Consider the following 56,335-nt stretch of genomic DNA (forward strand, 5'->3'; position numbering starts at 1 on the left):
GTTCGGCGACCAGATCCATGTCGGCCCATATCTCGGCACCTATTACTACGCGATCAAGACCGACAAGGCGCCGTGGAACAACCCTGAACTGCGCAACGCCATTTCGATGGCGATCGACCGCGACTTCATCGCCGAAAAGGTCTGGCAGAACTCGATGCTGCCCGGCTATTCCATGGTGCCTCCCGGCATCGAGGGCTACACGCCCGCAATGGCCAAATACGCCGACATGCCGCAGATCGACCGCGAGGACGCCGCCAAGAAAATCCTCGAGAAGCTTGGCTACACGCCCGAACATCCGCTGAAGATGGAAATCCGCTACAACACCTCGGAGAACCACAAGAACACCGCGGTTGCCATCCAGGAGCAGTTGAAGCCGCTTGGCGTCGACGTCACGCTGCTCAACACCGACACCAAGACCCACTACTCCTTCCTTGAGCAGAAGGGCGACTATGACGTGGCGCGTGCCGCCTGGATCGCCGATTACAAGGATCCGGAAACCTTCCTCGGCATCTCGCGCAAGGCGAGCGGCAACAACTACTCGAATTACAACAGCCCGGCCTATGAAGCGGCCATGGACAAGGCGGCCGCCGCCGGCGGCAAGCCCGAGGAGCGCATGAAGGAGCTCTCCGAGGCCGAGCGCATTCTTGTCGACGATGTCGGCCAGATTCCGCTTCTCTACTACAGCTACCACGACATCGTGTCCTCGAAGCTGCATGGCTTCGTCGACAATGTGATGGACGTCCATCCGTCGCGTTTCGTCAGCAAGGACTGATCCCTGGCCAAGCCGCCGCGCATTCCATGCGCGGCGGTGCTGGTTTGCCATCGCATCGGCCGGGAAGCGCAATCGATTTTCGGAAGATCCGGTGCGAAGATTTGAAGGCTGGAGCACAATCATCCAACGGGATGGGCGTGTTCCGGATCAAGCGGGGCACCGATGCTGCGATACGTATTCCGGCGGCTTTTGACCGCCATACCGACGCTGTTCGTCATCGTGACGATGGCGTTTTTCCTGATGCGCGTCGCGCCAGGCGGCCCATTCAACCAGGAGCGGGGGCTGAGCCCCGAGATCAAGGCCAACCTTGAAGCCCAGTTCGGCCTCAACGACCCGCTCTGGCTGCAATATCTCCACTATCTCGGCAATCTCTTGCGCGGCAATTTTGGCCCGAGCTACAACATGCCGGACTTCACCGTCACCGAATTGTTCGCCAAGGGCCTGCCCATTTCGGTGCAACTCGGTGCGTCGGCGCTGATCCTGGCGTTGCTGCTGGGTTCCTTGCTCGGCACCATCGCCGCACTCAACCAGAACAAGCTTGGCGACTACACGGTGATTGCGCTGGCGACCGCCGGCAGCACCATCCCGACCTTCGTCATCGCGCCGGTGATCCAGCTCCTTTTCGGGCTGACCTGGAAGCTTTTGCCGATCGGCGGCTGGGGCGATGGCGCCTTCATCAACAAGGTCGGCCCGGTGCTCACCCTTGCCTTGCCGCAGATCGCCATCGTTGCCCGCCTGATGCGCGGCTCGATGATCGAATCTCTGCGCTCCCATCACATCCGCACGGCGCGCGCGCTCGGCCTTTCCGACTGGTCGGTGGTGGTCAAGCATGCCCTGCGCGGCGCTATCCTGCCGATCGTCTCGTTTACCGGCCCCGCGGCGGCGGCCCTTTTGACCGGTTCGGTCATTGTCGAGACGATCTTCTCCATTCCCGGCGTCGGCCGCTATTTCGTCGATGCGGCGCTCAACCGCGACTACACGCTGGTGATGGGGACGGTGGTGGTGATCGCCATCTTCACCATCGTTTTCAACCTGATCGTCGACGTCATGTACGCGGTCGTCGATCCGAGGGTGCGCTATGACTGACATCGCAGCCGCGGCTCCCACCATCGTTGGACGCTCGCTCTGGGGCGATGCCTGGGCGCGCCTCAAGGCCAACCGCGCCGCTATGTTCAGCCTCTACTATCTCGCTTTGATCGGGATCGTCAGCGTGTTCGGCCCCTGGTTCGTGCCGCATCAATACACGACCATCTATGCCGACTATGTGCGCATGCCGCCAAGCCTGTCGGCCTACCCGAAGCCAGACATGATTCAGGGCACACTCACGGACGCCATCAAGCGCATGCGTGTCGACCTCAAGGAATGGCATCAGGAAGGCAGCCGCGTCACGGTCAGGGTCACCTCGACCAAACCGATCGATGATCGCAACATCCGCTACCTCGACCGCTCCGATGCCTTTGACGACACCAAGATCGAGAACAAATCGCCTGACGGGCTCGAGGTGACGATGAGCACATCGGTCAAGCAGCAATATTTCCTGTTTGGCACCGACAACACCGGCCGCGATCTGCTGTCGCGCACGCTGATGGCTGGGCGCATCTCGCTTGCCATCGGCCTGCTCGCCGGTGTCGTCGCGGTGGTGATTGGGGTGATCTATGGCGCCGCCGCCGGCTTTTCCGGTGGCAAGATCGACGAGGTGATGATGCGCATCGTCGATGTACTCTATTCCTTGCCGTTCATCTTCTTCGTCATCATGCTGGTGGTGTTCTTCGGCCGCAACTTCGTGCTGATGTTCCTGGCCGTGGGCGCGGTGCTGTGGCTCGACATGGCCCGCATCGTGCGTGGCCAGGCGCTGTCGATCCGCCGCCAGGAATATGTCCAGGCGGCCGAAGCCATGGGCGTCGGCCAGCGTGGCATCCTGTTGCGCCATGTCATCCCCAATCTGCTCGGTCCGGTGGTGATCTACATGACGCTGCTGGTGCCGCAGGTCATCATCCTGGAGAGTTTCCTGTCGTTCCTCGGGCTCGGCGTGCAGGAGCCGATGACCAGTTGGGGCGTGCTGATTTCGGTGGGCGCCAAGAACATCGGCACCGCCAACTGGCTGCTCCTGTTCCCCGCCTTCTTCCTCGTCTCGACGCTGTTCGCCCTGAATTTCGTCGGCGACGGCCTGCGCGACGCGCTCGACCCAAGGGATCGCTGAGATGGGGACCGGTGATATGGCTACTCCCGAAACGATCCTCAGCGTCAAGGACCTGCGGGTCCGCTTCCGCACGCTCGACGGCGCCGTCGAGGCGGTCAAGGGCATCAGCATCCATGTCAACGCAGGCGAGACCGTCGCCGTGGTCGGCGAATCCGGTTCCGGCAAGAGCCAGACCATGATGGCGGCGATGAGCCTGCTGGCCTCGAATGGCGAAGCCACGGGCCATGTCGACTATCGCGGCCGCAACCTGCTGACATTGAGCAAATCCGACCTGAACAAGGTGCGCGGCGCCAAGATCAGCATGATCTTCCAGGAGCCGATGACCTCGCTCGATCCGCTCTATTCGATCGGCAACCAGCTGATCGAGCCGATCCGCCGGCATCGCGGCCTGAATGCCGCCGAGGCACGCGAGGAGGCGCTCAGGCTCTTGCGGCTTGTGCATATTCCCGATCCCGAGCGGCGGATGAAATCCTATCCGCACGAAATGTCCGGCGGCCAGCGCCAGCGCGTGATGATCGCCATGGCCCTGGCCAACGATCCCGACATCCTGATCGCCGACGAGCCGACGACGGCGCTCGACGTGACGATCCAGGCGCAGATCCTGATGTTGCTCGCCGAACTGCAGCGCAAGCTCGGCATGGCGATCGTCTTCATCACCCACGATCTTGGCATCGTCCGTCGTTTCGCCGACCGTGTCTATGTCATGCGTCAGGGCGAGGTCGTCGAGGAAGGCGAGGCGGAAGCGATCTTCGCAAACCCGCGGCACGCCTACACCAAGATGCTGCTGGCGGCCGAGCCGACGGGAACCAAGGCACCACCGCCGGCCAGCGCGCCCGTGGTGCTCGAAGGCAGGAATGTCGAAGTCACATTCAGGATCGGCGGCGGGTTTCTGGCCGGCGAGCCACTGATGCTGCGTGCCGTCGATGACATTTCGATCCGGCTTCAGCGCAACCAGACCATCGGCATCGTCGGCGAATCCGGTTCCGGCAAATCGACGCTCGGCCGCGCTCTGCTGCGGCTGCTGCCGAGCGATGGTTTGATCCGTTTTGGCGATCGCGACATTTCCACGGCCGACCGGCAGGCGATGCGGCCACTGCGGCGCCAGATGCAACTCGTCTTCCAGGATCCGTTCGGGTCGCTCTCGCCGCGCATGACCGTCGGCCAGGTCATCACCGAAGGCCTTCTCGTGCATGAGCCGAACCTTTCTGGCAAGCAGCGTGACCAGCGCGCGGTCGAGGCTTTGCGCGAAGTCGGGCTCGATCCCAACGCCCGCAACCGCTACCCGCATGAATTCTCCGGCGGCCAGCGGCAGCGCATCGCCATTGCCCGGGCGATGATCCTGAAGCCAAAGATGGTCGTGCTGGACGAGCCGACCTCCGCGCTTGATCGCTCGGTGCAAAAGCAGATCGTCGAACTGCTGCGCAAGCTGCAGGCCGACCATGAACTGTCCTACCTCTTCATCAGCCACGACCTTGCCGTGGTGCGCGCCATGGCCGACTACATCATCGTCATGAAGCAGGGAAAGATTGTCGAGCAGGGGCCGACCGAGGCGATCTTCAGCAATCCGCAAGCGCCTTACACGCAGACGCTCATGAACGCGGCGATCGACGTGACGCGCTTTCGGCTGAGCGCCTGAGGCGGCGCTTCAACTGAAGGCAATAATCGTGGCGGCCTCCGTTCGCTCAGCCCGCGGACCTTGGGCACTTGCGTGCACGCGCAGCGGCTATGGCATCCTGCTGCTGTTTGAGCCGGTCTATCCTGGCTGTTTCCCGATTGGCGACGGCGGTTTTCACGCGTGAGCCACCAAGCAGCCAGCGCGGAACATTGGTGCTGGCGACCTTGCCGCGCGTAATCGCGGTTTGCGAGATTTCGCTGGCGGTTTCGCCCAGCGCGCTGTTGAGCTCGACACAGGTCATCTTGTCGTACTTCGCCGGATCTATCGTTCTGCTGATCGAGGAGCAGCCGGCCACGAGAAGCACGGCAATCACAAGAACCGGTGTCGAGGCTGTCGTCGAGATAAAATTCATGTCCGCATCCGGTCGCCAGCTTACCGGCTTTCATCGAATTGCCTAGAGCCGATGTCCATTTCGACAAAGTTTGCGCCTGCTGTCGAGCCTGATCGCAATCCGCGCCGGTCGTGACGAGATGCCGTCTGCCGGCGCTCGCTCGTTCGCGCGGCTTGTCGGCCTGTCATCTTCAGGGGATTCTCATGCAGTCTCGGCGACAAGCCCGGCCATGGCGGCGTCACCGCGGAGCACGGTCTGGGCGATATCACTCTTGTTTTCATCGACATGCGCCGTCACCAGGACGATCCCCTCGGCGACGCTCCGATCGTCGGGTTGGGCAGCAGTCGTGATGAATGAGCCGATCAATCCGCCAGCACCGCCACAGACCGCGCAAATCACGGCTGTTGCCGGTAATCCGACCTGAAGGGAAGTGATACCGTAGACGGCCATGGCGCCAAGGCACGCCAATGCCGCACCGACCAAACCGAGAATGACGCCCGGAGACTTCAGAACTCCGACTTCATCCTGGTAGGGGCCGATAATGGCAATCTGGACGTGAGGAACACCAGCCGCCACCAGTTCTCCAGCAACCCTGCCCGCTTCGGCCTGGGAATCAAAAAGCCTGCTGATAGTCCGCATGGTCTCAGGGCGTTTCCTTGTCGAGCAACGTGTCGGTCACGAAGGACGCGGCGATCAAATCGTCGCCATCGATGCCGCCCTGTCCGTCTTCCATCATGGCCGCTACCTTTTGGAAGGTCTTCATTTCGCTCATGGTAATCCGGGCTTGCTGCATCCTGGCCTTGAGGTCGGCTACGCGCGTCCCCAATGCATCGGATCTTGCGGCCTCACTGTTCGACATGGTGACTTTCATCCAATTCCGCTTGATCGCCCTCGCGCCCAGTCAACCGAACAGGGTCGAAGCGCAATCGTTCCCTGGTTGGGCTTCGGTCCGATAGGGCGCCGGACTTAAGTCCGGCTGTAAAATGCAATGGTCCTACCGGTGATTCTGCCCGGAACAGCCCCCGTCCGCAGTCGTTGTCCGCTGCATGTTCGGGAGGAAGTGATGGAGAAGAGTGTTGACCAAGCACGCTGGTTGCTCGCGTTGATCTTCGCTGTGGCCATCACCTTCATGGCGATTGGATTAACTCTTGGCTGACCCGAGCACGAATGTCTTGCAGATTGGCGCAGCTACGTCCCTTCCTGCGCCGATAGGGTTCGCCCGCCGCTACCATGGCGGCGAGCGAACCCTCAGTCTCAAATCGGAGAACGGAAGAAGGGCTGAATGGCGGCCACGCACCTGCGCGGACTTCCGTCACCAGCCCGATGCCAGGCCGGAATCGCGGATAGTGAACCAACAAATCACGCTCGATTAACGCTGGCCGCTCCACACATTACATTCGAGATATCCATGCGGCACGCAAGTTGCTTCACAGCATCATTGGGAGGCGAATATGGCACTTTCACCGGACCGGTATGACGATGACATGATGATCCAATGTCCTCGATGCAGCCGAATGATGATCCGTAAAGGCCGCCTGATAAAGAGCGTCAAGTCTCTGACCTGTGAAGGTTGTGACAATCAAATTCAGATGACATACAGCCGCAAGATCGACATCTTCGAAAGACGCCGCCGATCGCACCCCTGACCCTGGCGGCCCAGCCTGCCGATAGGTAAGTCAAGCTCAGCGGCGACTAACGAGGCGAAGGGGAATGGGCCAGTACCATCGCGCAGCGTGGAAGAAGGGCTGAATAGCGGCCATCACTAAAATGGCATGTCACGCGTTGGGCTGAACGATCAGAACTTCCACAACAAGTGGTGGGATTGCACGGACTTCCGCGACCAACCCACTACGAAACCGCAAACTGGAATCCCGTTCCCAGTCAGGGCCCTGGACAAAGCCGAGTTGGCCCGACTCCTTGTGATGAGCCGGGCCAGCGGCTGCTTATCAGTAGCCGCTGTTCTCGATCACCACGGGATGGCGGTGATGGTGTGTGGAGACGGAACCGCTGACCACGAGGGCATCCCGACGATGGTGATGATACCGGCGGCCATGGTCATAGAACGCGACCGTGCCGTGGTGACGGTGATGCAGGCGCTGTCCATCCTCGTTGATGATCCTGACCTGGTGGTGGTGTCGATGGTGGGTCCTGATAACCACATCGGCCTCGGCGGCCGAGGCCACGACCGGCAATCCCACGGAAAGCGCCAAAGCGCACATGATCATTGTTTTCATTGTAGTTTCTCCACTGACTTGAATAGCCCTTCGGTGGATACAACTGCGGCTGGCCGCTTTGGTTCCAGGGTTTTCCCAAGGCTGTAGGAATGCCTTTGGACAGTCGAAGTTTGGGCGATCGCAGTGCCCGGGGGGAGAGAAGAGGGCGCTTTTCGAAGTGGCCCGATCCATCGGTTGCGCTTGTTCAGTCGGCACGACGATCCGAACTCGAAAATTCGCAACATCCGGCTTGCCATGCTGTGGAACATTAGGCCCATCTAATAGTTCTACTCCCTGCGGCGGACGCCTCGGTGTCTGCCGAAGATCGGCCGGCAAAGGCTGATCGGCCCGCGTCCTCCGCCAGAGGCGCGGGCTTCCCAGGCGACAGGAGAGAGATCATGAACAACATTATCTGGCTCGTTGGAGCGATAGTCATCGTGTTGGCGATATTGAGCTTCTTTGGCCTCCGGTAAGTGTGACGGGAGTGAGGTTCGTCGACACTTTTTGTCGGCATGTGATCAGCCAAAGCGGATGCTGGGAAAGCGCCGTAGGCTGACGGCCGAAAGCCAATGGCGGCAGGGAGCCTATTGCTCCTCTTCTTGCGTAGCGCGTTGGTTATGGCTCTCAGCCAACTCAACTGAGGATGCGTATCATCTCGCCAGGTTTTCAGGTGTATATCAGTTCAAGCGCCAAAGTCGGGATGCGCTAACACGTTGTTTTTCTGGTCGGAGTGGCAGGATTTGAACCTGCGACCCCCTCGTCCCGAACGAGGTGCGCTACCAGGCTGCGCTACACTCCGTGACCAGACGGCGGGCTTATAGCCGCCACACTTCATTCCTGCAAGCGGCAATGGCAGCACTTCTGTCGCATTTCATCAGCTTTCGCCGCGCAGGCCGCTGATGCTCCAGTTAAATGCGCGCGCCCAATCGGCAAAACCGTGCCAGCGCACTTCGGGGAACTCCCTTTGCAAGGCGGCGATGTCAACGTCGTAGCCGACGCGGTCGAACCATTCGAACATCAATGCCGCGTCCTCGCTCTGCTGGCGGGCAGCCGCGATCGGGATCTCCTGATAGCGGATCGGGCGGCCGATGGCCTCGGACAGGATTCTTGCCTGCTCTTCACCGGACAATTCGTCCCCGGCGAAATCGAAGCGCTTGCCGAAGACGCTTTCGCGCCGCTCGGCCAGAGTGGCGACGAACGCCCCGATATCCGCCAGCGAAACCAGCTGCAGGACGCGCTTCGGCGGCATGGCGAAGGCATGGCTGCCCTGGCTGAGCGCTGCGATCGACCACGGGGCGACGACATTCTCCATGAAGGCGACCGGCGCGCTGATCGTATAGGGAATGCCGAGCTGCCTGACATGCTGCTCGACCAGGTATTTGCTTTCGAAATGCGGAATCCCGGTCTTCTTGTCGGCGTCGGCAACCGATGAGTAGATCAGGTGTCCGATGCCGGCGGCCTTTGCCGCATCGGCGGCAAGAATCCCCTGGCGGGTTTCCTCCTCGAGACCGGCCTCGTAGCTGTTGCCCATCAGGAACATGGTGTCGGCGTCTTCTGCGGCCTTCACGACAGAGGCCGCGTCGCCGAGATCGCCGGCGGCGATGTCGGCGCCCGCCGCCGCCAGTTGCCGTGCGGCCTCGCTGTCCGGCTTGCGTGTCAATGCCTTGACTCGATGGCCCCTGGACAAGAGGGCATGCACCACCGCCCCGCCTTGCTGGCCCGTGGCGCCGGTCACAAGAATGTTTCGTTTGCTGGTCATCTGATCTGCTCCTTCTGTTTGTCTGGAGCAAAGCTAGCGCCTATCGCATTGATGCATAATTGTATATAGTTGGAAAACTTTGTCCCAGTTTTCAATGTAATGATCGACCTCAACGATATCGTCGTGTTTGCCCGCGTCGTCGAAGCCGGAAGTTTCACCGCCGCGGCGCGCCTGCTCGCCATGCCCAAGACGACGGTCAGCCGCCGTGTCGCCGCGCTCGAACGCGAGGTCGGCGTGCGCCTGCTGCAGCGCACCACGCGCAGCCTCAACCTGACGGATGCCGGGCGTCTCTACTATGAACGGAGCAGCCAGGGGCTGCGGACGATAGAAGAGGCGAATCTGCACCTCGCCGAGGCGAGGGCGGAGCCTTCGGGCACGATCCGCATCTCGGCCCCGGTTGGTTTTGGGGGGCACTTCCTCATCCGTGCCGTGGTCGACTTTCTGACGCTGTATCCGAAGACCAATGTCGAACTTCGCCTCACCGACGACAAGCTCAACCTGGTCGAAGACGGCATCGATCTCGCCTTCCGTACCGGGAGACTCGAGGATTCGACGCTGATTGCCCGCAAGCTCGGCTCCACGCACAGGCTGCTCTGCGCCAGCCCCGCCTATCTCGCGCGATACGGGATGCCGGAAAGCCCGGCCGATCTCGCCCGCCATCGATGCGTCATCGCGGGCCAGTCGGCCTCAGGCGCTCATTGGGTCCTGGATGGCCCGCAAGGCCAGGAAACTGTCGTGGTCGCCGGGCGCTTCGCCGCCAATGAGATGCAGGCGGTGGTGGCGGCCGCGCTCGCGGACTTCGGCATCGCTCAATTACCACAGCCGATAGCGGAGGGATTGATCAACGAGGGGCGGTTGCGGCGCGTGCTCGACGGCTATGCGACACCGGCCGGTGGCCTGCACGTTCTCTATCCCAGCAGCCGGCACCTTTCCCCACTGGTCAAGGCCTTCATCGACTTGGCGGCCGAGCGCATTTCCAATCGGGTAAACACGGCTTAAAGGCATGGTTTCTACCCCAGACCAACTTCCGAGCGAGACCCGAATGAGCCAGCGCATCGTCAGTTTTGTCATGAGCGGCGGCGTCGGCTCGCGGCTCTGGCCGCTGTCGCGCGAGGACAATCCCAAGCAGTTTCACGACCTGTCCGGCGACGGTTCCATGCTGGCCAAGACCTTGCGCCGGCTGACGGCAAGGCCCGCGGGCCAAACGCCGATCTTCCTGATCGCCTCCGAGCGCCATGCCGAGCGTGTCCATGCCGACCTGGCCGGCCTGGATCTTGCGGGCGGGGGTCCGCTGTTCGAGCCCACGGGGCGCAACACCGCCGCCGCGATCGCACTGGCAACGCTGCGCACCCTGTCCGAATTCGGCGACAGCCTCGTCCTGGTTGTGCCATCAGACCACGAAATATCGACCGCAGGGCAATTCTGGCAGAGCATCGAGGCCGGCGCCGAGGCGGCGGCGGCGGGGCGGCTCGTGGTGTTCGGCATCAAGCCGACGCAGCCCGAGACCGGCTATGGCTATATCGAGGTGGCAGGTGCGCAGGGCGGCATCTTCGACGTCACGCGCTTCGTCGAAAAGCCGGACCTTGCGACGGCGCAGAGCTATCTCAGGGCGGAAAACTTTTACTGGAACACCGGCATCTTCCTGTTTCGAGCCGGCGCCATGCGCGATGCCTTCGCGGCGTTCCGGCCGGACATCTGGCGGGCCACCGCGGCCGCCTACAAGGCGGCGACATCGGACCTGTCCGGCCTCTATATGCCGCTGGAGCTCTATGAGGCCATCCCCTCGATCTCGATCGACTATGCCATCATGGAGCGGGCGCAAGGCATTGCCATGGTGCCGGCCGACTTCCGCTGGAACGATCTCGGCTCCTGGCAGTCGCTGCTCGATGTCGGTCCGGCCGACGAACAAGGCAATGTCGTCATCGGCGATGTCGTCGCCATTGATTGCGAGAACTCCTACATCCGCAGCGACGGCCGCCTGTTGTCGGCGATCGCCATGAAGGATGTGGCGATCGTTTCGACCGCCGATGCGACTTTCGTCGCGCCGGTCAGTCACAGCCAGCACGTCAAGAAGATCGTCGAACAGCTCGAGAAATCAGGCCGCCTGGAAACCAGGTTCACGCCGGCGCATGACCGCGTCATCGAAAGCGGCGCCTGGCGGCGGCGTGTGCACCACTGGCTGTTTCAGGAGACGTTGCCGCTGTGGTCGACATCGGGCGTAGACGAGCGCCATGGCGGTTTCCATGAAGCGCTGGGCTTCGATACCAACCCGCTCATGAAGCCCAAGCGCATGCGGACCCAGGCCAGGCAGGTCTATGCCTTCGCGGTCGCCAGCGCGCGCGGCTGGCATGGTCCGGCCGACCGGCTGATCAGCCATGGTATCGAGTTCATGGCCAGGAATGGCCGCACCGACAAAGGCGGTTGGGTGCGTACGCTCCATGTCGACGGGTCGGTCGCCGATGCCACCGAGGATGCATACGATCATTCCTGCGTGCTCTTGGCGCTCGCCCATGCCCATATGTCCGGCAATCCCGATGCCTTGCGGCTCGGCGAGGAGACCTTCGCGTTCCTCGATGCGCATCTCGAGGATCATCGCATGACCGGTTTCCTCGAAACATCGGACGGGAAGGGCGAGCGGCGCTCCAACCCGCACATGCATTTGCTCGAGGCGTTCCTGGCCTGGCACCAGGCAACCGGCGAGCGTGCCCACCTGCGCCGGGCGGCACGCATCATCGATCTCTTCCGCAGCCATTTCTTCGACCGGGAAAGCTGGACACTGGGCGAATATTTCGATGACGAATGGAGGCCGGCTGGTGAGAAGGGCGCGTGGACCGAGCCCGGCCATCACTTCGAATGGGCTTCTCTGCTGGTCGATTTCGCCGGACGCAGCGGTCAGGCCGAACTGAGCGGCTTCGCCCGAAAACTCTATGCCTCGGCCATCGCCAATGGCCTCAACCGCGCCACCGGCCTTGCCTACGGCGCGGTTTCGCGGCAGGGCCTGCCGCTGGACCTGATTTCGCGCAGCTGGCCGCAGGCCGAAGCGGTCAAGGCGGCTATCGCGCTGGATGGTTCGGGCGGCCCCGATCTCAAGCCGGAGATAGAGGAACGGGTCGGCCGGCTGTTCCGCTGGCACATCGACCCGGCGCCGCTCGGCCTGTGGATAGACCGTATAGACGAACGCGGCCGCTCGCTGGCATCGGATGTCCCGGCCAGCATCTTCTATCATCTGGTCTGTGCGCTGACGCAGTATCTGGACGGAACGGCGGAGAAGACGGCTTAGGCTGGGCTCAATACGGGCTCGCCACGTCCCCCGTCTCGACATAGATCGACTTCAGCTGCGAATAGAGCGCCAGTGCCGCCAGCGAGTTCTCGCGGCCGATGCCGGACTGCTTGAAACCGCCGAAGGGGATTTCCACCGGCGTCAGATTGTAGGCATTGATCCAGCAGGTGCCCGCCTGCAATTCGGCGATGACACGGTGGGCGCGCGGCAGGTCGCGTGTGAACACGCCGGCGGCGAGGCCGAATTCGGTGTCGTTGGCGCGGTCGATCACCTCGTCCTCGCCGTCGAATTTCAGCACACTCATGACCGGCCCGAAAATTTCCTCGCGGGCGATGCGCATCGTGTCGGTGACACCGGTGAACACCGTCGGCTCGACGAAGAAGCCACCGTCGAAGCCTTGCAGCGAAGGCACGTTGCCGCCGCAGGCCAGAACAGCGCCATCCTGCTTGCCGATCCCGATATAGCCGACGACCTTCTCATGCTGTGCTTTCGAGACCAGCGGCCCCATCTGGGTCTCGGGGTCGAGCGGATCGCCGATGCGGATCTTTTTCGTCCGCTCAATTAGCCGGTCGACGAAGCGGTCATGGATGCCGCTTTGCACGAAGACGCGCGTGCCGTTGGAGCAGATCTGGCCGGTCGAGTAGAAATTGCCGAGCATGGCGCCGCCAATGGCGTTTTCGATGTCGGCGTCGTCGAAGATGATCAGCGGCGACTTGCCGCCGAGCTCCATCGTCGCGTGCTTCATCTTCGAACCGGCGAGCGACAGCACCTTGCGTCCGGTCGGCACCGAGCCGGTCACCGAGACCTTTGCGACGACATCGTGTCCCACCAGACCGGCCCCGACATCGCCATAGCCCTGCACCACATTGAACAACCCGTCGGGCAAGCCGGCCTCGCTGTATATCTCGGCCAGCGCCAGTGCTGAAAGCGGCGTGTTTTCCGACGGCTTGAACACCATGGCATTGCCCATGGCCAGCGCCGGTGCCGATTTCCAGCCGGCGATCTGGATAGGATAATTCCAGGCGCCAATGCCGACGCAGACGCCGAGCGCTTCGCGCCGCGTGTAGGCGAAAGGACCGCCGAGATCGACGGCCTCGCCATTGTAGGCGGCGACCGCGCCGCCGAAATATTCAAGGCAGTCGGCGGCGGAAGGCGCGTCCGCCACCAGCGTCTCCTGGATCGCCTTGCCGGTGTCGAGCGTCTCGATGCGGGCCAGATCGGCGTTGCGGGCGCGCAGAATGTCGGCGGCGCGGCGCAGGATGCGGCCGCGCTCGACCGGTTTCAGCCGTGCCCAGGCGGGCTGCGCGGCCCGTGCGGCCTCGATGGCGAGTTCCAGCACGTTCGGCGTCGCCGAGCGCAGCATGGCGATGGTCTCGCCGGTTGCCGGGTAGATGACGGGCAGCGGCGCGCCTTGTTCGTCGTCGATATAGCGTCCGTTGACATAGTGCGATGCCGTGGGTTGGGCGCGCATGGGAGTCTCCGATGGTCCGGCGCCGCGAAATTGGGCGGCTCAATCTATGCGTGGATCATGCTCTATCTGTCCGACGCCTGCCAGCGTGGATTGATCCATGGTTCCTGGTTGGACGGCGCCAGCGGCGTGCGGCCAAGAATGTGGTCGGACGCCTTTTCACCGGTCATGATCGACGGTGCATTGAGATTGCCGTTGGTGACGCGCGGGAAGATCGAGGAGTCCGCGACCCGCAGTCCCCCGACACCGATCACCCGGCATTCCGCATCGACGACACTCATGGGGTCGTCGGCGCGGCCCATCTTGCAGGTGCCGCAGGGGTGGTAGGCGCTTTCGGCGTGGTCGCGGATGAAGACGTCGAGATCGTCGTCCGACTGCACATGGCTGCCTGGCGAGATCTCCTGGCCGCGATAGGCGTCGAAGGCCTTCTGGCCGAAGATTTCGCGCGTCAGCCGGATACAGTGGCGGAACTCCGCCCAATCGTCGGGATGCGACATGTAGTTGAAATGGATGACCGGCTTGGCTTTGGGGTCCGGCGAGCGCAGCGTCACCGAGCCGCGCGACTTCGACCGCATCGGTCCGACATGGGCCTGGAAGCCATGCGACTTCGCCGCCGCCTTGCCGTCATAGCGCACTGCCGCGGGGATGAAATGGTACTGGATGTCGGGATAGTCGACGCCGGCCTGGGAGCGCACGAAGGCCGCCGCCTCGAAATGGTTGGTGGCGCCGAGGCCGGATTTGAAGAACAGCCATTGCGCGCCGATCATCGCCTTGGAAAACGGGTTGAGCACCGAATTCAGGGTGATCGGCTTGGTCGATTCCTGCTGGATGTAGAGCTCCAGGTGATCCTGCAGATTGCGGCCGACGCCGGGCCGGTCGGCCACGACGGCGATGCCGTTTTCGCGCAAATGCTCAGCCGGCCCGATACCGGACAGCATCAGGATCTTTGGCGAGTTGATCGACGACGCGGCGACGATTACCTCGCGTCGCGCCTTAACGACCTGAATCTGTTTGTGAGCTTCGATTTCGACGCCGATGGCGCGTTGATTCTCGATGATCACCCGGCGCGCAAAGCCCTTGACCAGACTCACGTTTTTCCGCCTGAGCGCCGGCTTCAGATAGGCTGATGCGGCCGACCAGCGACGACCGCCGCGAATGGTCTGCTCCATTGGGCCGAAGCCTTCCTGCTTGGCGCCATTGTAGTCGTCGGTCAGTTCGAACCCGGCCTGGCGGCCGGCCTCGACGAAGGCGCCATAGAGCGGGTTTTTACGCGAGCCGCGCTGGACATGCAGGGGGCCGCCGTGCCCGCGCCAGCCGTCCTCGCCGCCATCGGAGTCTTCCATGCGCTTGAAATAGGGGAGCACGTCGGCAAAGCTCCATCCGGCAGCCCCTTGCTCGGCCCAGTGATCAAAATCGCGCGCATGCCCGCGCACATAGACCATGCCATTGATCGAGGACGAGCCGCCGATGACCTTGCCGCGCGGCGTCGCCAGCACGCGGCCACCGAGATGCGGCTCCGGCTCGCTGGCAAACCCCCAGTCGTAGAGGCTCATGTTGAGCGGGATCGACAAGGCCGACGGCATCTGGATCAGCGGTCCGATATCGCTGCCGCCGAATTCGATGACGATGACCGAATGCTTGCCGTCCTCCGACAGGCGATAGGCCATGGCCGAACCGGCCGAGCCGGAGCCGATGATGACGAAATCCGCTTCAAGCATGGTTCATATGCGCCATAAAATCGGCGAGCGAGACATTGCCGCCGGTAGCCACAACAAGGACGTTTCTGTCCTTCACATCCACCTTGCCGCCGAGCAGTGCCGCCAGTGATGCAGCCCCGGACGGTTCGAGCACCAGTTTCATGCGCTCGAAAGCAATCCTCATGGCGCGGCGCACCGATTGATCGTCGACGGTGATGCCGCGAACGCCAGCGGTCTTGACCGCGGCGAACGGCGCATCGCCCGGCCGCCGCGACATCAGCCCGTCGCAGATCGACCGCGGACCGATCGGCATCGTCTCGATGCTGCCATGCGCCAGCGACGAACCCATGCCGTTGAAACCTTCCGGCTCGACGCCGATGATCTCGGTTGCGGGCGACAGATAGTGGAAGGCGAGCGAAACGCCGCCGATCAGTCCACCGCCGCCGACCGAGCAGAACAACAGGTCGGCGCTGGCGTCCTTGGCGGCAAGCTGGTCGAGCGCTTCGAGGCCGGCCCCCGCCTGGCCGGCGATGATCTCGGGATCGTCGAACGGATGTAGCAGTGCCAGCCCTTCCATCTCGGCGATCTCGCGGGCCTTGGCGGCGGCTACTTCCTCACGCGCGCGCTCGCCATGGTCGGTCAGCACGACGCGTGCGCCGTAGCCGGCGGTCGCGTCACGCTTGGCGGCGGGCGCATCGATCGGCATGACGATGGTGACGGGAATGCCGAGCGCCTGGCCGGCGGCGGCCAGCCCTTGCGCGAAATTGCCGGAGGAGTAGGCAACGACACCCTTCCTCGCCTCGTCTGCCGAAAGTCGCTTCAGCCGCCAATAGGCGCCGCGTATCTTGAACGATCCCGCCCATTGCAGCGATTCCGGCTTGATGAAGACGCGGGCCGCACCGGTTTCCCTGGCGAGTGCGGCCGATTCCAGCAGCGGCGTGATCTGTGTCGCCTTGGAGGTGACGGCATAGGCCTGCTTGAGATGGTCAAGGGAGGGGACGAGAAGGTCTGCCATTCATTCGCCTCGCGGAAACCGCTTCTGCTCTTCGAGCACGTTGAGATCCATGTGGTTGCGCATGTAACGTTCCGAAGCCTTCTGCAGCGGCTGGAACTCCCAGGGGTAGTGCGTGCCGTTGCGCAATGCCGGATAGACCACCCAGCGCCGCGCCTGGCTGGCCCGCACGGCAGCATCGAAAGCCGCCATGTCCCAGCGCGCGCGGACCTTTTCCGTGAAGGCCGCCACCAGATCCGCATGCGCCGGATCGGTTGCGAGATTGCTCAATTCACGTGGGTCGGCTTCGATATCATGGAGTTGCGGCGGATCGATTTCGCAGTGGACGAACTTGTAGCGGCCGTCGCGGATCGCCACCAACGGCGCGTTGGAGCCTTCGGCCGCATATTCCATCAGCACCGGCGCCGTACGCGGCTTGCCTTGGAGCAACGGCAGCAGCGACTGGCCGTCGGTCCATGGCGCGATCGCGCTCATGTCGATGCCGGCGAGGTCGCACAGTGTCGGCGTCACGTCGAGATTGGACACCGGCGCCTCGATCAGTCCGGCCGGCACACCCTTGCCGGCGATCATCAGCGGCACCCGCGCCGAGCCTTCGAAGAAGCACATCTTGAACCACAGGCCGCGCTCGCCGAGCATGTCGCCATGGTCCGAGCAGAACAGGATGATCGTGTCGTCGAGCATGCGCGTGCGCTCGAGCACCGACAGCAATTCGCCCACCTTGTCGTCGAGATAGGAGATGTTGGCGAAGTAACCCCGCCGCGAGCGGCGGATCTGCTCTGCCGTGATGTCGAAACTGTCGTAGTCGGAAGCCTTGTAGAGCCGTCGCGAATGCGGGTCTTGGCGGTCGTAGGGGATGAAGCCCACTTCTGGTTCGAGCGCCGGGCAATCCTCGTAGAGATCCCAGTACTGCCGCCGTGCCACATAGGGGTCGTGGGGATGGGTGAATGAAACCGTCAGGCACCAGGGCCGGTGCGCGGCATCGTCGGAGACGCGGGCGAAGTCATAGAGCTTCTGCACCGCGTGGAAGGCGACCTCGTCGTCATACTCCATCTGGTTCGAGATCTCGGCGACGCCGGCGCCGGTCACCGAGCCCAGATTGTGATACCACCAGTCGATCCGTTCGCCGGGCTTGCGGTAGTCCGGCGTCCAGCCGAAATCGGCGGGATAGATGTCGGTCGTCAGCCGCTCCTCGAAGCCGTGCAACTGGTCGGGGCCGACGAAATGCATCTTGCCCGACAGCACGGTGTGATAGCCGTCGGCGCGCAAGTGATGAGCAAAGGTCGGGATCGACGAGGCGAACTCGGCGGCATTGTCATAGACCTCGGTGCGCGACGGCAACTGGCCGCTCATGAACGAAGCGCGGCCCGGCGCACAGAGTGGCGACGCCGTGTAGTTGTTGGCAAAGCGCGCCGAACGCGCCGCCAAGGCTTTCAGATGCGGCGCGTGCAGAAACGCGGCTGGCCCATCGGGGAAAAAAGTCCCGTTGAGCTGATCGACCATGACGATCAGGAAATTGGGTCGCTTCGCTGTCACTGTTTTTGCCGCTCGCCGAGTTTGGTTTCGAGATAGTCCTCGACCAGCGCGATCGCGGTCGCGGCGTCGGGCACGCCGTCCTTCAACGCCCGCCTGATGTAGAGCCCGTCGATCATCGCGGCTGTCGCCTCCGCGGCGCGGTCAGCCTCTGCCCGGGGCAGGATGCCGGTCAGCCCGCTCATCAGATTCGAATGCAGCCGCCGCGCATAGATCCTGAGCAGCCGTCGCAAGGCCGATGATTTCTGTGCCTCGACATAGAAGGCGAGCCATGCGGCGATGGTTTCGGGCTGGAACTGGATGTCGGAGAAGTTGACGGCAACCACGGCGGAGACGCGTTCGCGCGGGGAGGCGGTGGATTGCAGGGCACGGCGCATATCGACGGTCAGTTCAGCCAATATGTGCCGCATCGTCGCGAACAACAGCTCGTCCTTGGCGCCGAAATAGTGATGGGCAAGCGCGGACGACACGCCGGCACGCCCGGCGATCTCGGACATGGTCACGTCAAGCGACCCGCGCTCGCCGATCGCCGAGATCGTCGCGTCGATGAGCGCCTTGCGGCGCAATGGCTCCATTCCGACTTTCGGCATGTTGTTCCCGATTTTTGCGCGGAGGTTATTTTTTATTGACGGGTCAATCAACAAAAAATCGACGTGGGCGCGACCTGCACCAAGCGATTGTCTGCTTGCGGCCCTTCACGGCTTGGGCGAGAATGTTTATATTTGAACAATAAAAGGCGAGATGTGCCGTAAGCCCATATGCTAGCCTCGCGCCAAGGATGGAGATTGCCATGACCGCATGCATCGTCGGCTGGGCGCATTCGCGCTTCGGCAAGCTTGAGGGCGAGACGCTCGAGAACCTGATCGTCAAGGTCGCGACGGACGCGCTCGACCATGCCGGCATCGGCCCGGACGAGGTCGACGAGATCGTACTCGGCCATTTCAACGCCGGCTTTTCGGCGCAGGATTTCACCGCCAGCCTAGTGCTTCAGGCGGACGACCGGCTGCGTTTCAAGCCGGCAACGCGTGTCGAGAACGCCTGCGCCACGGGATCGGCGGCGGTCAGGCAAGGCATCCGTGCCATCGATGCCAACGCTGCCCGCATCGTGCTGGTGGTCGGCGCCGAGCAGATGACGACGACGCCAGGCCCCGAGATCGGCAAGAACCTGCTGAAGGCGTCCTATCTGCCGGAGGACGGCGAGACGCCCGCGGGCTTCGCCGGCGTCTTCGGCAAGATCGCGCAGGCCTATTTCCAGCGTTATGGCGACCAATCGGATGCGCTGGCGATGATCGCCGCCAAGAACCACAAGAACGGGGTCGACAATCCCTATGCGCAGATGCGCAAGGATTTCGGCTATGAGTTCTGCCGGCAGGAGAGCGAGAAGAACCCCTTCGTCGCCGGTCCTCTGAAGCGCACCGACTGCTCGCTGGTCTCCGACGGTGCCGCCGCCCTTGTCCTTGCCGACACGGCAACGGCGCTGAAGATGCGCCGCGCCGTCGCCTTCCGCGCCAACGAACATGTGCAGGACTTCCTGCCGATGTCGAAGCGCGACATCCTGTCCTTCGAGGGCTGCGAACAGGCGTGGACCCGCGCGTTGAAGAACGCCGGTTTGACGCTGGACGACCTGTCCTTTGTCGAGACGCACGACTGCTTCACCATCGCGGAACTGATCGAGTACGAGGCTATGGGGCTGGCGAAGCCCGGCGAGGGCGCCAGGCTGGCGCTGGACGGCACGACGGCGAAGGACGGCCGCCTGCCGGTCAATCCGTCCGGCGGGCTGAAGGCCAAGGGCCACCCCATCGGTGCGACCGGTGTCTCGATGCATGTGCTGACCGCCATGCAGCTTGTCGGTGAAGCCGGCGGCATCCAGGTGCCGGGCGCCAAGCTTGGCGGTATCTTCAACATGGGCGGAGCGGCGGTCGCCAACTACGTTTCCATTCTCGACAGGATCAGATAAACCGCCCCGACACTCGTTGGAGGTGGCATGGCAAATCCGGTTCTGATCGAAGTCTTGCGCGGCGCGATCGTCGAGAGCGCGCATCGCGGTGCTGTCGCGGTCTTCGATGCCGACGGCAAAGCGGTCCTGGAGATCGGCGACACCTCGAGGCCGGTGTTTCCGCGCTCGGCGGTCAAGGCCATCCAGGCCCTGCCGCTGGTCGAAAGCGGCGCTGCCGATGCCTATGGCTTCGGTAACCGCGAACTGGCGCTGGCCTGTGCCTCGCATTCGGGCGAGCCGGCCCATGTCGAATTGGCGCGCTCCATGTTGGCCAGGGCCGGGCTGGACGGGTCGGCACTCGAATGCGGCACGCATTGGCCCTCGAACCATGACGCCGAGATTGCGCTCGCCCGCACCGGCGATTTGCCCAGCGCGCTGCACAACAACTGCTCGGGCAAGCATTCCGGGTTCCTCTGCACCTGCGTGCACTCCGGCATTGCGCATCGTGGTTACGTCAAGGCGGGGCACGCCCTGCAGGAAATGGTGCGCGATGCCATGCAGGCTGTAACCGGCGCTGTCCATGGCCCGGATGAGCGAGCGACCGACGGCTGCTCGATCCCGACCTATGCGGTGCCGCTCAGGAGTTTCGCGCTCGGCTTTGCCCGCATGGCGACGACACATGGTTTCGGTCCGGAGCGAGCCAAGGCGGCGAAGCGCCTGCTTTCCGCCTGCATGGCGGAGCCCTTTTTTGTCGCCGGCACGGGCCGCGAAGACGTCGCGCTGATGGAAGCAGCACCCGGCCGCATCTTTGCGAAAGGCGGCGCCGAAGGCGTCCACTGCAGCGCGATACCTGAACTTGGCCTCGGCATCGCGATCAAATGTGACGATGGCGCCGGCCGTGCCGGCGAGGCCATGGTCGCCGCCGTCCTCGCCAGGCTGCTGCGTGCTGACGAGGCCCTGTCGGCGAAGCTGCGCGAACTGGCCAACGCGCGGATCGAAAGCCGGATCGGTGCCAAGGTCGGGGCGCTGAGGCCGACACCAACCTTGAATTGAAGATTGCTCTCAACTGACGCGGTTGCGCTCGACCGTCAGATGCGCAAAGCCGCTGTTGCTTGACTTGGTCAGGTCCGCCGTCACCGGCTCCGCCCAGCGCTGGCCGACGACTGCGCCGTTCAACGCGCCGTCGATGACGTTATCGGAGATGACGGCCGTGCCGGCACCCTCGACCACGCTGACGACGATGCCTGTGCCTGCCTTGCGGATGATGTTGCCGGTGGCCACCACATTGCGCAGATACGGGCCCCAGCCGATCGACATGCCGTAGAGCGGCGCGTTCTCGATGACATTGTTGGAAACGGTGGTGTCGGCCTCGACGCCGATGCCGACGCCGAACCCAGGTGGATCGGCGCTATAGGGGCCGCTGGTCGACAGATTGCGCACGATGTTGCCCGAGCAGACACCCATGCGGCCGCCTTCGTTGAAGTTGACGATCGATATGCCATTGGCCGCGCCATCGACGATGTTGTTGCTGATGACGGCGCCCTCGAAGGAGAATTCGGAGTAGACCGCGGTTTCGCCCGAGCGTGAGCAGGTATTGCCTGATATCTGCAAATTGCTGGAACTGTTGGCGCGGATCGCCGAGAAAGCGCAATCCGAGACGACGTTGCCCGAGATGATGACGTTGCCGGCACGGAAGGCGTTGATGCCATTGCCGTTCTGGCCGGTCCCGCCGCTGCGCGCGCCGATGCGTTCGACGCGGTTGCCGGTGACCATCGTGCCGTCTTCGGCCGCCTGCCAGCGATGCACGAGGATGCCGCCATTGGCGCAATCGGAGACGGCATTGCCGGTGATTGCCAGTCCACCCGCTTCGACCGAGTAGATGCCGGCGTCCGTCGCGCCCGATATGTCGGAGCGTTCGATGCGCCCCGCCGCGTGTTCCAGCGCCAGTCCGTTCTTGCCGCTTCCGGTTATCTGGCAATTGTCGACGACGAGATGGCCGACCCTGCGCAGATCGAGCAGCCCTTGCGCATAGTCACCCATCGAACGGTTCGAACCGTCGAAGACCAGCCCGGCGAGCTCGATATGGTCGGCTTGTTCAGCCATGAAGAGATGGCCGTCGCCGCCATAGACGATCCGCGTTGCCCCGGGCACGCCGGAAAGACGCACACGGCTGGGCAACGAGAGATTGGACACCACATAGGTGCCCGCCGGCAGGAACACCGGTATGTCCCGGCTGTTCGCGTCGCGCAGCAGCTTGGCAAAGGCCTTGCTCTGGTCGTCGAATGTCCCGGGCTGCACACCAAGTTCGGTGGCATTGATAGAGCCGCGCATCGAGGCTTTTTCGATGCCGGTCAGGTTGGCTGCCGCCGCCTTGCCAAGCGCAAGGCCTATCACGGCAAAGCCGGCGGTTTGCGTCAGCAGGGTCCGTCTGTTCAACATCGGCACACAATCCCAGTGTTCGACCCTGACACCGCAGGAATCGTGCCAGACGTTCTGTTCCACTCGACGAGGTATCGACAATGGCTTGTCGAGCAGCCATTCGGCGCCTAAGTTCAGGCAATGAGCAGAGCTTTTACCCGCGAAGAAGACAGCGAAAACGCAATCGCCGGCGTCGGCGAGCGGCCGATCAGCCCGCACCGCAATCTTGTGACGGAACGCGGCCTGGCGCAGATCGAGGACAATCTGGCCGATCTGCGTGACGTTCTGGCGAAAGCAGAAAGGAAAGCCGACCGCGAGCGCATCGCGGTCGTGTCACGCGATCTGCGCTACTGGACCGCGCGGCGCGAGAGCGCCGAACTGTCCGTACCGGAGCCCGGCAGTGACGTCGTCCGCTTCGGCATGGGTGTCACGCTGGAAGGCGATGATGGCAAGAAGGTGCACTGGAAGATCGTCGGCGAGGACGAGGCCGATCCCACCAAGGGCAGCATTTCTCATGTTTCGCCGATGGCCGTCGCGCTGTTCGGCAAGAAGGTCGGCGACGTGGCCGCGGTCAACGGCAAGGAATGGGAAATCGTCAAGCTTTCGGATAGCTGACAACAGCTACTTGGCAACTTTGCAACGCGACCTCATATTTGTCCATGACATCACGACCAGCGCGCATCCGCCGTTCGACGTCGTTGCTCTCCACCGGTCTTAGAATGAAGCCGAGCATTTCCGTGGCAAGATCACGGCCCCCGATCCGTCGTCGAGCTTGTGGATGAGAGTCTTCAAAGCTGTTACCCATGGTTGCGTCCGTCATTGTGGCGCAACCTTTCCGGCAATGCAGAGTGTTTTCGCTCAGCCCGATAGCAGCCGGTCCATCAGCCGGTCAGCCGCATCCGGGATGACGGTGCCCGGTGGGAAGATTTCCGCCGCGCCGGCCTGCAGCACCGCGTCGTAGTCCTGCGGCGGGATGACGCCGCCGGCCACGATCAGCATGTCGCTTCGGCCCAATTTCTTCAGCGCGTCGCGTAATTCGGGGATCAGCGTCAGATGCCCTGCCGCCAGCGATGAGGCGCCGATGATATGGACGTCATGCTGGACCGCCAGTTTCGCGATCTCTTCCGGTGTCTGGAACATCGCGCCGACAGTGACGTCGAAGCCGAGATCGGCGAAAGCGGTGGCGATCACCTTCTGCCCTCGGTCGTGGCCGTCCTGTCCCATCTTGGCAACTAGGATGCGCGGCTTGCCGCCGTTTTTCTTCTCGAAAGCGCTGATCTTGTCCTGCAGCCCATCGACCACGGGATTGTCGCCAAGCGCCTTGCGGTAGACGCCGGAAATGGTCTGCACCGTCGCGACATGGCGGCCAAAAGCCCTTTCCAGCGCGAACGAAATCTCGCCGACCGTGGCATTGGCGCGCGCGGCGCGGATGGCGAACTCCAGCAGGTTTTCGTTGCCTTGCGCGGCGTGGGTCAGCGCGTCGAGCGCGCTTTCCACGGCAGCGACCTCGCGCGTGCCTTTCAGCCGCTGCAGCTTCGACAATTGCCGCGCCCTGACCTCGGCATTATCGATCTTCAGCACGTCGACTTCGATGTCGTTCTCTGGGCGATGCACATTGACCCCAACCAGCATCTGCTCGCCGGAATCGATGCGCGCCTGCGTGCGCGCCGCTGCTTCCTCGATGCGCAGCTTCGGGATGCCTTGTTCGGTCGCGGCCGCCATACCGCCGAGAGTCTCGACCTCCTCGATATGGATCAATGCTCGCGCCGCCAGATCATGGGTCAGCCGTTCGAGATAGGTCGACCCACCCCACGGGTCGATGACGCGCGTCGTGCCGGATTCCTTCTGCAGGATGAGCTGCGTGTTGCGGGCGATACCCGCCGAATGATCGGTCGGCAGCGCCATCGCCTCGTCGAAGGAGTTGGTGTGCAGCGATTGCGTATGCCCCTGAGTCGCGGCCATCGCCTCGATCATGGTGCGGATGATGTTGTTATAGGGGTCCTGCGCCGTCAGCGACCAGCCGGAAGTCTGGCAATGGGTGCGCAGCGACAGCGAGCGCTCGTCCTTCGGTGCAAAATTCTTCTTCATCAGGGTCGCCCACAGCAGGCGCGCGGCCCTGAGCTTGGCCACTTCCATGAAGAAGTTCATGCCGATCGCCCAGAAAAAGGAGAGGCGCGGCGCGAAGCGGTCGATGTCGAGGCCCGCCGCGACACCGGCGCGGGCATACTCGATGCCGTCGGCGATCGTATAGGCGAGTTCCAGGTCGGCCGTCGCGCCGGCTTCCTGCATATGGTAGCCGGAGATCGATATCGAATTGAACTTCGGCATGTTCTTCGACGTGTAGGAGAAGATGTCCGAAACGATCCGCATCGAGGGCTTTGGCGGATAGATGTAGGTGTTGCGGACCATGAACTCCTTCAGAATGTCGTTCTGAATGGTCCCGGCCAGGTCCTTCTGCGCAACGCCCTGTTCTTCCGCCGCGACGATATAGAGCGCCATGATCGGCAACACCGCGCCATTCATCGTCATCGACACCGTCATGTCGCCGAGCGGAATGCCGTCGAAGAGCTGTCGCATGTCGAGAATGGAATCAATGGCGACGCCAGCCATGCCGACATCGCCGGCCACGCGTGGATGGTCGCTGTCATAGCCGCGATGGGTGGCGAGATCGAAGGCGACAGACAGGCCTTTCTGGCCGGCGGCAAGATTGCGCCGGTAAAAGGCGTTGGACTCTTCGGCCGTCGAAAAGCCGGCATATTGCCGGATCGTCCACGGCTGCTGGACATACATGGTGGGGTAGGGGCCACGCACGAATGGCGGCAAGCCCGGGTAGGTGTCGAGATATGGCAGGCCCTTGAGGTCGCCCTGATTGTACAGATGCTTGACCACAAGCCCTTCCGGCGTCACCCGCTGGCCCTTGACCTCGACCGGTGCGCGGCGCGGCGGCACCCAGCCGATCTGGCCGAAATCCGGAATCAAGGGACCGCCCCGATGGATTGGTCGATGCGGGCCGGAAACAGCGGTTCGCACAGGACGATACCTTCGGTGAAAGCCGGCCGCTGCTTTGCGTCCAGTGTCTCGACCGGGCGCTCGGCCTTCTGTGGATAGAGTGTGGTGCCGATGATGGCCCGCTCGCCGGACTTGAAGGCGGCGTCGCGACGAGCGGCCGCGGCGCGAACGCGCTTCTGGATGTGCCCGTCACGGAGGCTGGACAGTATTCCTCCTTCGGCCTCGATCGTCTGCAACTCCGCCCAGGCGGCTTCGCAAAGATCTGATGTCAGCGCCTCTACCGCGCCTGAACCACAGGCGGGATCGGCGACGTGATCGACATGGCTTTCATTGGCCATGATCAGCTGCGCGTTGCGTGCGACGCGGCGGGCAAAGGGAGCCGGCAGGCCGTGCGCGATCGTATGCGGCAGGATGGAGATTGAATCGGCTCCCCCCGCGGCCGCTGCGAAGCAGCCTATCGTCGTGCGCAGGATGTTGGTCTCCGGGTCCAATGCCGTCATCATGCGGAATGATGTCTCGGCATGGATGTTGGCCGTGGAATTGGGGATCGAGCAAGCCTCCTGCACCCGTGCCCAAAGCCTGCGCAGGGCCCGTACCTTGGCCATGGAGAGGAACTGGTCCTGGTCGACGCTTAGTGCGAAGCCGATATGAGGCGCGGCATAGACGAGTGGCTGCCGCGCCTTCTCGAACATTCTGAGATACGAAACCGCGGAAGCCAGCATGATCCCGAGCTCCTGCGCTTCCGTGGCGCCGGCATTGTGGAAGACGCGCCCGTCCGCTTCCAGGAGCACGCCCGGCACGCCCATCGAGAAGAAGTGCGCCAGCGATTGCGGCATCGATTCCTGCAGCGCCTCGATCGACATGCGCAGCCGGCCGGTGCCGGCAAGGATCGCCGCCGGATCGATGCCGAAGGACAGGTTCAGCTTTGCCGGATCGGAGCGGCGCTTGCCCAGAAACGCCACCAGCCAGTCGGCCATCGGCCGGCTCCACGGGTGAGTGTCGATGCGTATCTGCATCCGGTTGAGGGGGACGCCCTCCAGCACCGTCTCCAGCGCCTGCGCGGTCCTCGGCAAGCCGTAGCCGAATGCGTTCGGCGCACCTTCGAAGACGAGCGACAATCCTGTCGCCCCTTGCGCGATATCATCCAGGACCTGCGCCTTGGCACGATCGACATCGGGATCGTCGACGCGCTGGCTGACAATCCACGGCGACCGAGGATTCGCGCGCACGATCGGCTCGGCCCCGGCCGCACGGTCATAGAGTGGCTCGATGCGGATGCTGTCGTCGGTATGCGAAACCAGCTTTTCCTCGAAGGATGCGCCGGCCAACGCTTTTTCCGCCAAGGCCAGCCATCGCTGGCGTTCGGCATCCCCCGGTTCAACGTCCCTGGTCAAGGCTCCAGCGCCCATCCATCTTCCTCGTTTATGTCGCCGCACCAGCCCGGAGCAGCTCAGTCTAAGGTCCCCGGTCGGTTATCGCAATGCGCGTCCAGGGTCTGAATTCGATCCATCTGATATAGGGCGCTTGCGTGGACGGACCATGAACGATTGCCAAACACCAGCAAAATCCGCAAGTTCCAAAATCCGATTTCGGCGATAGGTCCGATTGGGGCAATTTGGACGATTGGCCCCGCTTTGGACGATTGGCATTGTCGCTGTGCAACAGCCTCACTATACCTTCGGCCAAAGGCTGCCTTTTTAGACACATCAGTTTGCGGAGACCCTATATATGGCTGACGACACCAGTATTTTCATCGGCGCCAGCCGCAAGCCCGATGACAGCTATCAGCGTCCCGAACAATTGCTGCTGCAGTACGGGAATCGCCATGGCCTGGTGACGGGCGCCACCGGTACCGGCAAGACGGTTACCTTGCAGGTCCTGGCCGAGGGCTTTTCGAATGCCGGCGTACCGGTGTTCTGTGCCGACATCAAGGGCGACCTGTCCGGTATCGCCATGATGGGCACGGCTCAGGATTTTCTCGTCAAGCGGGCCGCACAGGTCAAGCTCGATCCCTACGATTTCCAGGAATTCCCCGTCATCTTCTGGGACCTGTTCGGTGAGCAAGGCCACCCCATCCGCGCAACGATATCGGAAATGGGACCGCTGCTCCTGTCGCGGCTGATGAACCTGACCGACGCGCAGGAGGGCATCATGAACATCGCCTTCCGCATTGCCGATGAAGAGGGCCTGCTGCTCCTTGACCTCAAGGACCTGCAGGCGCTGCTTGCCAACATCGCCGGGCGCGCCGAAGAGATCAGCGCCCGCTACGGCAATGTCACCAAGCCATCGGTCGGTGCCATCCAGCGCACGCTGCTGGTGCTGGAGCAACAAGGCGCGGCCAATTTCTTCGGCGAGCCGGCTCTGCGCATCGCCGACATCATGCGCACCACGCGTGATGGCCGGGGCGCCGTCAGCGTGCTGGCCGCCGACAAGCTGATGATGAACCCGCGGCTCTACGCGACCTTCCTGCTCTGGCTGATGTCGGAACTGTTCGAGGAACTGCCCGAGGTGGGAGATCCCGACAAGCCGAAGCTGGTGTTCTTTTTCGACGAGGCGCATCTGCTCTTTGACGAGGCGCCGAAAGTGCTGATCGACCGCGTCGAACAGGTGGTCCGCCTGATCCGCTCGAAGGGCGTCGGCGTCTATTTCGTCACGCAGAATCCCCTGGACATCCCCGAGAAGGTGCTGGCACAGCTCGGCAACCGCGTTCAACACGCTCTGCGCGCCTATACGCCGCGCGAGCAGCAGGCGGTGAGGACGGCGGCGGAAACGTTCCGCCCCAATCCCGACTTCGACTGCGCCTCCACCATTACCCAGCTCGCCACCGGCGAGGCGCTGGTCTCGACGCTGGAGGCCAAGGGCGTGCCGTCCATGGTACAGCGCACGCTGATCCGTCCGCCGTCGTCGCGGCTTGGTCCAATAACCCCGGCCGAGCGGCAAAAGCTGGTCGCGGAAAGCCCCGTCTCCGGCCAGTACGACCAGGTCATCGATCGCGAGTCGGCCTTCGAGATACTGCAGAAGAAGACCAAGGACGCACAGGACGCCGAAGAGCAGGCGCAGCAGGCTGGCACCGGTGGCTCGCGCTGGACAATTCCGGGCTTCGGCAATGACGATCCCGCCCCGCGGTCGGGTGGCCGCCGCGCGCCGGCACCGCGCCCTTCCAATCGCCAGACGGTCGCCGAGGCGGCGATCAAGTCGGTGGTGCGCTCGGTCGGCTCGTCGGTCGGACGTGCGATCGTGCGTGGTATCCTGGGCAGCCTGTCGCGGGGGCGCTGAGCCCTGCGGCAAAGTCTATGCTTTATAGCGCCGCGCATCCGCTTGGACACGTGGCGCCGAGCATATTCCCTGGGCGAAGCCGGATCAGAAGATCGCGTTCGTGACCGCTTTGACGGGGCCGAGCAGGACAGATCCGTCCGGCACCCCGGCATCGATCGGGATCGCCTTGTGGTTCGCGGTCGCCGCGGCCGCCATCGGCTGGCTGGCATCGCTGGTCACGATGACCGGGCTTTTCGACGGCACCCGGTCGTAGAGGTCGATGATGTCCTGGTTCATCAGGCGCACGCAGCCCGATGACACCGATTTGCCGATCGAGCGCCATTCCGGCGAGCCGTGCAGGCGGTAAAGCGTGTCCACATTGCCCTGGAAGAGATAGAGAGCACGGGCACCCAGCGGGTTCTTCAGCCCGCCGGGCATGCCGCCATTGTCGGCGCTGTACTGCTTCAGTTCCGGCTGCCGGGCGATCATCTCATCCGGCGGCGTCCATTTCGGCCATTTCTGCTTCCATTGGACGACAGCGTCGCCCGACCATTCGAATCCGGCGCGGCCAAGGCCGACGCCATAGCGGATCGCCTGACCGCCCGGACGAACCAGATAGAGGAAATGGCCTGTCGTATCGACGACGATGGTTCCTGGTTTCTGCCCGGTCGGGTCCGGAACGACCTGACGCAGGAACTGCGGATCGATCCTGTCGACGGGGATGGCCGGCAGGTCGAAGCCGCCATCGCTGACGGCCGCGTACATAGACGCATAATCGGCAAGCGGCGGCTCGACATAGGTCGGCGGCGGTGGCTCGACCGGCCCTGGGCCGGTGGTGGCGCATGCGGAAACCGCGATCGATGCGGCGCCCAATGCTGCGGCGTTGAGGAAGCCGCGACGGCTCAGGCGATAGGATTCGATTTCGGTTATGGACATGACTGCCTTCTTTAGGACTCAAATCGCAACAAAGCGTCAATACGCCGATCGCCGTTGCAGGTGCCTGACAACACTTGGCGCGATAGGCGGTTCCGATTCTGGCCCGAACGTGGACAAACAAAGGCGAAGCTGTGACCGTGCCGCAACTGTGGCGCCAGGGCAACAGATGGACAGCTTAGGCGGTGACCAAGGCTTCGAGGGTCGGCAGGATCAGGGTTGGCGGGAAGTCCCGATATTCCTCGGGCTGGTTCGAACGGTTGATCCACACCGTGCGGAAGCCGAATTTGGTGGCACCCGCAATGTCCCAGCGATTGGAGGACTGGAAGGACACCGCGCCGGGATAGAGGCGCCAGCCGGTGGCGACCATGTCGTAGACCGCCGGATCGGTCTTGAAGCGGCGCACCGCGTCGACGGAATAGATGTCGTCCAGAACCTGATCGAGCGCGGCGGACTTGACGGCCGCTTCCAGCATTTCGGGCGAGCCGTTGGAGAGGATCGCCAGCCTGGCTCCCGAGGCCTTGAGCGCCTTCAACACGGCCGGCACCTCAGGATAGCAATCCAGCCGCCAGTAGGCTTCGAGCAACCTGGCCTTCAGGCTTGAATCGGCCGACGGGACCTTGCGCAGGGCGAAGTCGAGCGCCTGCTCGGTCAGCTGCCAGAAATCGGCATAGGCGCCCATCAGCGTGCGCACCCAGGAATATTCGAGCTGCTTGGCGCGCCAGATCTCCGACAGCAACTGGCCGTCCGGCCCGATCCGGTCGGCATGGCGGCGCACGGCGGCATGCACGTCGAACAGTGTACCGTAGGCATCGAAAACATAGGCGGCGTATTGCATGGCGACAGTTTTGAGGGGAGGCGGGGCTCGGTGCAAGCCTTGATTGCACCGCGCCCGCCGCTGGCCTCAACAAAACTCCCCCGATGCCCGTTGACGGCGGCGGCCAAAGCATCATCCAATGTCGTCACACAACATTGATTGGAACGGGACAACGCAATGACACTGGCGGCAGCGGCGCAATCCGCGACATGGACTTTCGTCGACGGGGACTGGTACGAGGGCAATGTCGCCATATTGGGGCCGCGCAGCCATGCGATGTGGCTCGGCACCAGCGTGTTCGACGGCGCGCGCTGGTTCGAAGGCGTGGCGCCCGACCTCGACCTCCATGCCAGGCGGGTGAACGCCTCGGCGATCGCGCTTGGCCTCAAGCCGAACATGACGCCCGAACAGATCGTCGGGCTGACCTGGGATGGGCTGAAGAAGTTCGACGGCAAGACGGCGGTCTATATCAGGCCGATGTACTGGGCCGAGCATGGCGGCTACATGGGCGTGCCGGCCGATCCCGCATCGACCCGTTTCTGCCTCTGCCTGTATGAATCGCCGATGATCTCGCCGTCCGGCTTTTCGGTCACGGTGTCGCCGTTCCGGCGCCCGACGATCGAAACCATGCCGACCAATGCCAAGGCCGGATGCCTTTATCCCAACAATGGCCGCGCCATTCTCGAGGCCAAGATGCGCGGCTTCGACAATGCGCTGGTTCTGGACATGCTGGGCAACGTCGCAGAGACCGGGACCTCGAACATTTTCCTGGTCAAGGATGGACATGTCTTTACGCCGGCGCCGAACGGAACCTTCCTGTCCGGAATCACGCGTTCGCGCACGATAAATCTGCTCGGTGAGTATGGCTTCAAAGCCACCGAAAAGACCTTGTCGGTGCGCGATTTCCTCGAAGCGGACGAAATCTTTTCGACCGGCAACCACTCCAAGGTGGTGCCGATCACGCGCATCGAGGATCGCAACCTGCAACCCGGACCGGTGGCCAAGAAGGCGCGTGAACTCTATTGGGAATGGGCGCATTCGAAATCGGCAGGCTGACGCGCCAGTCTGGCCGTTTTGTCGCTGCACGCCTCACCGCAGGAAAACCGTGTGACAGTTTTCCGGAACCCGCTTAGAAAGGGAACCGGCGCTTCACTTCCGGAGTTGTTCCAGCTCAATCCAGACCTATCTTAATCCGGTATCGACACCGGATTTTTCCACGAGGGAGTACTACCCATGGCTTTTGAATTGCCCGCTCTGCCTTATGACTATGAGGCCTTGCAGCCTTACATGTCGAAAGAGACGCTGGAGTATCACCACGACAAGCACCACAAGGCCTATGTCGACAACGGCAACAAGCTGGCCGCCGAGGCGGGCCTTGGCGACCTGTCGGTCGAAGAGGTGGTCAAGCAGTCGTTCGGCAAGAATGCCGGCCTCTTCAATAATGCCGCGCAGCATTACAACCACATCCATTTCTGGAAGTGGATGAAGAAGGGCGGCGGCGGCAACAAGCTGCCTGGCGCGCTGCAGAAGGCTTTCGACAGCGATCTCGGCGGCTACGACAAGTTCAAGGCCGACTTCATCGCGGCAGGCACGACACAGTTCGGTTCGGGCTGGGCCTGGGTTTCGGTCAAGGACGGCAAGCTGGCGATCTCGAAGACGCCGAACGGCGAGAACCCGCTCGTTCATGGCGCCTCGCCGATCCTCGGCGTCGATGTCTGGGAGCATTCCTACTACATCGACTATCGCAACGCGCGGCCGAAATATCTCGAGGCGTTCGTCGACAGCCTGATCAACTGGGATCACGTGCTGGAATTGTACGAAAAAGCTTGATCGACCTGCAGAAAAGCCCCGGCATTCCGGGGCTTTTCTTTTTGGAGAGCCGAGATCTCCCCAGTCACTCACCGTTCGGCAGAATCGGTCGGAGGAAGGGAATAATCCGTCCGCGTCATCCGTTAACGTCGAGTCCTGAAATGCCTTCATCATGGAGCCAAATGAATGAGAAAGCTTGTCATCGCCATCTCAACGCTCGCCTTCGCCGGTTCGGCGGCCTTTGCCGATCCGATCCTCGACCGGCAGGCTCTGATGAAGGAGCGCGGAAAGATCGTCGGCGGCCTGTCGAAAGTGGCCAAGGGCGAGGAGCCCTTTGACGCCGCTGCCGTGCTGACGCAGTTGCAGGCGCTGCAGGCGAATGCCGAGAAGTTCGACGTCGATGCCTTGTTCCCGAAAGGCAGCGATACCGGCGACACCACGGCGGGGCCGAAGATCTGGGAGGACACGGCCGGCTTCAAGGCCGCCGAGGACAAATATCTCGCCGACGTCAAGGCCGCGGTCGCCGCGGCTCCCGCCGATGCCGACGCGCTGAAGGCCCAAGTCGGCACCCTCGGCTCGGATTGCGGCGCCTGCCATCAGGGCTACAGGATCAAGAAGGGCTGATTGCCTGATATGGCATGGCTGAAGAAGCTCGTCGGCGCGGCCCTTGTTCTGGGCGGTGTCGGCGCGGCCGCTGGTTGGCTTTTGTCGGCGCCGGTCAGGCTGGATAAGACCGCCCTGGCGCAACTCGGACCGGGCGATGCTAGCCGGGGCAAGCGCATTTTCTATGCCGGCGGCTGCACATCCTGCCACGCAAAGCCCGGCTCGCAGGGCGATGCGCGGCTTCAACTGGTGGGCGGCCTCGAACTCAAGACGCCGTTCGGCACCTTCGTTCCGCCCAACATTTCGCAAGATCCCAAGGACGGCATCGGCGCATGGTCGGTCGAGGATCTCGCCAACGCCATGCTCAAGGGCGTGTCGCCGTCTGGCGAGCATTTCTATCCGGCCTTTCCCTACGCGTCCTACGCCCGCATGAAGCCGTCTGACATTGCCGATCTCTATGCCTTTCTGAAGACGCTGCCCGCGGTCGCCGGCAAGGCGCCGGCCAATACGCTGGCTTTCCCATTCAACATCCGCCGTGGCATCGGCCTGTGGAAACGGCTCTATCTCAGCGATCAGCCTGTCATTGCGTTCGCCAATGGTACGCCTGATCCGGTCATGGCCGGGCGCTATCTGGTCGAAGGACCTGGCCATTGCGGCGAATGCCACACGCCGCGTGATCTCGCGGGCGGGACCAGGAAAGGCGAGTGGCTGGCGGGTGCCGTGGCCGCAGAGGGCTCAGGCGTCGTACCCAACATCACATCGGGCAAGGGCGGCATCGCCAACTGGTCGGAAGCCGACATAGCCAACTATCTCGAGACGGGCTTCACGCCCAACTTCGATTCCGTCGGCGGCGCCATGGTCGACGTGCAACGCAACATGGCCGAGCTGACCGCCGGGGATCGCGCGGCGATCGCCGCCTATCTCAAGGCAGTACCGCCGCATCCCAATGGTTATCCGGCGCGCAAGCCGGCTGCGAATTGAGTGTCCAGGCCCAGATCATTTTCGCCAGCGCGTCGAACAGCGCCAGATTGAATCCTGGGCGTCGTCGACGATGGCATCGGACGGTGGCGAAAACTTCGCCACCACCATCCTGTCGGGCCGGGCAATCGAAATCTCCAGGCCCGGCTTTTAGGAGCCATGTCCCTATTTTCAGACTAGAGGTGCCGGTCGCCGAGGAAATCGAAGCCCGTCTCGAAGAAAAGATTGTAGTTGCAGGTCAGTTCCTCGCCGGGTGCGATGTCGCGCAAGGCGTATGTTTCCTCGGGCGAGGAGACATCGCAATTCGGCTCGTCGTCATGGTTCATGTAGCGGGCGTCGTCGGCTTCGAAGACGATATAGGCCGGATCGCGCCGGTCCGGGTAGGAATAGCGGTCGAGATAGTTCTTCACCGGCCCGGTTTCGCCCTCATAGGTCTCGACATCGATGATCCGATCGAAGCGGGGGTCGAGCTTCCAGATCAGCGTGCCCTTGGGGATGTGGTGCTTGGCAAAGACGCCAATGCCCTGGATCGGCGATTTGTCGAGATAGACGTCGACGAGCAGCATGGCATACCCCAGTAGCAAACATGGCAAGCGCGGCTTGCGAAAAGCCGCGCACTGGTTAGCGCGGGGCTGGCACAATTGCGAGCGCAAATAAGCAAAGCGGAATTCAAAAAGTCATGATCGCCGAACCCAAAAGTGAACGTGCTGTCCGAGCCCTCAGCGTTGCTGCAACGCCAGACGTACGCCCAGGGCGCAGTAGATGCCGCCGACAATCTTGCCCTGCCATTTCAGCACGGTCGGATTTCGGCGCAGGAAACTGCCGAGGCGACCGGCGCTCACGGCAAAGACGACCGTGCTGAAAAGACCGAGCACGACGAAGACAATTCCCAATACGGCCAATTGAAGCATCACCGTTCCGTTTTCGGGTCGCACGAACTGAGGCAGGAATGCCAGGAAAAACAGCGCGGTCTTGGGGTTGAGCACTTCGGTCAGGACAGCCTGCCGAAACGCCTTGCCGGCGGAGATGGCGAGCGCGCCGGCAGAGGGGTGGGCCGGCGTTTTCTCGATGATGGCGCGAATGCCGAGGTAAACAAGGTAGGCCGCGCCGATATACTTTACGATGCTGAACAGCGTCGCCGACGTGGCGATGATCGCAGAGATCCCGACCATTGCCATGACAGTGTGAAATATGTCGCCGGCCGCGATCCCGGCGCCGGTCGCGATCCCGACCTTTGTCCCCGAACTCGTTGCCCGGGCGATCGTCAACAGCGTGGCCGGACCCGGGATGAAGACAAAGCCGAGCACGACGGCGACATAGGCAATCAACGTGGACAGATCGATCATTTGAGTGTCGCCCCGGCAAGCTGCGCCTTGCCCGTTACCTTCAGCGCGAAGGCATAAGTATAGGCGATCTCTTCCAGGCGTGAGAACCGGCCGGACGCACCGGCATGGCCGGAATCCATGTTGATCTTGAACAGCACCGGATTTTCGCCGCTCTTGCGGTCGCGCAGCCGCGCCACCCATTTGGCCGGCTCCCAATAGGTGACGCGCGGGTCGGTGAGGCCGGCAAGCGCCAGGATCGGCGGATAGTCGAGTGCCGCGACATTGTCGTAGGGCGAATAGGCGGCGATCGTCCGGTAGTCGTCGGCGGACGCGATCGGGTTGCCCCATTCCGGCCATTCCGGCGGCGTCAGCGGCAGGGTCGCGTCGAGCATGGTGGTGAGCACGTCGACGAACGGAACCTCGGCGACGATGCCGCCAAAGCAGTCCGGCGCCATGTTGGCGACGGCGCCCATCAGCATGCCGCCGGCCGAGCCGCCTTGCGCGACCATGCGGTCATGCGCGGTATAGCGTTCGGCAACGAGGTGGCGCGCGCAGGCGATGAAGTCGGTGAAGGTATTCATCTTGTGCTCACGCTTGCCGTCATCGTACCAGCCGTAACCCTTGTCCTTGCCCCCGCGCACATGGGCGATGGCAAAGACGAGCCCACGGTCGACCAGCGAGAACCAGTTGGTGTTGAAGGCGGCCGGCACGGTAATGCCATAGGAGCCGTAGCCGTAGAGCAGGCAAGGTGCCGATCCGTCCAGTCGCGTGTCGCGGTGGTGCAGAAGCGAGATCGGCACCAACTCGCCATCGGCGGCGGGGGCCATCAGTCGCCTTGTGACATAATGGTCCGGATCGTGGCCCGACGGCACTTCCTGGGTCTTGAGCAGCACCCGCTCGCGGGTGCGCATGTTGTAGTCGAAGACCTGCGACGGCGTCGTCATCGACGAATAGGAAAAGCGCATGATGTCGGTATCGTATTCATAGGAACCCGACAGGCCGAGCGAGAAGGCCTCCTCGTCGAATGAAATCAGGTGCTCCTCGCCACTGGCGCGATCCCGCACGACGATGCGCGGCAGGCCCTCCTTGCGCTCGAGCCGGACCATATGGTCCTTGAAGCCGATCACCGACAGGATCAGCCGGCCCGGCTCATGCGGAACCAGCTCCCGCCAGTTGGCGCGAACTGGATCGCTTGCCGGCGCCGTCATGATCTTGAAGTCCTTCGCGCCGTCCGCATTGGTCAGGACGAAGAAGACGTCGCCGCCTTCCTCCAACTCATACTGAAGCCCGGTTTCGCGCCCGCAAACCAGCCTCGGCTCGGCAAACGGATCGCTGGCGCTCAGCAGGCGATATTCCGAGGTCTCGTGATCGTTGATGCCGATCATGATCCATTGGTTGTTGCGGGTGCCGTCGACATTCATGAAGAAGCCGGGATCGGTTTCCTCATAGATCAGGCGGTCGTTTTCAGGGTCTTGTCCCAGTGCGTGGAAGAGCACCTTTGACGGCCGGTGGTTGGGGTCGAGGCGCGTGTAGAAGAACCCGTCATTGCCCGCGCTCCACACGCCCGAACCGCCGGTGGCGGGAATCTGGTCGGCCAGTTCCTTGCCGTCGGCAAGGTCGCGCACGCGCAGCGTGTAGAACTCGGAACCCTTGTCGTCGAAGGCCCACAACAGCTTGCCGTGATCGGCCGAATGGTCGACACCGCCAAGCCGGAAATAGGCTTTGCCTTTCGCCTCCATGTCGCCGTCTAGCAGGATCTGCTCAGGCCCGCCGTCGCGCGACATGCGGAAATAGCGCGGCTGCTCGCCGCCGAGCTTGAACGAAGAACCATAGGCATAGGGCCCGTCCTTCATGGGAACCGATGAATCGTCCTCCTTGATACGGCCTTTCATTTCCTTGAAAAGCTGCTTCTGCAGATCCGATGTGTCGGCCATCAGCTTCGACTGATAGGCGTTTTCGGCTTCGAGTTCGGCGCGGATGGCCGCATCGAGCAGGGAAGAATCCCTGAACATCTCCTGCCAGTTGTCGGCCCGCAGCCATGCGTACTCATCGGTTCGCGTGATGCCATGATGGGTATCGGAAACCGGCCGCTTCTCGGGCGTTGGCGGGCTGACGATCGGAAATCGGGGAGTCTTGGTCATTGCGTCTCGCTGGGGGATATCTTGAATGGTGAGTGAACACGCCGATCAGGGTGGGTTCAAGGGTTGCAGCCTAGAGGTGGTGTCGGCTCCTTGAGATGGGCCGGGAGGAAAGATGATGACCATTCGGTCTCGGATTGCGGCGACTTTCGCCGCTGCTTCGCTAACACTGGTCTTTGCTGGCCAGTCTCATGCGACCGTATTCGCGGCTTGGCAAGTGGCCAATGTGCCGTTCGGCGACACGCTCAACGTGCGTAAATATCCATCAGCCACATCCCGGAAGCAGGCCGCATACCCGAACGGTACCATCCTGCAAATGACCGGACGATGTACCGATGGCATAAACCTGCTCGACATCGTCAATCAACCTGCATGGAAGCAGCGGCAGACTGTTCGCTATCGCTGGTGTGAGATCTGGCATGATCCGGCCAGGAACGGCACCTTCGTCACGGGCTGGGCCCATGGCAAGTTCATCACCCCGTATTGATCGAGCGGCATCGATTGGCCCCGAGGCGGCAGGCTGGCGGACATGCCGCCTGATCGCCTGCATGAAAGGTGGGCGGCAACCTATGGTTTCGCGGGCGGATGTGACAACCAAGACTGTTCACGCGATGGCAAAGCAAACCGGAGCATTGAAAGCCTGTTTTGTGAGTTGTCGCGAATGTAACGATGATCTGACGTAACGTCAGCCTTTGTCGGTTTGGCGCGCGAAATATCGGAAAATACATAACGCACGAAAGATTGAAGCTGACTGGCCAATATTTGATCAACTTTCGCAAATACAACGCGAAGAGCGAATTGACTTACTTGCTCTCAGGTCGCATTGATGTGACCTTGACACGAATCACTGAAATTCTACCTTCATAAAATTCGTGCAATGCCCTGCCTGAAAAGGGGCGCAAACCGATGTAACTCTTGTTGGGGCCTGAAGATCATGGATATTGTCGAAACACCTTCCAGAAACAATGATGCGCTGATTGAGCTGACCGCCGATGTGGTGGCCGCCTATGTCAGCAACAATCCCGTACCGGTCGGCGAACTGCCGAACCTCATATCCGATGTCCATGCCGCTCTCGGGCGCGTGGGCGGAACCGCCGAACAGCCCCCTGCCGACAAGCAGAAGCCGGCTGTCAATCCGAAGCGCTCGGTCCATGACGACTACATTGTCTGTCTTGAAGACGGCAAGAAGTTCAAGTCGCTCAAGCGTCACCTGATGACCCACTATGATCTGACGCCGGACCAGTATCGTGAAAAGTGGAACCTCGACCCGAGCTACCCGATGGTTGCCCCGAACTATGCGGCGGCCCGCTCGCAGCTTGCCAAGAAGATGGGCCTTGGCCGCAAGCGCAAGGCGCGGTAGTCGCCGCTGTCAGGTCGAAGCGACGTTGACGGCGCCTCCGGGCGCCGTTTGACTTTTGGGGAGAGGCTTGTTGTGGCCGACAGGGGCGTCAGGCGGTTTGCCTGAGTGCCGCCTCGGCATCGCGCTTGATGCGCTTGACCATCGAGCGGAGACCATTGGCGCGCTGGGGCGACAGGTGTTCGTCCAGTCCGAGCGCCTTCAGCGTCGCTTCCGCATCGGTTTTCTGGATTTCGCTGGCGGTCCTTCCTGAAAACAGCGCCAGCATGATCGCGACCAGCCCGCGCACGATATGGGCGTCCGAATCGCCGGTGAAGGTAATGACCGGATCGCTGCCCGGTCCCTTTTCGGTGGTCAGCCAGACCTGGCTGACGCAACCTGGCACCTTGTTGGCGGCGTTGCGTTCCGCATCGGGAAAGGGAGGCAAAGCTTCGCCGAGCTCGATGACGTAACGATAGCGGTCCTCCCACTCATCGAGGAAGGAGAAGTCATCGCGGATCGTCTGGATCGTGGTCGCCATGACCCGGATATAGTCATGCGGCAGTGCCGCGTCACGGAAAAAACAAGAACACCGCGGGCGTCGAGAGGGCAGACGGCCCGCGGCGTGCCGTCGAGACGGCTTAACTGTTCATGGGCAGCCTAGTTCTTTACCGGCAGGTTGACGGTCTCGGGCAGGACGATCTCTTCCGGCACGCTGCCCGTCATTGTCGAGGTGTCGGGGCCAGCGGACTTGTCGTCCAGCATGGCGGCCGCGATCTTGGCCGTCTCCTTGGCGCGTGCGGTGATGGTGTGCATCGCCGATTTGCCGGTTTCACAGACATCGGGCTTGCGCTCGCAGATGCCGGCAATGTCACCCACCGCGTCGCGTGCCGCGAACAGGGCCTGGATCGGCCCGACGCTTTCCTGCCCGGGTTCTTCGGAACCGACACTCAGCGGCAGCGCAAGGAGCACCAGTGAAAACCAGAAAGCCATTCTTATCAGGAAGAACATGCCTCGCCTCTCGTCGTGACCGGATCATGCATCATGTGGCATGACCTCTTTTATGGGCAGGATCTTGGCACACAGGCACAAAGGACGGCTTGCAGGTTCGCAGAGAATTTTCCTCAAATTTTAGGCAAATTCGAAACAAAGCGTTTTGCAGTGGATTTGTCTCATATCGGGAGGATTTTCGTTACCATCTGATAACCATCCATCTGCTTGTTTCTATTCATGTTTCCTCGGATTGGGGCGGTTCTCTTTCCATCGACGGTCCGCTGACGTCGGGCGTTCGGAGATAACCCTCCATTTACTATGGCGGCATTTGCCCGGGTTTTCGGCCGCCTCCGTCCCGATATTTGCCGCAGGCCGGGCTTTGGTCGGCCCTGCCTTATCCATTCCTTAAACGCTGGATGAGAGTTTCAGAGCCAATCAAAACAATCTGCAAAGGCAGAGCTGTTCACGACGAGTGCGAGTGCGTTGAGTTGATGCCAATCAAGGCCAGATACGCTGAATTGCCTGGCGCGATTGCCGCCGGTTGCGAACGTATGGTCCATCCCTCCATTCTTGGGCAGAGCGGCCGCGAACGCCAACGCCGTTTCATCGGCGTCATGCTGGCGGCGCCATTCTTTGCCGCTGGTGCGGCTGTCACGCTGGTCACATCAGGCATGGGCGCCGCTGTGACCATGGCCGCCATCTTCGCCGCCTTCGGTCTTTGCTGGTTCGTCGCCTTGCTGGTGGCGGCAACCGGCAAGATGGCCGCGGCGGCCCCGATCGCCCTGGCGATGGCGGCTGTTGCCCTTGGCGGCCTCATCGCCGCCGCCGGCGGGTTGAGCTCTCCCGTCGCCATGCTTGCCGTGGCGCTGCCTTTCGAAGCCTGGTGGATCGGCGCTTCGCGGCGGGCGGCCCTGTGGGGAGCGGTCTCGGCCATTGCCGCCATTGCCCTTCAGCCTCTGGCAGCGGCCTTCCTGCCCTTCGCGGGCGCGCAGATCGTGGCCTGGCATTGGCTGGTGCCGTTGGCCTGGGCCCTGACGCTCATCCCGCGCGTATCGGCGTTTCGCGATAACACCGGTGCGGCTGATGCGCTGGATCCCGGCGACCGGCTGGAAGACATCATCGACGCGGTGATCCTGCGGGTCGCTCGCCACGGCGAAGTCCTGGACGCGTCCGCCAAGGCGCGCACGCTTTTGAAATTGCCGCCTGAACTGCTTTCCGGAACCGGCTTTTTCGACCGTGTCCATCTGTCGGACCGTGTCTCCTATCTCAGCGCTCTTGCCGACATGCGTGATGGTGCCCTGTCGCGCCGCCTCGAACTGCGCATCAGGCTGCCCCAGAACGGCAACGGCCAGAATGACAATCGCCAAAATGACAGCCGCTTGATGGCCGACAATTATCGGCCGTTCCTGCTCGAACTGGTGCGCGGTGAGGAGCAGGGCGATGTCTTCACGCTGGTCCTGCGCGAAAATGACGAAACTGCCCGGCTGCGCGGGGAACTCGCGCAGGCCAATGAGATGGCAGCCGCCGCCGAAGTGGCCAAGGGACGGTTCCTGGCGGTGGTGAGCCATGAACTGCGCACGCCATTGAACGCCATCATCGGCTTCTCGGACATGCTGCTGCATGAGATGTTTGGCGCCTTCAAGGATCCGCGCCAGAAGGAATATGTCGGCCTGGTGCGGGATTCAGGCCAGCACCTTCTGGCCGTGGTGACATCCATACTCGACGTGTCGAGGATCGAATCGGGCGCCTACACGGCGGAACCGGAGCCGTTCCGGTTCATGGAAGCCGTCGAGATGTGCCAGTCGATGATGCGGCTGCAGGCGCAGGCCAAGAACATCGACCTGCAAACGCAGATCGCTCCCGACGCCGGCGACATCAACGCCGATCGCCGCGCGGTGCAGCAGATCCTCATCAATCTCGTCTCCAATGCGATCAAGTTCACGCCCGATGGCGGCGATGTTGTCGTTGGTGCCAAGCGCATCGGCTCGCGCCTGCATTTCTGGGTCAGGGACACCGGCATCGGCATCGCCGAGGAGGACTTCGCCAACCTCGGCAAGCCTTTCATGCAGATCCAGAACGACTATACGCGCCGTTTCGAAGGAACCGGTCTTGGCCTTTCACTGGTGAAGGGGCTGGTGGCGCTGCACGAAGGCACCATGTCGATCGAAAGCATGCCGGGCGAGGGCACCACGGTGACCATCAGCCTGCCGGTCAACGGGCCGAAGGGGCGCCCGGCGAAGGAGACAGCGGTGCTGACGATGCCGGTGACGAGGGCGAAAGGGGACAGAAGTGGCTCGCTCCGCAAAACAGCCTAAGGCGGTCAAACGCCGCAGCAACGCCTTCCAGGACGGCGCCTTGGCCGTCGGCGGCATGATTTCGCGCAACCCGGTCCTGGTGGGTGGATCGACGGCATTCCTGGTGACGCTGTTCTATGTCTCGGCGAATGCGCTGTGGTATCAGCCTTTCCCGCATGCGGGGGCGTTCTTCGCCACCCGCAATTTCCAGGGTTTTCCGCGCACTGCCTCTGACGAGCCGGAGACGACGATCAACATCGTGCGGCCCAACGCCGCGCCCGCCCCGATGAAGGGCGACCCGGTGGTCGAGCAGGTGCAAGGCATATTGAAGGATCTCGATTTCTATTCCGGCACGGTCGACGGCATTTCCGGCCCCAACACGCGCAAGGCCATACAGGCCTACCAGCAGAAGGTCGGGCTCAACGCTACCGGCGAGATCGATGCCTTGTTGCTCGATCAGCTTGGCGCAACGCCGAAGACCGCCTCCGTGCCCAAACCGCAGCCTCGCCCGGATACGCAGGCCGCCGTTCCGGTGTCCCTGCAGACAAATTCCGGGCAGGCGATTGCCGGACAGACGGATACCGCCCCGGCCCAGGGACCCGACCCCCGCATCGTCAAGATCCAGGCCGGGCTCAAGGCGTTCGGCAATGACGACATGCAGCTGGACGGTGTCGTCGGGGCGCGCACCAAGGCGGCGATCAAGGAATTCCAGTCGCTGTTCGGCCTGCCGCAGACCGGCGAACCCGACGAGATCGTCTACGTCAAGATGCGCGAGATAGGCCTGACCAACTGATCGGGAAATGACGGCTCGCCGAGCGGCGGAATTATCGCTAGATAGCCCGCACGCTTTCGGAGCTGTCTCATGCGCGTCACATCGGATCTGTGGGTTTCGGCCTTGGTGCGCCGCGTTTTCGGCGCCGGCGGATTTGCCGCCGTGGTCAACCGTGGCGCAACCGAGGCCGGTGCTGTTTTCGTGCTGACGCGGGGCAGGCTGGGTGACGTCGCTCTCTACGGGCCCGCGCCGCAGACAAGCTATGATTCGGCCAAACCCGATGATCGTTTCTTCAGCCTTCTCGGCGCCAGCGATGATCCGGCCGTGCTCGATGCCCGTCTTGAAAAGGAAAAGAAGTTCGATCCGGACATCTGGGTGGTCGAGATCGAGGCCGGGACCGTTCCGGTGGAAGAACTTATTTCCGTGAAGACGCCCTGAGGAGGGGGGCGACATCGTCGCTGTTCGAGGCCTTGCGGCCGTCGCGATTCGCCGACGAGGCGTCACGAACCATCCTGGACACGGTCTCGGCCTTCCATACCCGCACCTTGTCCAGTGCCACATCGCGATGCAGCAGGCGGTAGCGGTCGAGATAGGTGCGGATGGCCTGCGGATGCGGAAACAGGCTGGGATAGATGGCGACCGTGATCAGGAAGGCCCGGTCCTCGCTGAGGTCGAGCGAACGCAGCGCCGCAAGCAATGAGGAGTAGCTCTGGTTGGCGGTCAGCGAACGCGCGGTCGAGAAATCAATGTCTAGGGCATCCGCAAGCGCCGTTTGGAAGAACGCGGCGTTTCCCGTCAGCGCCGTCTCGCGCAGTTTGACATAGGTATCCGAACCGGGGAACGCATCGACCCTCGCCGCCAAGGCTTCGTCGCCGGAGCGCATCATGGAGCGCAGCCTGCGTCGTGCATTCTCTGCGGCAATGCCGGGAGCCTGTTGTCTTGTCGCGCTGTCCTCTGCCGCTTGCGCATTGACGGGCGCGGCGGCTGGTTTCGTGGGGGCCGATACCTCCGGATCCCGCACCCGCACCAGCGTCGGTCTTTCGAGCACTCTGATCAGATCAGCGATGGTCGGGTTCAGGTCCTTGCGGCGCGCGATGGCGCGCGCATGCGGCAGTCCGTGCCGACCGATCAGCGCGATCAGGTCGATATCGCTGACGGCGCGCGAGCGGATCAGCAGCGGCGCGGCAATGTCGACCGGTTCCTCGCACAGGCGCCGCACCAACGCGGCGGGGGCATATTCGCATTCGGAAAGGGCGGCGGCCACGTAGCGTCGCGATTCGACGGACACATCGTCGAACAGCGGCAGCGTCAGGTCCTCAAGCTGGCCGATCTCGCGGCGCGATGGGCGCGTCAGCGAGCAGAACGCCGACACCGCGGCGCGGAACAGCCTTTCGGCCTTGCCCGATTCCGTCCGTATCGCGATTTGCCTGAAGTCCGAAGATGACACGAAGGATACCCGATACTCGATACACAGCCTTGATCACGCTCAACCGGGACCATGTCGGTTTGGCGATTGCCTCGGTCAGAACGTCCAGACCTCAAGACAAAGATCAAGTTAGCGGTGATCCGTTAGCGTTCCGTTAACCCTCTGCCGGCCTTAATGATATTGGAGGCGTTGCGTTGTGCTCCGGGGAAACCGAGAGGAATGCGCGAATCATGGGCATGGTACTGTCTTTCGTGCCGCGTGCGGCACCGACCAATCGAGCCAAGCAAACCACCGAAATACCGGCGGCGGTCATTATCTTTCCCGGCATCCGCTATGAGCGGTCCAGCACCGGCGAGGCGCGGCCTGCCGGACCCGACAAGCCGGGATCGCCACGGACGCCGGTGCCGCATCACTGAGTTTTCCTGACGCGGCAGACTGGCTCATCAGGCAGCATTCGCCGCCGGCTGTTCTGATACGGATATCAGGCCCCGATCCGGCCTAGAAATCCTGCAGTTCGCAGGAACTCTGATCGAGAAAGCGCGACACGATCGGCTTCCAGCTGTCGTCCGGTACGAAGCTGCGGATGACGAAGATGCCCTCGTCGATCGGCGCCTCGACGAAGATCGCCCCCTGCAGATCCTCGGGCAGGTCCTTGCGCACATCGATCATCTGGGCTGGCGTCAGCACCACGGCATCGAGCTTGCCACCGGTCGCCGTATGGTCGTTGAAGGAATAGACATTATGGCCACTGCGGTCATAGACCGAGACCGACCAGAAGGGGACGTTCCCCGGCGCCTTGATCCGAACCATTCCTTCCTCCAGGTCGAACCGGCAGGCCGTGGCATAGAATAGCGGGTCGACCGATTTCACCACCGGCGCGCCGCCCGCCTCGGCATCGAGCCGATTCATTCTGTAGAGATCGGACGCCATGGACAGGCGCGACCAGGCGTCGCGTTCAGAAAACTCCGGCACCAGAAGCAGCACCACGATGTGCACGATGCCGGCGCCGACAAGGCCGAGCAGGACGGCATGGAAAAGACGGCGCAGCGCGGCTGGGACATTACGCATCGCAGCCGGCCTTCACGATCCTGGGCAGCGAAACGTCCGACAGGCCGGTGCTGCTGGCGATCGGCGTGTCGTAGAAGGTCAGGACGAAGTACATCCGGCCGGAACCGTCGGTCAAAAGCCAGTTGCCGGGCATCGGGTGATGGCTGACCGAAATGATCACCGAATTGTCGGCCTGGCGCAGCACCTCGTAGGACTGAAGGGCCGCAAGCCGCGGCTTGCCGGTCTCGACGACGCCGAGCGATTGATCGGCGGCGTAGAGCGTCCAGAAGCGGGCTGTCGGAAATCCGCCCTCTATCCTGTAGCTGCATTCCCGCTTGAGCTGGTCGCCCGCGGCATCATTTTCCGCGACGAAGGACAGGCCCTCGGCGCGGCCGAGCGCCAGCACGCCCTCGCGCGCCACGCGCGCCTTGGAATAAGGGTCGGCGGCCGGTGTGCCGATGTCGGGGAAGGCGGTCCATTGGCCGATGCGGATCGCCCCGACGCCGTCCTGGATCTTCAGCGCATACCAGACGCTGGCGCCGCCGCCGCCAATGGCTATGGCAAGCGAAAGCAGCATCAGGAAGGCATTCTTGAGCATGAAGGGCCGCGTGCGCGAAGGATTGCCGTTCGGGGATATCGCGGCGCGGGGTCTCGTGGCAAGCCGGCGTGGTGGATTTGCACCTCGGCTGGCCCGCGCCGGGGCGGATGTCACAGTGCCGAAAGCGTTTCGGGCGGGGTAGGTGCGTCGAGTTTGGGCGCCGATTGGAACAGCTGGGTCATATCCCTCAGCGTCTGCGTGGTCCGGCTCGACAGCACCGGCGGGCGTTCGGCCGCCGCCTCGGCCGCGGCCTGTTCCTCGCTCTTCTTCTGCGCGTCCGCGGCCTTGGCCGCGATCTGCTCGTCGACGAACGGCTTGTCGATACCCGGGATCGGCTTCAGGTCGATGTTCTGGTGCGCGTAGACCATCAGGCGCTGCCAGACCATCGCCGGCAGCGAGCCGCCGGTCATGTTCTTGGTCGGGGTAAAATCATCATTGCCCAGCCACACGGCCGCCGTGTAGTTGCCGGTGAAGCCGACGAACCAGGCATCGCGGTAGGATTGCGTCGTCCCGGTCTTGCCGGCGACGACGATGTTGGGAATCTGGGCACGCCGCGCCGTACCCATCACCGGTACTGCCGTCAGCATGGTGTTCATGGATTTCAGTGCCTGCTCGGAGAGCACCCGGTGTGGCGGCGGCGCATCCTTGGTCCAGTCATACACCACGTCGCCGGTGCGGGTGACGAGCTGGGTGATGCCGTGCCGGGAACCGACGAAGCCGTTCTGGGCGAACACGCTGTAGCCCGTCGCCTGGTCCATCACGGTCATGCCCGAAGTGCCGAGCACCATGGTCTTGTGACCCTCCAGCGGCGATTCCACCCCGAATGATTCCGCCATCGCCTTGATCGGACCGATGCCGAGATGGTCCTTGGCCAGCCGCACCGGCACGGTGTTGATTGACTTGGCCATCGCCATCAGCAGCGTGATGTTGCCCGCCGACTCGCCACCGTAATTGTGCGGCGACCAGTTGCCCCAGCTGATCGGTCCGCCCGAAATGACAGAGTTCGGTGTGAAGCCGTGTTCCATCGCCGTGGCGTAGACGTAGGGCTTGAACGAAGAGCCGGTCTGGCGCAGCGCCTTGGTGGCGCGGTTGAACTGGCTGGCGCCGTAGTCGCGGCCGCCGACGATCGCCCGCACCGCGCCATTGGTCTCGATGACGACCACGGCGCCTTCGGTGACGTTGTACTCCTTGCCGAACTGGCGCAGGTGGAACTCGACGGACTCTTCCGCCGCCTTCTGGATGTTGGCGTCGAAGGTGGTGTGGGCAACCAGCGAGTGCTGGCCAGGCTTGGCGATCTTCTTGACCTCGTCGAAGGCCCAGTCGAGGAAATAGTCGGGGCTCTTCTGCTCGCCGCGATCGACAACGTCGGCCGGGTGCAGCCTTGCCTGCAGCACCTGGCCTTCGGTCATGAAACCGGAATCGACCAGGTTGGACAGCACCACATTGGCGCGGGCACGCGCTGCCGGCAGGTTGATGTGCGGTGCGTATTTGGTCGGCGCCTTGAACAGGCCGGCCAGCATCGCCGCCTCCGCAAGGTTCAGGTCCTTGACGCTCTTGCCGAAATAGAAGTCGGCCGCCGCCTCGATGCCGAACGTGCCACCGCCCATATAGGCGCGGTCGAGATAGAGCTGCAGGATTTCCTTCTTCGACAGATTGGCTTCGAGCCACAGCGACAGGAAGGCTTCCTTGATCTTGCGCTCGAAGGTCCGTTCATTGGTCAGGAACAGGTTCTTGGCCAGCTGCTGGGTGATGCTGGAGCCGCCCTGGACGACCGAGTTCGCGCGTACATTCTCGAAAATCGCGCGCGACAGGCCCAGAACATCGATGCCGTAATGATCGAAGAAACGCCTATCCTCGGTGGCGAGCACTGCCTTGATGACGTGATCGGGCATCTCGTCGACCGGCACCGAGTCGCGCTGGATGATGCCACGCTGGCCGATCTCGTTGCCATAGCGGTCGAGGAAGGTGACGGCGAAATCGCCCTGGGCGCGCCAATCGCCGGCCGTATCCTGGAACGCCGGGATGGCCAGCGCCAGCATGACCACGATGCCGCCGGCGCCGAGCGTAAAACCTTCGCTCAAGATCTCGATGATGCCGCGCCGCCAGCCCTTGAGACGGAAGCGCCGCGAGAAGATTGTCGCCGCCTCCCAGAACTGGCGCGCCTTGAACCCGATCTCGTAGAGCGAGGAATCGATCCAGGCATCCAGCGCCAGAAGGCGGGAGGCGATCGGACCTCTTCTCTTGCGCGGTTCAGGGCTGACCATTCAAAAACCCGGCTCGGCTGTGGCGCGACCTGAAAACCGCAAGCGGGCAATTTCAGGGCGGCGCCCTGTTTGGACTATTCATCCATTTTGCCGACGCTCACAAGGGCGGCGAGGACACAGCCGCAAGGTTTGTTGATGGCGGAGCGGGGGAACGGCCGTAACCGATCGCCCCGCCTGGAAGGCCTGCGCTATTCAGGCCGCTTCGCGCTTCAGGGCCTGCGCCATGCAGTGGATGCCGCCACCGGTCTTGGAGATCTCGCTCATGTCGACGGCCGCGACCTCGAAGCCGCGCGCCTTGAGCTTTTCGATCAGCGTCCTGCTGGAGGTCGGCGCGATCACCCGGTCCTTGCCGAGCGACATGAAGTTGCAGCCGAGCGCCATCGTGTCCTGGAAGGGGACATCGATGATCTCATGGCCCTTGCCCTTCAGCCAGTCGACAATGCCGGGCTCGGTGCAGGCGAGGCAGACCGCGGTGAGCTTTTCGGCGATCGGCACCACCATCAGGTCGATATGGACATAGTATTCGTCGATGAAGGCGATGCGCGTCTCCCAGCCCTCCTTGTCGAACCAGGCCTGTACCTGGCGAGCGCCTTCCTCCTGCGTGCGGGCGCCGCCGCAGCCGATCAGCACCACACCATCCTCGATGACGTTGAAGTCGCCGCCCTCGAAGGTACCCGCCGTGACCATGTCGTAGATCGGGATGCCGAGCTTTTCGTAGGTGCGGATGGCGGCGTAGTTCTCGCCGCGCCGCCACCAGTTGGCCATGGCGGTGATGATGGCGCCATAGGGCGTCATGACGCTGGAATCGCGGGAATAAACCTGCATCGGCAGTTCCGGCGTCGGCTCGTGCCAGTGGATGTTCACGCCGAAATGCTCATAGGCGGCAACCAGGTCCTTGTGCTGCGCCTGCGCGATCTGGACGTTGCACGGCGCCTCGCGCAAATGTTTTCGTGACAGGGAACTGGTCGACAGATGGCGCAGGAAGTTCGGCGATCCGAGCAGCACGTCGGTCAGCACGTCGGTTTCGTTGGCGAAGCCCCAGGCGGTCAGCGGCTTGGTGCCGCCGGCCGGATTGCGGCGCTGCAGCGAAAACGGCTCGGCGACGATGCGATCATGAACGGTCATGGTGTTCTCCTCGTGGGCTTGTTCTCAAGGGTTGGTCGGGTCATGCGTTGCTTGGGATCCACCAGTCGCGGCCGCGCGCCGTGGTGACATATTCCGGCCAGCGGAAATTGATCGGTGGTTCGTAGTCGCAGAGCGGCGCGATCCAGTTCGCGCCGCCAATGCCGCCGCCGGTGCGAGTGACGAACTCATCCATCGCCGCATCGCGGGCTTTTCCGTCTTCGAGCAGGCGCAGCGCCGACAGCGCGACCGTCTTGGCCGCACAGGTGACCATCGGGTCGACGGTGGCGGAAATGCCGCCCAGCGCATTCATCACCCAGGAGGGATAGGCGTGGCCATTCGCCGAGCGCAGCGCCGGGCGCGCGACATAGAAGCGCGCGGTCGGCGCATGCCAGCTCATGTCGGTGTAGTCGTCGGAGGTCGAATTCACCTGCGAGGGCGGCAGGTCGCGGCGCAGGATCGCTTCGGCCTCTTGCGGCGAAATCAGCCTCTCCAGCTCATCGATGAAGGGATTTTCGGTTGCCGCGCCACCGGCATTGACCTGGATTTCGCGCGCGACCGCCTTCGCGGGCTCGTCCCAGTGTGGTGCTCCGACCGTCGAGAGCGCGTCATAGGCGATCCCGGCCATGGCGTGATTGGCCAGCCCGGGCCGCGACTTCGACACCCAGTGGCGCTCGTATCGACAGCCGCTGATCGCGGCGGCGGCCGCGGCGTTGCGATCGAGCACGGCGGTGACCTGTTCGGCCATGCCGATGGTCGGGACGCGGATCATGTACTGGATCTCGGCCAGCCCCGCCGGCAGATTGTCGGCGGTTGCCTGGCCGGCGGTCAGGATCGCCTCGCTGATCGACCAGCCGCCCTGGTGCGGCAACATGGAATCGCGCAGCGCCTTGGAGGCCATGTACATCGTCATCAGCGCGTCGTTGGCGCCGGGCGCCCGCACGGCAGAATGCGCCTGCGGGATCGGTGCTCCATCGCCCGCGCGAACCCAGCTTTCGGGCTCGTCGCACACGAAGCGGTAGATCATGGCGTAGGCAGCGCCGCAATGCGTGTCCCAACGCGCCGTGTTGCAGAGCGGCAGCATGTAGAAGGGATGGAAGGAGATCATGCCAGCAAGGCCGTCATAGTAGCCCCTGGCCGCATGGATCGGCTTGGAGCCGCGTACCTTCTCCGCCGGCTCGCCGGTGAAACGCAGCGTGCCTGGAATGCCGTGGCGCTGCATGGCCGCCTTGGTCGCAAGCAGGCCGCCGAGGCTTGCCATGCCGAGCCCCGAATGCGGATCGGTGTGGCCGCCGGCCTCGACGCCAAGGCCGGGCCGTGGCTGTTTTACCGTCACCGCGTCCTGGCAATTGCCGGGCACGGCGTCGTACTCGGCATACATGCCGATCGTCGGCCCGGCGCCATTCGTCCAGTGAGCGCAGAACGCCGTCGGCATGCCGCCCGAGCCTTCCTCGACGGAAAAGCCCTCATGCTTCAGCCGCGCCACATACCAGGCGGCCGACTGGTACTCGCGCCAAGCGGTCTCGCCGAAATCGAAAATGGTCCGCGTCCATTCCGACAGCGAGGGCTGGATGCCATCGAGGCAGGCAAGCGCGGTCGCTTGCGCTGATGTCGTCACCGGTTTGTCCATGGCATCAAAGAAAGCAGTGAAGCGGCTCGCCAAAAAGTGATATGTTTTCCCGGTTCGTGCAAATTCGGTTCACCTCTTGAGAATTCCCTCCACACAGGCGCTGCGCGCCCTCGACAGTTTCGCCCGCCACGGCAGCGTCTGGCGCGCCGCCGACGAACTGCACCTCACGCGCAGCGCGGTAAGTCACCAGTTGCGGCTGCTTGAGCGCGACCTCGGCTTCGATCTGCTTGAGCGCATCGGCAAGGGCGTCGCGCTCACCCCGCGCGGCCAGCGCTATGCCAGTGACGTGCGCAAGGCGCTGACCGTTCTCGGAGATGCGGTGACGCGCGATGCCGGCACCGGCGTCGGCGGTTCGTTCGCCGTCTCCTGTACGCCGGGCTTCGCCTCGCTTTTTCTATGCACCCATATTGGCGAATTCCGGCAGATGTACCCTGATGTGGCGCTGCGTATCCTGACGCCCAGGCGGCTCGACGATGTCAGCAACGCGGAGGCCGACGCCTTCATCGCCTTTGGCGTCGGCAACTGGCCGAACCGCATGGCCGAGCTGCTGTGCGAAATTTCGTTCACGCCGCTCTGCAGCCCGACGCTGCTGAACAAGGTCGGCGGCTTTTCGAAACCGGCGGACGTGTTGCGGGCCAACCTGCTCCATCTCGATGATACCGAGGATTGGGCGCGCTGGCTGGCCCTGTCCAAGGTCGAAAACCCCGACACCGAGGGCGGCATCTTCTTTTCCGACATGAACCTCGTCTTCTCGGCGGCGATAGCCGGCCAGGGCATCGCCATGGGCGACGAACTGACCAGCCGCCGGGCACTCAGCGAAGGCCGGCTGGTCCGGCCGTTCGACATCGCGATCAAGTCGCCGCGCTCCTATTTCCTGGTCTCCGAACACGCCAAGGCTTCGCACCCGGTGCTGGATGCGTTCGCGGGGTGGCTGAGGTCGAAGCTTTCGGAGAACCGCATTCAGCCCTATTGAGGGCGAAATGGCGCCAGCCGCCCAGACGTGAATCAAATTTGCCGATCAGGCGAAAACTATTCGGTTGCGGTGAGCCGCCGGCCTGCCTACGATTTCCACCTGGGACTGAGGAAGAGGCAGGATGCAGCAACCCGGCCGGGCCGCAGAGATCAAGGCAATCGGGATCGGCAAGAGCTTCGGCTCGTTCCGTGCGTTGGACAATCTGACGCTCAATATCGGCCGCGGCGAGTTCCTCACGCTGCTCGGCCCCTCCGGCTCGGGCAAGACTACCTTCCTGATGATCCTGGCCGGCTTCGTGCAGCCGACCGAGGGCCGTCTCCTCAGCGATGGCGCTGACATCACCAACCGCCCGGCCGAGCAGCGCGCCGCCGGCATGGTGTTCCAGGGCTATGCGCTGTTCCCGCATATGAGCGTCGAGGCCAACATCGCTTTCCCGCTCAAGGTCCGCAAGAAATCGGCCTCCGAGATCAAGAAGCGCGTCGGCGAGATGATCGAGCGCGTCGGCCTGATCGGCCACGAGAAGAAGCTGCCCGCGCAGCTCTCCGGCGGCCAGCAGCAGCGCGTGGCGCTGGCCCGGGCGCTGGTGTTCGAGCCGGGCGTGCTTTTGCTCGACGAGCCGTTCTCGGCGCTGGACAAGAGCCTGCGCGGCCAGATGCAGGCAGAGATGAAGCGCCTGCACCAGGAAACCGGCACCACCTTCGTCTTCGTCACCCACGACCAGAGCGAGGCGCTGGCGCTGTCCTCGCGCGTCGCCATCTTCAATCATGGCAAATTGCTGCAGGTCGGCGCGCCGGACGAAGTCTATGACCGGCCGGACAACCGCTTCGTCGCCGAGTTCCTCGGCGAAATCAACATGTTGCCGCTGAAGGGGGTTAGGCCCGCGGACAATGGCTCGACGGGCCTTTGCGAGGACCGCGCGGTCAGCATGCACTGCAAGGCCGAGAAAGTCCGTGGAGACGCCATCCTGGCGATCCGGCCCGAACACATGTCGATCGCGCGCGAGGCGGCGGCCGGCGAAAACGGCATTGCCGCGACCGCCATTGCCTCGACCTATATGGGTGCGGCGACCAAGCTCGACCTGACCACGCGGCAAGGCGCGAAAGTGACCGTCTCGGTGCCGAACGAGGTCGCGGCCGCGGCGCTGAGCAAGGGCAATTCCGTCTGGCTGACCTGGCCGGCGGAAAAGGGTTTCCTCCTTCCGGATGGAGGACAATGAGCGCCGGCGCGGCTTGATCCGCCGCACCGGCTTCCGGATTGAAATCAACTAAAACAAAGGGGAACTGACATGAACGACACCAAGAAACAGGCAATCGAAACGCTGTCCGAAAGGACCAGACGCGGCGAGATCTCGCGCCGCCAGTTCACGCAGTTGGCGGCCCTCGTGCTTGCCGGCACGCCGATGCTGCTGCGCTCGACCGGCGCCTTTGCCCAGGCCAAGGAACTGGTGCTGGTCAACTGGGGCGGCGACGCCATCACCGCCTATGATGCGGCCTATGGCCAGGCCTTCACCAAGGAAACCGGCATCACCGTGAAGATGGACGGCTCGGGCCCGACGGAGGGCGCCATTTCGGCGCAGTTCAAGAGCGGCGCGCCGACCTGGGATCTGGTCGACGTCGATCCGTTCTCGGCCATCACGCTCGGCGCCCAGGGGGCGCTCGAGCCGATCGACTACAAGATCGTCGACAAGACGAAGATGCGGCCCGGCTTCGGCTGGGAGTATGCCGCCTCGACCTATTTCTTCTCCTATGTCATCGCCTACGATTCAGAAAAATACGGCAAGGATGCCCCGACAGGCATGGCCGACTTCTTCGACGTGAAGAAGTTCCCCGGCAAGCGCTCGCTCTACAAATGGGGCGTGTCGAGCTGGGAAGCGGCCCTTCTGGCCGACGGCATCGCGCCGGCTTCGCTCTATCCGCTCGACCTGAAGCGGGCACATGACAAGATCGCCGCCTTCAAGGAAAATGTCGTCGCCTACTGGGGCGGCGGCGCCGAGAGCCAGAGCGTGCTGCTCAATGGCGAGGCCTCGATGGCCATCGTCTGGTCGACCCGCGCTTCGCTGATCGAGCAGGATTCCGGCGGCAAGATCAAGTTCATCTGGGACCAGGGCCTGATCTCGCCCGGCGCGTTGGCCGTGCTCAAGAACAACCCCGGCGGCAAGGACGCGGCGATGAAGTTCATCGCCAGCGCACAGGATCCGCAAAAGCAGCTCGTCATGTTCGAAAAACTCGGCCAGGGTCCGGCCAATCCGGCGGCCGACGCGCTGATCCCCGCCGACAAGAAGCGCATCAACCCGGTCGATCCCGAGAACATGAAGAAGCAGATCGCGCTCGACATGGAGTGGTACGCCAAGAACTACGGCGCGGCGCTCGACGAATACACCAAGATCATCTCCGCCTGACAGCGGATGCTGACCTGAGATGAGAGGTGTTCTCTCCGACAGGATGGGCGCGGCGCTGTTGATGGCGCCGCTGCTCCTGTTCCTCGTCCTGGCCTATGCCTGGCCGTTTCTCGGCGTTGTGAAGTGGAGTTTTACTCTGCCGACGCCGGGGCTTGGCCAGTATGAAGCGTTGCTCACCGACGATCTGGTCCAATCGGTGTTCGTCCGCACGCTGCGCATCGCGGCGATCGTCACTGTCGTTTCCGTCGCCGCAGCCTATGCCATCACGGTGGTCTGGGTGCGCGGCAGCCCGGCGCAGCGCCTCATCGCCGAGTTCTGCATTCTGGTGCCATTCTGGATCTCGGTGCTGACCCGCGCCTTCGGCTGGGTAGCGCTTTTGTCCAATCGGGGCCTGATCAACACCTGGCTGCAATCGATTGGTTTCATCTCCGAACCGCTGACCCTGGTGCGCAACGAGTTTGGCGTCGTCGTCGGCATGACGCATTTCCTCATTCCCTTCGCGGTCTTTCCCCTGGCATCGGCCATGCGCAGCCTCGACGACCGCGTGCTGCTTGCCGCGCGCGGGCTGGGCTCCAGCCGCATGCGCACCTTCTGGACGGTGTTCGTGCCGATGACGCGCTCCGGCATCATAGGCTCGGCGCTGATCGTCTTCGTCTTCTCGCTCGGCTTCTTCGTCACGCCGGCGATCCTCGGTGGCGGCCGCAGCGTAATGATCGCCGAACTGATCTATCTCAGGATTTTCCAGAGCCCGGACTGGGGGCTGGGGGCTGCGATCAGCGTCGTGCTGGTGCTGTTCGTGGGCGCGCTGATGGCGCTGCTGTTCCGCTATGTCAGACCGAAGCAGTTGATCTGATGCCGACCTATCGCCCCGGGCCCGTTTCGCTGATCATCGCCGCTCTGGTGGCGCTGTTCCTGCTGATGCCGCTGCTCGCCGTCATTCCGGTGTCGCTGACGCCGAGCCGCATGCTGGCTATGCCTTCGGGTGAGCTGTCGCTGCGCCACTATCGATCGCTGATCGAGGACCCGCGCTGGATCCAGTCGATCCTGCTGTCGATCCGGATCGGGATCGTCAGCAGCGCGATTTCCACCGTGCTGGCGCTCTGCTTCAGCCTCGGTGTCTGGATGTTCCAGCCCCGCTTCACCGCCGCGCTCGTGGGGTTCGTGCTGTTGCCGATGGTGGTGCCGCCGGTGGTCTCGGCGATCACGCTCTACTTCCTGCTGACCTCGATCTCAGGCGTAAGCTCGTTCTTCGGCTATGACACCTGGCTCGGCGTCGCCATGGCGCATTCGGTGATGACGGTACCCTTCGCCACGGTGCTGATCCTGGTCTCGCTCAGCCAGATAGACCGGCGCATCGACCTTGCGGCGAGGGGGCTAGGCGCCAGTGTCTGGGAGCGTGCCACCCGCATCATCATGCCCAACATCAAGTTCGGCATTATCACCGCGGCGCTTTTGTCCTTCGTGCTGTCCTGGGAAGAGATTGGCGTTACCTTGTTCATCACCTCGGTCAATGCCATCACGCTGCCGCGCCTGATGTGGATGGGCCTGCGCGACAACATCGACCCGGCGATCGCGGCCCTGTCGGTGATCCTGATCATCATCACAGTGCTGGTGCTTGCGGTGCGCAGCTTCGTGGTCAGGTTGCGGACCGGAGCCTAGCTAGACAAACCGTACCGACACGCGGCCGAACCGGCCCAAATCGCCAATCACTTCGTCGCCGGCCTCGACGCTTATCGGCGTCACGCAGGTGCCTGTAATCACCACCTGCCCCGGCTCAAGTGCCATGCCCAGGCCCGACAGTTCATTGACGATCCATGTGAGCGCGATCCAAGGGTCGCCCAGCACTGCCGCGCCCGTTCCATCGTGCCGCGATTTGCCTGAAACGAACCCGATCACCGGGTGCTCCGCGAGGTTCACGTCGCGCCAGTTGTCTTCTATAGACTCGCCGATGACAAACAGGTTGGCACAGGCGTTGTCGGCTATGAGCTGCGGCGCTCCGACGGCGCAGAAATCATCATAGCGTGAGTCCGGTATTTCGATCGCCGGGTGCAAGGTCGCCACGGCATCCATCACCTCGGCGATTTCATAGGGTACCGAACGCGGTGGCACCTGGTGGCCGAAGCGGAAGGCGAATTCGATCTCCGCCACGCGCATCTTGCTCGTCGCGAGCGAAACGGTGCCGCCAACCTCGACCGATTTCTCGGCGATGAGACGCCCGGCCATCGGGCCGTCGACGTTGATATGCCTTTGTCCGGCGAGGCTGGTTGCTGCAATCTTCCAGCCGAAAAGCGGGGCCGCTGAGCGATCCATCACATGCGACTGGA

Annotated in this window: 53 protein-coding genes and 1 tRNA gene (2 of these 54 running past the window's edge); 25 read left to right on the forward strand and 29 right to left on the reverse strand. The window is 63.0% G+C overall.

Annotated elements, in window-relative coordinates:
• From AC07SZ_RS01055 to AC07SZ_RS01070, 4 genes are all read left to right on the forward strand, one after another.
• Nucleotides 1-772, forward strand: partial view of a peptide ABC transporter substrate-binding protein gene (locus AC07SZ_RS01055; RefSeq protein WP_056563708.1) — the 3' end only. 821 nt of this gene lie to the left of the window's left edge; 772 of the gene's 1,593 nt are visible here — the last part of the coding sequence; its start codon lies beyond the left edge, outside the window; the stop codon is at nt 770-772.
• A 162-nt stretch (nt 773-934) separates the two neighbouring features.
• On the forward strand, nt 935-1,858 hold the full coding sequence (locus AC07SZ_RS01060; protein ID WP_056563705.1) for an ABC transporter permease subunit: 924 nt from the start codon (nt 935-937) through the stop codon (nt 1,856-1,858).
• The gene (locus AC07SZ_RS01065) at nt 1,851-2,972 is read left to right on the forward strand and encodes an ABC transporter permease (protein ID WP_056563702.1); all 1,122 of its coding nucleotides are present in this window, start codon (nt 1,851-1,853) and stop codon (nt 2,970-2,972) included. Before AC07SZ_RS01060 ends, AC07SZ_RS01065 begins: the two co-directional genes overlap by 8 nt.
• Nucleotides 2,973-2,988: 16 nt before the next feature.
• On the forward strand, nt 2,989-4,608 hold the full coding sequence (locus AC07SZ_RS01070) for an ABC transporter ATP-binding protein (RefSeq protein WP_056565611.1): 1,620 nt from the start codon (nt 2,989-2,991) through the stop codon (nt 4,606-4,608).
• 46 nt (nt 4,609-4,654) lie between these two features.
• Here AC07SZ_RS01070 and AC07SZ_RS01075 read toward each other — a convergent pair whose 3' ends face one another.
• From AC07SZ_RS01075 to AC07SZ_RS01100, 6 genes are all read right to left on the reverse strand, one after another.
• Entirely contained in the window at nt 4,655-4,999 is a 345-nt protein-coding gene (locus AC07SZ_RS01075) for a hypothetical protein (RefSeq protein WP_494913023.1), read from the reverse strand.
• 180 nt (nt 5,000-5,179) lie between these two features.
• Nucleotides 5,180-5,617 (reverse strand): hypothetical protein, encoded by a 438-nt coding sequence (locus tag AC07SZ_RS01080; protein WP_494913024.1) that lies wholly within the window; start codon nt 5,615-5,617, stop codon nt 5,180-5,182.
• 4 nt (nt 5,618-5,621) lie between these two features.
• Nucleotides 5,622-5,837 (reverse strand): hypothetical protein, encoded by a 216-nt coding sequence (locus AC07SZ_RS01085; RefSeq protein ID WP_056565609.1) that lies wholly within the window; start codon nt 5,835-5,837, stop codon nt 5,622-5,624.
• A 1,087-nt stretch (nt 5,838-6,924) separates the two neighbouring features.
• The gene (locus AC07SZ_RS01090) at nt 6,925-7,212 is read right to left on the reverse strand and encodes a hypothetical protein (RefSeq protein WP_081294684.1); all 288 of its coding nucleotides are present in this window, start codon (nt 7,210-7,212) and stop codon (nt 6,925-6,927) included.
• Nucleotides 7,213-7,913: 701 nt separating this feature from the next.
• Nucleotides 7,914-7,990, reverse strand: a tRNA-Pro gene (locus AC07SZ_RS01095).
• A 75-nt stretch (nt 7,991-8,065) separates the two neighbouring features.
• Entirely contained in the window at nt 8,066-8,950 is an 885-nt protein-coding gene (locus tag AC07SZ_RS01100; protein WP_494913025.1) for an NmrA/HSCARG family protein, read from the reverse strand.
• 99 nt (nt 8,951-9,049) lie between these two features.
• On the opposite strand from AC07SZ_RS01100, the gene AC07SZ_RS01105 reads away from it, so the two are divergent.
• Nucleotides 9,050-9,949, forward strand: coding sequence for a LysR family transcriptional regulator (locus AC07SZ_RS01105; RefSeq protein WP_056563685.1), 900 nt, complete (start codon nt 9,050-9,052; stop codon nt 9,947-9,949).
• Nucleotides 9,950-9,992: 43 nt separating this feature from the next.
• Entirely contained in the window at nt 9,993-12,230 is a 2,238-nt protein-coding gene (locus tag AC07SZ_RS01110; protein ID WP_056563682.1) for an AGE family epimerase/isomerase, read from the forward strand.
• A 7-nt stretch (nt 12,231-12,237) separates the two neighbouring features.
• Here the strand turns inward: AC07SZ_RS01110 and betB are convergent, their stop codons facing one another.
• The 5 genes from betB to betI all read right to left on the reverse strand — a co-directional run bounded on the left by betB (nt 12,238) and on the right by betI (nt 18,527).
• On the reverse strand, nt 12,238-13,701 hold the full coding sequence (betB, locus tag AC07SZ_RS01115; protein WP_494913026.1) for a betaine-aldehyde dehydrogenase: 1,464 nt from the start codon (nt 13,699-13,701) through the stop codon (nt 12,238-12,240).
• 62 nt (nt 13,702-13,763) lie between these two features.
• The gene (gene betA, locus AC07SZ_RS01120) at nt 13,764-15,416 is read right to left on the reverse strand and encodes a choline dehydrogenase (RefSeq protein WP_056563677.1); all 1,653 of its coding nucleotides are present in this window, start codon (nt 15,414-15,416) and stop codon (nt 13,764-13,766) included.
• Entirely contained in the window at nt 15,409-16,410 is a 1,002-nt protein-coding gene (locus AC07SZ_RS01125) for a threonine/serine dehydratase family protein (RefSeq protein ID WP_056563674.1), read from the reverse strand. Before AC07SZ_RS01125 ends, betA begins: the two co-directional genes overlap by 8 nt.
• Entirely contained in the window at nt 16,411-17,940 is a 1,530-nt protein-coding gene (betC, locus tag AC07SZ_RS01130) for a choline-sulfatase (RefSeq protein WP_056563671.1), read from the reverse strand. It abuts the gene before it with no gap.
• Nucleotides 17,937-18,527, reverse strand: a complete 591-nt coding sequence (gene betI, locus AC07SZ_RS01135) for a choline-binding transcriptional repressor BetI (protein ID WP_056563670.1) — start codon at nt 18,525-18,527, stop codon at nt 17,937-17,939. The genes betC and betI overlap by 4 nt, the downstream gene beginning before the upstream one ends.
• A gap of 200 nt (nt 18,528-18,727) precedes the next feature.
• Between betI and AC07SZ_RS01140 the strand changes: the two genes are divergently transcribed.
• Both AC07SZ_RS01140 and AC07SZ_RS01145 read left to right on the forward strand, forming a co-directional pair.
• Entirely contained in the window at nt 18,728-19,894 is a 1,167-nt protein-coding gene (locus AC07SZ_RS01140) for an acetyl-CoA acetyltransferase (protein ID WP_056565606.1), read from the forward strand.
• A 27-nt stretch (nt 19,895-19,921) separates the two neighbouring features.
• Complete coding sequence (locus AC07SZ_RS01145; protein ID WP_494913027.1) at nt 19,922-20,926, forward strand: asparaginase; 1,005 nt, start codon at nt 19,922-19,924, stop codon at nt 20,924-20,926.
• Between the two features lie 9 nt (nt 20,927-20,935).
• Here AC07SZ_RS01145 and AC07SZ_RS01150 read toward each other — a convergent pair whose 3' ends face one another.
• Nucleotides 20,936-22,312 carry a TIGR03808 family TAT-translocated repetitive protein gene (locus AC07SZ_RS01150; RefSeq protein WP_494913028.1) on the reverse strand — a complete coding sequence of 459 codons (1,377 nt, stop codon included), beginning with the start codon at nt 22,310-22,312 and terminating at the stop codon, nt 20,936-20,938.
• Between the two features lie 120 nt (nt 22,313-22,432).
• Here AC07SZ_RS01150 and greA point away from each other — a divergent pair, with 120 nt between their 5' ends.
• Nucleotides 22,433-22,906, forward strand: a complete 474-nt coding sequence (gene greA, locus AC07SZ_RS01155) for a transcription elongation factor GreA (RefSeq protein ID WP_056563662.1) — start codon at nt 22,433-22,435, stop codon at nt 22,904-22,906.
• Here greA and AC07SZ_RS01160 read toward each other — a convergent pair.
• The 3 genes from AC07SZ_RS01160 to AC07SZ_RS01170 are packed head-to-tail and all read right to left on the reverse strand — an operon-like array spanning nt 22,887 to nt 26,709.
• Nucleotides 22,887-23,111: a hypothetical protein gene (locus AC07SZ_RS01160; protein ID WP_155772377.1), complete on the reverse strand. Its 225-nt coding sequence runs from the start codon at nt 23,109-23,111 to the stop codon at nt 22,887-22,889. The genes greA and AC07SZ_RS01160 overlap by 20 nt on opposite strands.
• 38 nt (nt 23,112-23,149) lie before the next feature.
• The gene (scpA, locus tag AC07SZ_RS01165) at nt 23,150-25,270 is read right to left on the reverse strand and encodes a methylmalonyl-CoA mutase (RefSeq protein ID WP_494913029.1); all 2,121 of its coding nucleotides are present in this window, start codon (nt 25,268-25,270) and stop codon (nt 23,150-23,152) included.
• On the reverse strand, nt 25,267-26,709 hold the full coding sequence (locus tag AC07SZ_RS01170; protein ID WP_494913030.1) for a methylmalonyl-CoA mutase subunit beta: 1,443 nt from the start codon (nt 26,707-26,709) through the stop codon (nt 25,267-25,269). Before AC07SZ_RS01170 ends, scpA begins: the two co-directional genes overlap by 4 nt.
• 319 nt (nt 26,710-27,028) lie before the next feature.
• Between AC07SZ_RS01170 and AC07SZ_RS01175 the strand changes: the two genes are divergently transcribed.
• On the forward strand, nt 27,029-28,576 hold the full coding sequence (locus AC07SZ_RS01175) for a helicase HerA-like C-terminal domain-containing protein (protein WP_494913031.1): 1,548 nt from the start codon (nt 27,029-27,031) through the stop codon (nt 28,574-28,576).
• An 84-nt stretch (nt 28,577-28,660) separates the two neighbouring features.
• Here AC07SZ_RS01175 and AC07SZ_RS01180 read toward each other — a convergent pair whose 3' ends face one another.
• Both AC07SZ_RS01180 and AC07SZ_RS01185 read right to left on the reverse strand, forming a co-directional pair.
• Nucleotides 28,661-29,491 (reverse strand): L,D-transpeptidase, encoded by an 831-nt coding sequence (locus tag AC07SZ_RS01180; protein WP_056563650.1) that lies wholly within the window; start codon nt 29,489-29,491, stop codon nt 28,661-28,663.
• Nucleotides 29,492-29,666: 175 nt separating this feature from the next.
• Nucleotides 29,667-30,326, reverse strand: coding sequence for a haloacid dehalogenase type II (locus AC07SZ_RS01185; RefSeq protein WP_056563647.1), 660 nt, complete (start codon nt 30,324-30,326; stop codon nt 29,667-29,669).
• Between the two features lie 156 nt (nt 30,327-30,482).
• Between AC07SZ_RS01185 and AC07SZ_RS01190 the strand changes: the two genes are divergently transcribed.
• The 4 genes from AC07SZ_RS01190 (at nt 30,483) to AC07SZ_RS01205 (ending at nt 33,698) form a co-directional block, all read left to right on the forward strand.
• Nucleotides 30,483-31,361 carry a branched-chain amino acid aminotransferase gene (locus AC07SZ_RS01190; protein WP_172374149.1) on the forward strand — a complete coding sequence of 293 codons (879 nt, stop codon included), beginning with the start codon at nt 30,483-30,485 and terminating at the stop codon, nt 31,359-31,361.
• Between the two features lie 177 nt (nt 31,362-31,538).
• Nucleotides 31,539-32,135 (forward strand): superoxide dismutase, encoded by a 597-nt coding sequence (locus AC07SZ_RS01195; protein ID WP_056563640.1) that lies wholly within the window; start codon nt 31,539-31,541, stop codon nt 32,133-32,135.
• A 165-nt stretch (nt 32,136-32,300) separates the two neighbouring features.
• Nucleotides 32,301-32,738: a c-type cytochrome gene (locus AC07SZ_RS01200; protein ID WP_056563637.1), complete on the forward strand. Its 438-nt coding sequence runs from the start codon at nt 32,301-32,303 to the stop codon at nt 32,736-32,738.
• A gap of 9 nt (nt 32,739-32,747) precedes the next feature.
• On the forward strand, nt 32,748-33,698 hold the full coding sequence (locus tag AC07SZ_RS01205; RefSeq protein ID WP_494913622.1) for a cytochrome c: 951 nt from the start codon (nt 32,748-32,750) through the stop codon (nt 33,696-33,698).
• A gap of 173 nt (nt 33,699-33,871) precedes the next feature.
• Here the strand turns inward: AC07SZ_RS01205 and AC07SZ_RS01210 are convergent, their stop codons facing one another.
• The 3 genes from AC07SZ_RS01210 to AC07SZ_RS01220 form a co-directional block, all read right to left on the reverse strand.
• On the reverse strand, nt 33,872-34,261 hold the full coding sequence (locus AC07SZ_RS01210; protein ID WP_056563632.1) for an SET domain-containing protein: 390 nt from the start codon (nt 34,259-34,261) through the stop codon (nt 33,872-33,874).
• Between the two features lie 153 nt (nt 34,262-34,414).
• Complete coding sequence (locus AC07SZ_RS01215) at nt 34,415-35,041, reverse strand: LysE family translocator (protein WP_056563629.1); 627 nt, start codon at nt 35,039-35,041, stop codon at nt 34,415-34,417.
• Nucleotides 35,038-37,161 carry a S9 family peptidase gene (locus tag AC07SZ_RS01220; protein WP_056563627.1) on the reverse strand — a complete coding sequence of 708 codons (2,124 nt, stop codon included), beginning with the start codon at nt 37,159-37,161 and terminating at the stop codon, nt 35,038-35,040. Before AC07SZ_RS01220 ends, AC07SZ_RS01215 begins: the two co-directional genes overlap by 4 nt.
• A 115-nt stretch (nt 37,162-37,276) precedes the next feature.
• Here AC07SZ_RS01220 and AC07SZ_RS01225 point away from each other — a divergent pair, with 115 nt between their 5' ends.
• Both AC07SZ_RS01225 and AC07SZ_RS01230 read left to right on the forward strand, forming a co-directional pair.
• Nucleotides 37,277-37,645, forward strand: coding sequence for an SH3 domain-containing protein (locus AC07SZ_RS01225; RefSeq protein WP_056565603.1), 369 nt, complete (start codon nt 37,277-37,279; stop codon nt 37,643-37,645).
• Nucleotides 37,646-38,092: 447 nt separating this feature from the next.
• Nucleotides 38,093-38,518, forward strand: coding sequence for a Ros/MucR family transcriptional regulator (locus AC07SZ_RS01230; protein WP_010915014.1), 426 nt, complete (start codon nt 38,093-38,095; stop codon nt 38,516-38,518).
• 88 nt (nt 38,519-38,606) lie between these two features.
• Here AC07SZ_RS01230 and AC07SZ_RS01235 read toward each other — a convergent pair whose 3' ends face one another.
• Together AC07SZ_RS01235 and AC07SZ_RS01240 are read right to left on the reverse strand one after the other, a co-directional pair.
• Nucleotides 38,607-39,035, reverse strand: a complete 429-nt coding sequence (locus AC07SZ_RS01235; RefSeq protein ID WP_056563624.1) for a SufE family protein — start codon at nt 39,033-39,035, stop codon at nt 38,607-38,609.
• Between the two features lie 119 nt (nt 39,036-39,154).
• Nucleotides 39,155-39,505 (reverse strand): DUF5330 domain-containing protein, encoded by a 351-nt coding sequence (locus AC07SZ_RS01240; protein ID WP_056563621.1) that lies wholly within the window; start codon nt 39,503-39,505, stop codon nt 39,155-39,157.
• A gap of 533 nt (nt 39,506-40,038) precedes the next feature.
• Between AC07SZ_RS01240 and AC07SZ_RS01245 the strand changes: the two genes are divergently transcribed.
• From AC07SZ_RS01245 to AC07SZ_RS01255, 3 genes are all read left to right on the forward strand, one after another.
• Nucleotides 40,039-41,802, forward strand: coding sequence for a sensor histidine kinase (locus AC07SZ_RS01245; protein WP_494913032.1), 1,764 nt, complete (start codon nt 40,039-40,041; stop codon nt 41,800-41,802).
• Nucleotides 41,777-42,574, forward strand: coding sequence for a peptidoglycan-binding domain-containing protein (locus AC07SZ_RS01250; RefSeq protein ID WP_494913033.1), 798 nt, complete (start codon nt 41,777-41,779; stop codon nt 42,572-42,574). Before AC07SZ_RS01245 ends, AC07SZ_RS01250 begins: the two co-directional genes overlap by 26 nt.
• A gap of 69 nt (nt 42,575-42,643) precedes the next feature.
• Nucleotides 42,644-42,991, forward strand: coding sequence for a DUF1491 family protein (locus AC07SZ_RS01255; protein ID WP_172374145.1), 348 nt, complete (start codon nt 42,644-42,646; stop codon nt 42,989-42,991).
• Here the strand turns inward: AC07SZ_RS01255 and AC07SZ_RS01260 are convergent.
• On the reverse strand, nt 42,969-44,000 hold the full coding sequence (locus tag AC07SZ_RS01260) for a hypothetical protein (RefSeq protein ID WP_494913034.1): 1,032 nt from the start codon (nt 43,998-44,000) through the stop codon (nt 42,969-42,971). The genes AC07SZ_RS01255 and AC07SZ_RS01260 overlap by 23 nt on opposite strands.
• A gap of 209 nt (nt 44,001-44,209) precedes the next feature.
• On the opposite strand from AC07SZ_RS01260, the gene AC07SZ_RS01265 reads away from it, so the two are divergent.
• The gene (locus AC07SZ_RS01265) at nt 44,210-44,395 is read left to right on the forward strand and encodes a hypothetical protein (protein WP_056563609.1); all 186 of its coding nucleotides are present in this window, start codon (nt 44,210-44,212) and stop codon (nt 44,393-44,395) included.
• An 82-nt stretch (nt 44,396-44,477) separates the two neighbouring features.
• On the opposite strand, the gene AC07SZ_RS01270 is transcribed toward AC07SZ_RS01265, so the two are convergent.
• The 5 genes from AC07SZ_RS01270 to AC07SZ_RS01290 form a co-directional block, all read right to left on the reverse strand.
• The gene (locus AC07SZ_RS01270; protein WP_056563599.1) at nt 44,478-45,047 is read right to left on the reverse strand and encodes a DUF1254 domain-containing protein; all 570 of its coding nucleotides are present in this window, start codon (nt 45,045-45,047) and stop codon (nt 44,478-44,480) included.
• Complete coding sequence (locus tag AC07SZ_RS01275; protein WP_172374143.1) at nt 45,040-45,624, reverse strand: DUF1214 domain-containing protein; 585 nt, start codon at nt 45,622-45,624, stop codon at nt 45,040-45,042. Before AC07SZ_RS01275 ends, AC07SZ_RS01270 begins: the two co-directional genes overlap by 8 nt.
• A gap of 110 nt (nt 45,625-45,734) precedes the next feature.
• A complete protein-coding gene (locus AC07SZ_RS01280) occupies nt 45,735-47,888 on the reverse strand; it encodes a transglycosylase domain-containing protein (RefSeq protein ID WP_056563592.1) in 2,154 nt (717 codons plus the stop codon).
• A 192-nt stretch (nt 47,889-48,080) separates the two neighbouring features.
• Nucleotides 48,081-49,013, reverse strand: a complete 933-nt coding sequence (locus tag AC07SZ_RS01285) for a dimethylarginine dimethylaminohydrolase family protein (protein WP_056563588.1) — start codon at nt 49,011-49,013, stop codon at nt 48,081-48,083.
• Between the two features lie 40 nt (nt 49,014-49,053).
• Nucleotides 49,054-50,640, reverse strand: a complete 1,587-nt coding sequence (locus tag AC07SZ_RS01290) for a zinc-binding metallopeptidase family protein (RefSeq protein ID WP_494913035.1) — start codon at nt 50,638-50,640, stop codon at nt 49,054-49,056.
• 76 nt (nt 50,641-50,716) lie between these two features.
• On the opposite strand from AC07SZ_RS01290, the gene AC07SZ_RS01295 reads away from it, so the two are divergent.
• The 5 genes from AC07SZ_RS01295 (at nt 50,717) to AC07SZ_RS01315 (ending at nt 55,670) form a co-directional block, all read left to right on the forward strand.
• Nucleotides 50,717-51,613 carry a LysR substrate-binding domain-containing protein gene (locus AC07SZ_RS01295; RefSeq protein ID WP_056563585.1) on the forward strand — a complete coding sequence of 299 codons (897 nt, stop codon included), beginning with the start codon at nt 50,717-50,719 and terminating at the stop codon, nt 51,611-51,613.
• Between the two features lie 121 nt (nt 51,614-51,734).
• Nucleotides 51,735-52,829, forward strand: coding sequence for an ABC transporter ATP-binding protein (locus AC07SZ_RS01300; RefSeq protein WP_494913036.1), 1,095 nt, complete (start codon nt 51,735-51,737; stop codon nt 52,827-52,829).
• A gap of 69 nt (nt 52,830-52,898) precedes the next feature.
• The gene (locus AC07SZ_RS01305) at nt 52,899-54,011 is read left to right on the forward strand and encodes an ABC transporter substrate-binding protein (protein ID WP_056563580.1); all 1,113 of its coding nucleotides are present in this window, start codon (nt 52,899-52,901) and stop codon (nt 54,009-54,011) included.
• 19 nt (nt 54,012-54,030) lie between these two features.
• A complete protein-coding gene (locus tag AC07SZ_RS01310; protein ID WP_172374138.1) occupies nt 54,031-54,864 on the forward strand; it encodes an ABC transporter permease in 834 nt (277 codons plus the stop codon).
• Nucleotides 54,864-55,670 (forward strand): ABC transporter permease, encoded by an 807-nt coding sequence (locus AC07SZ_RS01315; RefSeq protein WP_494913037.1) that lies wholly within the window; start codon nt 54,864-54,866, stop codon nt 55,668-55,670. The genes AC07SZ_RS01310 and AC07SZ_RS01315 overlap by 1 nt, the downstream gene beginning before the upstream one ends.
• On the opposite strand, the gene AC07SZ_RS01320 is transcribed toward AC07SZ_RS01315, so the two are convergent.
• A protein-coding gene (locus tag AC07SZ_RS01320) for a 2-keto-4-pentenoate hydratase (protein ID WP_494913623.1) crosses the window boundary here: on the reverse strand, nt 55,671-56,335 show its 3' portion. Its footprint extends 124 nt past the window's final position; the window shows 665 of its 789 coding nt (coding positions 125-789); its start codon lies beyond the right edge, outside the window; it ends in the stop codon at nt 55,671-55,673.

This window comes from Mesorhizobium sp. GW821-FHT07A06 (assembly GCF_059419085.1).

Bases quoted from the DNA above. Each gene is read 5' to 3' on its own strand.
- AC07SZ_RS01090 (WP_081294684.1), bottom strand. From the start codon at position 7,212: ATGAAAACAATGATCATGTGCGCTTTGGCGCTTTCCGTGGGATTGCCG.
- AC07SZ_RS01240 (WP_056563621.1), bottom strand. From the start codon at position 39,505: ATGTTCTTCCTGATAAGAATGGCTTTCTGGTTTTCACTGGTGCTCCTT.
- AC07SZ_RS01265 (WP_056563609.1), top strand. From the start codon at position 44,210: ATGGGCATGGTACTGTCTTTCGTGCCGCGTGCGGCACCGACCAATCGA.
- AC07SZ_RS01075 (WP_494913023.1), bottom strand. From the start codon at position 4,999: ATGAATTTTATCTCGACGACAGCCTCGACACCGGTTCTTGTGATTGCC.
- betA (WP_056563677.1), bottom strand. From the start codon at position 15,416: ATGCTTGAAGCGGATTTCGTCATCATCGGCTCCGGCTCGGCCGGTTCG.
- AC07SZ_RS01200 (WP_056563637.1), top strand. From the start codon at position 32,301: ATGAGAAAGCTTGTCATCGCCATCTCAACGCTCGCCTTCGCCGGTTCG.
- AC07SZ_RS01235 (WP_056563624.1), bottom strand. From the start codon at position 39,035: ATGGCGACCACGATCCAGACGATCCGCGATGACTTCTCCTTCCTCGAT.
- betB (WP_494913026.1), bottom strand. From the start codon at position 13,701: ATGCGCGCCCAACCCACGGCATCGCACTATGTCAACGGACGCTATATC.
- AC07SZ_RS01060 (WP_056563705.1), top strand. From the start codon at position 935: ATGCTGCGATACGTATTCCGGCGGCTTTTGACCGCCATACCGACGCTG.
- AC07SZ_RS01190 (WP_172374149.1), top strand. From the start codon at position 30,483: ATGACACTGGCGGCAGCGGCGCAATCCGCGACATGGACTTTCGTCGAC.
- AC07SZ_RS01230 (WP_010915014.1), top strand. From the start codon at position 38,093: ATGGATATTGTCGAAACACCTTCCAGAAACAATGATGCGCTGATTGAG.
- AC07SZ_RS01310 (WP_172374138.1), top strand. From the start codon at position 54,031: ATGAGAGGTGTTCTCTCCGACAGGATGGGCGCGGCGCTGTTGATGGCG.
- AC07SZ_RS01275 (WP_172374143.1), bottom strand. From the start codon at position 45,624: ATGCTCAAGAATGCCTTCCTGATGCTGCTTTCGCTTGCCATAGCCATT.
- AC07SZ_RS01305 (WP_056563580.1), top strand. From the start codon at position 52,899: ATGAACGACACCAAGAAACAGGCAATCGAAACGCTGTCCGAAAGGACC.
- AC07SZ_RS01185 (WP_056563647.1), bottom strand. From the start codon at position 30,326: ATGCAATACGCCGCCTATGTTTTCGATGCCTACGGTACACTGTTCGAC.
- greA (WP_056563662.1), top strand. From the start codon at position 22,433: ATGAGCAGAGCTTTTACCCGCGAAGAAGACAGCGAAAACGCAATCGCC.
- AC07SZ_RS01080 (WP_494913024.1), bottom strand. From the start codon at position 5,617: ATGCGGACTATCAGCAGGCTTTTTGATTCCCAGGCCGAAGCGGGCAGG.
- AC07SZ_RS01225 (WP_056565603.1), top strand. From the start codon at position 37,277: ATGACCATTCGGTCTCGGATTGCGGCGACTTTCGCCGCTGCTTCGCTA.
- AC07SZ_RS01105 (WP_056563685.1), top strand. From the start codon at position 9,050: ATGATCGACCTCAACGATATCGTCGTGTTTGCCCGCGTCGTCGAAGCC.
- AC07SZ_RS01270 (WP_056563599.1), bottom strand. From the start codon at position 45,047: ATGCGTAATGTCCCAGCCGCGCTGCGCCGTCTTTTCCATGCCGTCCTG.
- AC07SZ_RS01280 (WP_056563592.1), bottom strand. From the start codon at position 47,888: ATGGTCAGCCCTGAACCGCGCAAGAGAAGAGGTCCGATCGCCTCCCGC.
- AC07SZ_RS01205 (WP_494913622.1), top strand. From the start codon at position 32,748: ATGGCATGGCTGAAGAAGCTCGTCGGCGCGGCCCTTGTTCTGGGCGGT.
- AC07SZ_RS01300 (WP_494913036.1), top strand. From the start codon at position 51,735: ATGCAGCAACCCGGCCGGGCCGCAGAGATCAAGGCAATCGGGATCGGC.
- AC07SZ_RS01070 (WP_056565611.1), top strand. From the start codon at position 2,989: ATGGCTACTCCCGAAACGATCCTCAGCGTCAAGGACCTGCGGGTCCGC.
- AC07SZ_RS01085 (WP_056565609.1), bottom strand. From the start codon at position 5,837: ATGTCGAACAGTGAGGCCGCAAGATCCGATGCATTGGGGACGCGCGTA.
- AC07SZ_RS01150 (WP_494913028.1), bottom strand. From the start codon at position 22,312: ATGTTGAACAGACGGACCCTGCTGACGCAAACCGCCGGCTTTGCCGTG.
- AC07SZ_RS01160 (WP_155772377.1), bottom strand. From the start codon at position 23,111: ATGACGGACGCAACCATGGGTAACAGCTTTGAAGACTCTCATCCACAA.
- AC07SZ_RS01110 (WP_056563682.1), top strand. From the start codon at position 9,993: ATGAGCCAGCGCATCGTCAGTTTTGTCATGAGCGGCGGCGTCGGCTCG.
- AC07SZ_RS01245 (WP_494913032.1), top strand. From the start codon at position 40,039: ATGGTCCATCCCTCCATTCTTGGGCAGAGCGGCCGCGAACGCCAACGC.
- AC07SZ_RS01065 (WP_056563702.1), top strand. From the start codon at position 1,851: ATGACTGACATCGCAGCCGCGGCTCCCACCATCGTTGGACGCTCGCTC.
- AC07SZ_RS01210 (WP_056563632.1), bottom strand. From the start codon at position 34,261: ATGCTGCTCGTCGACGTCTATCTCGACAAATCGCCGATCCAGGGCATT.
- AC07SZ_RS01180 (WP_056563650.1), bottom strand. From the start codon at position 29,491: ATGTCCATAACCGAAATCGAATCCTATCGCCTGAGCCGTCGCGGCTTC.
- AC07SZ_RS01215 (WP_056563629.1), bottom strand. From the start codon at position 35,041: ATGATCGATCTGTCCACGTTGATTGCCTATGTCGCCGTCGTGCTCGGC.
- AC07SZ_RS01175 (WP_494913031.1), top strand. From the start codon at position 27,029: ATGGCTGACGACACCAGTATTTTCATCGGCGCCAGCCGCAAGCCCGAT.
- AC07SZ_RS01195 (WP_056563640.1), top strand. From the start codon at position 31,539: ATGGCTTTTGAATTGCCCGCTCTGCCTTATGACTATGAGGCCTTGCAG.
- AC07SZ_RS01285 (WP_056563588.1), bottom strand. From the start codon at position 49,013: ATGACCGTTCATGATCGCATCGTCGCCGAGCCGTTTTCGCTGCAGCGC.
- betI (WP_056563670.1), bottom strand. From the start codon at position 18,527: ATGCCGAAAGTCGGAATGGAGCCATTGCGCCGCAAGGCGCTCATCGAC.
- AC07SZ_RS01290 (WP_494913035.1), bottom strand. From the start codon at position 50,640: ATGGACAAACCGGTGACGACATCAGCGCAAGCGACCGCGCTTGCCTGC.
- AC07SZ_RS01170 (WP_494913030.1), bottom strand. From the start codon at position 26,709: ATGGGCGCTGGAGCCTTGACCAGGGACGTTGAACCGGGGGATGCCGAA.
- AC07SZ_RS01220 (WP_056563627.1), bottom strand. From the start codon at position 37,161: ATGACCAAGACTCCCCGATTTCCGATCGTCAGCCCGCCAACGCCCGAG.
- AC07SZ_RS01140 (WP_056565606.1), top strand. From the start codon at position 18,728: ATGACCGCATGCATCGTCGGCTGGGCGCATTCGCGCTTCGGCAAGCTT.
- AC07SZ_RS01255 (WP_172374145.1), top strand. From the start codon at position 42,644: ATGCGCGTCACATCGGATCTGTGGGTTTCGGCCTTGGTGCGCCGCGTT.
- AC07SZ_RS01145 (WP_494913027.1), top strand. From the start codon at position 19,922: ATGGCAAATCCGGTTCTGATCGAAGTCTTGCGCGGCGCGATCGTCGAG.
- AC07SZ_RS01315 (WP_494913037.1), top strand. From the start codon at position 54,864: ATGCCGACCTATCGCCCCGGGCCCGTTTCGCTGATCATCGCCGCTCTG.
- AC07SZ_RS01125 (WP_056563674.1), bottom strand. From the start codon at position 16,410: ATGGCAGACCTTCTCGTCCCCTCCCTTGACCATCTCAAGCAGGCCTAT.
- AC07SZ_RS01100 (WP_494913025.1), bottom strand. From the start codon at position 8,950: ATGACCAGCAAACGAAACATTCTTGTGACCGGCGCCACGGGCCAGCAA.